The 57,671-nt window shown below is 35.4% G+C and carries 50 protein-coding genes (2 of these 50 cut by a window edge); 12 read left to right on the forward strand and 38 right to left on the reverse strand.

The window, feature by feature from the left end; genetic code table 11:
- Positions 1-1,419: the 3' portion of an ABC transporter permease gene (locus tag MHH96_RS01590; RefSeq protein ID WP_328282757.1), read on the forward strand. Its footprint begins 525 nt before the window's first position; only the last 1,419 of its 1,944 coding nucleotides appear in the window; its start codon lies off the left edge, out of view; its stop codon occupies positions 1,417-1,419.
- A 68-nt stretch (positions 1,420-1,487) separates the two neighbouring features.
- On the opposite strand, the gene MHH96_RS01595 is transcribed toward MHH96_RS01590, so the two are convergent.
- The 5 genes from MHH96_RS01595 to MHH96_RS01615 form a co-directional block, all read right to left on the reverse strand.
- Positions 1,488-2,348 carry a hypothetical protein gene (locus MHH96_RS01595; protein WP_047943625.1) on the reverse strand — a complete coding sequence of 287 codons (861 nt, stop codon included), beginning with the start codon at positions 2,346-2,348 and terminating at the stop codon, positions 1,488-1,490.
- Between the two features lie 207 nt (positions 2,349-2,555).
- A complete protein-coding gene (locus MHH96_RS01600; RefSeq protein WP_061798072.1) occupies positions 2,556-3,911 on the reverse strand; it encodes a polysaccharide pyruvyl transferase family protein in 1,356 nt (451 codons plus the stop codon).
- Positions 3,912-4,184: 273 nt separating this feature from the next.
- Positions 4,185-5,519: a polysaccharide pyruvyl transferase family protein gene (locus MHH96_RS01605; protein ID WP_061798074.1), complete on the reverse strand. Its 1,335-nt coding sequence runs from the start codon at positions 5,517-5,519 to the stop codon at positions 4,185-4,187.
- A 457-nt stretch (positions 5,520-5,976) separates the two neighbouring features.
- Positions 5,977-7,167, reverse strand: a complete 1,191-nt coding sequence (locus tag MHH96_RS01610) for a MalY/PatB family protein (protein ID WP_095258414.1) — start codon at positions 7,165-7,167, stop codon at positions 5,977-5,979.
- A 165-nt stretch (positions 7,168-7,332) separates the two neighbouring features.
- Positions 7,333-8,607 carry an ATP-binding protein gene (locus MHH96_RS01615; protein WP_061798076.1) on the reverse strand — a complete coding sequence of 425 codons (1,275 nt, stop codon included), beginning with the start codon at positions 8,605-8,607 and terminating at the stop codon, positions 7,333-7,335.
- A gap of 184 nt (positions 8,608-8,791) precedes the next feature.
- Here MHH96_RS01615 and MHH96_RS01620 point away from each other — a divergent pair, with 184 nt between their 5' ends.
- Together MHH96_RS01620 and MHH96_RS01625 are read left to right on the forward strand one after the other, a co-directional pair.
- Positions 8,792-9,259 (forward strand): hypothetical protein, encoded by a 468-nt coding sequence (locus MHH96_RS01620; RefSeq protein WP_047943620.1) that lies wholly within the window; start codon positions 8,792-8,794, stop codon positions 9,257-9,259.
- A gap of 51 nt (positions 9,260-9,310) precedes the next feature.
- A complete protein-coding gene (locus MHH96_RS01625; RefSeq protein ID WP_047943619.1) occupies positions 9,311-10,552 on the forward strand; it encodes an MFS transporter in 1,242 nt (413 codons plus the stop codon).
- A gap of 726 nt (positions 10,553-11,278) precedes the next feature.
- Here MHH96_RS01625 and MHH96_RS01630 read toward each other — a convergent pair.
- Positions 11,279-11,950: a YdeI/OmpD-associated family protein gene (locus MHH96_RS01630; protein WP_047943871.1), complete on the reverse strand. Its 672-nt coding sequence runs from the start codon at positions 11,948-11,950 to the stop codon at positions 11,279-11,281.
- A gap of 335 nt (positions 11,951-12,285) precedes the next feature.
- Here MHH96_RS01630 and MHH96_RS01635 point away from each other — a divergent pair, with 335 nt between their 5' ends.
- Positions 12,286-13,008, forward strand: a complete 723-nt coding sequence (locus MHH96_RS01635) for a 3-ketoacyl-ACP reductase (protein ID WP_047943870.1) — start codon at positions 12,286-12,288, stop codon at positions 13,006-13,008.
- A 69-nt stretch (positions 13,009-13,077) separates the two neighbouring features.
- Here the strand turns inward: MHH96_RS01635 and MHH96_RS01640 are convergent, their stop codons facing one another.
- The gene (locus MHH96_RS01640; protein ID WP_047943869.1) at positions 13,078-13,902 is read right to left on the reverse strand and encodes an aldo/keto reductase; all 825 of its coding nucleotides are present in this window, start codon (positions 13,900-13,902) and stop codon (positions 13,078-13,080) included.
- A 218-nt stretch (positions 13,903-14,120) separates the two neighbouring features.
- Between MHH96_RS01640 and MHH96_RS01645 the strand changes: the two genes are divergently transcribed.
- Positions 14,121-15,881, forward strand: coding sequence for a flavocytochrome c (locus MHH96_RS01645; protein ID WP_061798078.1), 1,761 nt, complete (start codon positions 14,121-14,123; stop codon positions 15,879-15,881).
- A 52-nt stretch (positions 15,882-15,933) separates the two neighbouring features.
- Here MHH96_RS01645 and MHH96_RS01650 read toward each other — a convergent pair whose 3' ends face one another.
- Positions 15,934-16,548, reverse strand: coding sequence for a nitroreductase family protein (locus tag MHH96_RS01650; RefSeq protein ID WP_047943867.1), 615 nt, complete (start codon positions 16,546-16,548; stop codon positions 15,934-15,936).
- A gap of 328 nt (positions 16,549-16,876) precedes the next feature.
- Here MHH96_RS01650 and MHH96_RS01655 point away from each other — a divergent pair, with 328 nt between their 5' ends.
- On the forward strand, positions 16,877-17,005 hold the full coding sequence (locus MHH96_RS01655; protein WP_268874805.1) for a hypothetical protein: 129 nt from the start codon (positions 16,877-16,879) through the stop codon (positions 17,003-17,005).
- A 3-nt stretch (positions 17,006-17,008) separates the two neighbouring features.
- Here MHH96_RS01655 and MHH96_RS01660 read toward each other — a convergent pair whose 3' ends face one another.
- The 3 genes from MHH96_RS01660 to MHH96_RS01670 all read right to left on the reverse strand — a co-directional run bounded on the left by MHH96_RS01660 (position 17,009) and on the right by MHH96_RS01670 (position 22,828).
- Positions 17,009-17,998 carry an FUSC family protein gene (locus tag MHH96_RS01660; RefSeq protein ID WP_061798080.1) on the reverse strand — a complete coding sequence of 330 codons (990 nt, stop codon included), beginning with the start codon at positions 17,996-17,998 and terminating at the stop codon, positions 17,009-17,011.
- 110 nt (positions 17,999-18,108) lie between these two features.
- Positions 18,109-21,237: an alpha-mannosidase gene (locus tag MHH96_RS01665; protein WP_047943864.1), complete on the reverse strand. Its 3,129-nt coding sequence runs from the start codon at positions 21,235-21,237 to the stop codon at positions 18,109-18,111.
- A gap of 247 nt (positions 21,238-21,484) precedes the next feature.
- Entirely contained in the window at positions 21,485-22,828 is a 1,344-nt protein-coding gene (locus MHH96_RS01670) for a UDP-glucose dehydrogenase family protein (protein WP_061798082.1), read from the reverse strand.
- Positions 22,829-23,058: 230 nt separating this feature from the next.
- Here MHH96_RS01670 and MHH96_RS01675 point away from each other — a divergent pair, with 230 nt between their 5' ends.
- Positions 23,059-23,370 (forward strand): hypothetical protein, encoded by a 312-nt coding sequence (locus tag MHH96_RS01675; protein WP_047943862.1) that lies wholly within the window; start codon positions 23,059-23,061, stop codon positions 23,368-23,370.
- Between the two features lie 232 nt (positions 23,371-23,602).
- Here the strand turns inward: MHH96_RS01675 and MHH96_RS01680 are convergent, their stop codons facing one another.
- From MHH96_RS01680 to MHH96_RS01705, 6 genes are all read right to left on the reverse strand, one after another.
- Positions 23,603-24,454 (reverse strand): HAD family hydrolase, encoded by an 852-nt coding sequence (locus MHH96_RS01680; RefSeq protein ID WP_047943861.1) that lies wholly within the window; start codon positions 24,452-24,454, stop codon positions 23,603-23,605.
- A gap of 242 nt (positions 24,455-24,696) precedes the next feature.
- Positions 24,697-24,822 (reverse strand): hypothetical protein, encoded by a 126-nt coding sequence (locus tag MHH96_RS01685; RefSeq protein ID WP_268874806.1) that lies wholly within the window; start codon positions 24,820-24,822, stop codon positions 24,697-24,699.
- A 199-nt stretch (positions 24,823-25,021) separates the two neighbouring features.
- Positions 25,022-25,597 (reverse strand): hypothetical protein, encoded by a 576-nt coding sequence (locus MHH96_RS01690; RefSeq protein ID WP_047943860.1) that lies wholly within the window; start codon positions 25,595-25,597, stop codon positions 25,022-25,024.
- A gap of 278 nt (positions 25,598-25,875) precedes the next feature.
- Positions 25,876-26,055, reverse strand: coding sequence for a hypothetical protein (locus tag MHH96_RS01695; RefSeq protein ID WP_144544645.1), 180 nt, complete (start codon positions 26,053-26,055; stop codon positions 25,876-25,878).
- A gap of 185 nt (positions 26,056-26,240) precedes the next feature.
- Positions 26,241-26,816, reverse strand: coding sequence for a GNAT family N-acetyltransferase (locus MHH96_RS01700; RefSeq protein WP_047943859.1), 576 nt, complete (start codon positions 26,814-26,816; stop codon positions 26,241-26,243).
- A 30-nt stretch (positions 26,817-26,846) separates the two neighbouring features.
- The gene (locus MHH96_RS01705) at positions 26,847-27,365 is read right to left on the reverse strand and encodes a VanZ family protein (protein ID WP_053215766.1); all 519 of its coding nucleotides are present in this window, start codon (positions 27,363-27,365) and stop codon (positions 26,847-26,849) included.
- Positions 27,366-27,622: 257 nt separating this feature from the next.
- Between MHH96_RS01705 and pepF the strand changes: the two genes are divergently transcribed.
- A complete protein-coding gene (gene pepF, locus MHH96_RS01710) occupies positions 27,623-29,434 on the forward strand; it encodes an oligoendopeptidase F (RefSeq protein ID WP_047943858.1) in 1,812 nt (603 codons plus the stop codon).
- A gap of 99 nt (positions 29,435-29,533) precedes the next feature.
- On the opposite strand, the gene bglA is transcribed toward pepF, so the two are convergent.
- The gene (gene bglA / locus MHH96_RS01715) at positions 29,534-30,973 is read right to left on the reverse strand and encodes a 6-phospho-beta-glucosidase BglA (RefSeq protein ID WP_047943857.1); all 1,440 of its coding nucleotides are present in this window, start codon (positions 30,971-30,973) and stop codon (positions 29,534-29,536) included.
- Positions 30,974-31,171: 198 nt separating this feature from the next.
- On the opposite strand from bglA, the gene MHH96_RS01720 reads away from it, so the two are divergent.
- Entirely contained in the window at positions 31,172-31,882 is a 711-nt protein-coding gene (locus MHH96_RS01720) for a GntR family transcriptional regulator (RefSeq protein ID WP_047943856.1), read from the forward strand.
- Positions 31,883-32,006: 124 nt separating this feature from the next.
- Entirely contained in the window at positions 32,007-32,603 is a 597-nt protein-coding gene (locus MHH96_RS01725; RefSeq protein WP_053215765.1) for a hypothetical protein, read from the forward strand.
- A 228-nt stretch (positions 32,604-32,831) separates the two neighbouring features.
- On the opposite strand, the gene MHH96_RS01730 is transcribed toward MHH96_RS01725, so the two are convergent.
- The 20 genes from MHH96_RS01730 to MHH96_RS01825 all read right to left on the reverse strand — a co-directional run bounded on the left by MHH96_RS01730 (position 32,832) and on the right by MHH96_RS01825 (position 54,836).
- Positions 32,832-34,517, reverse strand: a complete 1,686-nt coding sequence (locus tag MHH96_RS01730) for a methyl-accepting chemotaxis protein (RefSeq protein WP_047943855.1) — start codon at positions 34,515-34,517, stop codon at positions 32,832-32,834.
- A gap of 169 nt (positions 34,518-34,686) precedes the next feature.
- Complete coding sequence (locus MHH96_RS01735; RefSeq protein WP_047943854.1) at positions 34,687-35,484, reverse strand: DUF4097 family beta strand repeat-containing protein; 798 nt, start codon at positions 35,482-35,484, stop codon at positions 34,687-34,689.
- Positions 35,477-36,037: an HAAS signaling domain-containing protein gene (locus MHH96_RS01740; RefSeq protein WP_047943853.1), complete on the reverse strand. Its 561-nt coding sequence runs from the start codon at positions 36,035-36,037 to the stop codon at positions 35,477-35,479. The genes MHH96_RS01735 and MHH96_RS01740 overlap by 8 nt, the downstream gene beginning before the upstream one ends.
- Complete coding sequence (locus MHH96_RS01745) at positions 36,030-36,353, reverse strand: PadR family transcriptional regulator (RefSeq protein WP_047943852.1); 324 nt, start codon at positions 36,351-36,353, stop codon at positions 36,030-36,032. Before MHH96_RS01745 ends, MHH96_RS01740 begins: the two co-directional genes overlap by 8 nt.
- 250 nt (positions 36,354-36,603) lie before the next feature.
- Positions 36,604-37,503, reverse strand: coding sequence for a ketose-bisphosphate aldolase (locus MHH96_RS01750; RefSeq protein ID WP_047943851.1), 900 nt, complete (start codon positions 37,501-37,503; stop codon positions 36,604-36,606).
- Between the two features lie 24 nt (positions 37,504-37,527).
- Positions 37,528-38,379: a class II fructose-bisphosphate aldolase gene (locus MHH96_RS01755; RefSeq protein WP_047943850.1), complete on the reverse strand. Its 852-nt coding sequence runs from the start codon at positions 38,377-38,379 to the stop codon at positions 37,528-37,530.
- Positions 38,380-38,438: 59 nt separating this feature from the next.
- Positions 38,439-39,524 carry a PTS fructose transporter subunit IIC gene (locus tag MHH96_RS01760; RefSeq protein ID WP_095258446.1) on the reverse strand — a complete coding sequence of 362 codons (1,086 nt, stop codon included), beginning with the start codon at positions 39,522-39,524 and terminating at the stop codon, positions 38,439-38,441.
- A gap of 16 nt (positions 39,525-39,540) precedes the next feature.
- Positions 39,541-39,855: a PTS fructose transporter subunit IIB gene (locus MHH96_RS01765; protein ID WP_047943848.1), complete on the reverse strand. Its 315-nt coding sequence runs from the start codon at positions 39,853-39,855 to the stop codon at positions 39,541-39,543.
- A 42-nt stretch (positions 39,856-39,897) separates the two neighbouring features.
- A complete protein-coding gene (locus MHH96_RS01770; protein ID WP_047943877.1) occupies positions 39,898-40,368 on the reverse strand; it encodes a PTS sugar transporter subunit IIA in 471 nt (156 codons plus the stop codon).
- 25 nt (positions 40,369-40,393) lie between these two features.
- Positions 40,394-41,908 (reverse strand): BglG family transcription antiterminator, encoded by a 1,515-nt coding sequence (locus MHH96_RS01775; RefSeq protein WP_082138405.1) that lies wholly within the window; start codon positions 41,906-41,908, stop codon positions 40,394-40,396.
- Positions 41,909-42,171: 263 nt separating this feature from the next.
- The gene (locus MHH96_RS01780; RefSeq protein ID WP_172864653.1) at positions 42,172-42,975 is read right to left on the reverse strand and encodes an undecaprenyl-diphosphate phosphatase; all 804 of its coding nucleotides are present in this window, start codon (positions 42,973-42,975) and stop codon (positions 42,172-42,174) included.
- Positions 42,976-43,209: 234 nt separating this feature from the next.
- Positions 43,210-44,379, reverse strand: coding sequence for a hypothetical protein (locus MHH96_RS01785; RefSeq protein WP_047943845.1), 1,170 nt, complete (start codon positions 44,377-44,379; stop codon positions 43,210-43,212).
- A gap of 78 nt (positions 44,380-44,457) precedes the next feature.
- The gene (locus tag MHH96_RS01790; RefSeq protein WP_047943844.1) at positions 44,458-45,084 is read right to left on the reverse strand and encodes a hypothetical protein; all 627 of its coding nucleotides are present in this window, start codon (positions 45,082-45,084) and stop codon (positions 44,458-44,460) included.
- A 7-nt stretch (positions 45,085-45,091) separates the two neighbouring features.
- Complete coding sequence (locus tag MHH96_RS01795) at positions 45,092-45,220, reverse strand: hypothetical protein (protein WP_268874807.1); 129 nt, start codon at positions 45,218-45,220, stop codon at positions 45,092-45,094.
- Between the two features lie 152 nt (positions 45,221-45,372).
- Positions 45,373-46,668 carry a helix-turn-helix domain-containing protein gene (locus tag MHH96_RS01800; RefSeq protein WP_082138404.1) on the reverse strand — a complete coding sequence of 432 codons (1,296 nt, stop codon included), beginning with the start codon at positions 46,666-46,668 and terminating at the stop codon, positions 45,373-45,375.
- A 181-nt stretch (positions 46,669-46,849) separates the two neighbouring features.
- A complete protein-coding gene (locus MHH96_RS01805) occupies positions 46,850-48,106 on the reverse strand; it encodes a cytochrome P450 (RefSeq protein WP_047943842.1) in 1,257 nt (418 codons plus the stop codon).
- 64 nt (positions 48,107-48,170) lie between these two features.
- A complete protein-coding gene (locus MHH96_RS01810) occupies positions 48,171-49,280 on the reverse strand; it encodes an SDR family oxidoreductase (RefSeq protein ID WP_082138403.1) in 1,110 nt (369 codons plus the stop codon).
- A 163-nt stretch (positions 49,281-49,443) separates the two neighbouring features.
- Entirely contained in the window at positions 49,444-50,640 is a 1,197-nt protein-coding gene (locus tag MHH96_RS01815; protein ID WP_047943841.1) for an MFS transporter, read from the reverse strand.
- Between the two features lie 188 nt (positions 50,641-50,828).
- A complete protein-coding gene (locus MHH96_RS01820) occupies positions 50,829-53,501 on the reverse strand; it encodes an alpha-mannosidase (RefSeq protein ID WP_047943840.1) in 2,673 nt (890 codons plus the stop codon).
- A gap of 39 nt (positions 53,502-53,540) precedes the next feature.
- Complete coding sequence (locus MHH96_RS01825; protein WP_047943839.1) at positions 53,541-54,836, reverse strand: glycoside hydrolase family 125 protein; 1,296 nt, start codon at positions 54,834-54,836, stop codon at positions 53,541-53,543.
- 221 nt (positions 54,837-55,057) lie between these two features.
- Here MHH96_RS01825 and MHH96_RS01830 point away from each other — a divergent pair, with 221 nt between their 5' ends.
- Both MHH96_RS01830 and MHH96_RS01835 read left to right on the forward strand, forming a co-directional pair.
- Positions 55,058-56,089, forward strand: a complete 1,032-nt coding sequence (locus tag MHH96_RS01830; protein ID WP_341116486.1) for a GntR family transcriptional regulator — start codon at positions 55,058-55,060, stop codon at positions 56,087-56,089.
- A 19-nt stretch (positions 56,090-56,108) separates the two neighbouring features.
- A protein-coding gene (locus MHH96_RS01835) for a GH92 family glycosyl hydrolase (protein ID WP_047943837.1) crosses the window boundary here: on the forward strand, positions 56,109-57,671 show its 5' portion. Its footprint extends 651 nt past the window's final position; 1,563 of the gene's 2,214 nt are visible here — the first part of the coding sequence; the start codon lies at positions 56,109-56,111; its stop codon lies off the right edge, out of view.

Here is a 57,671-nt window from a genome sequence, read left to right on the forward strand (position 1 = left end):
AAGCGCCAAACGATTCTTTCCTTATTCCGTGTTGCGTCTTCAACAGAAGCACGAGTTAAGAACATGTCTGTATGGGAAATGATTATCGGTGTTACAGGAATTATTTTTATCATAAGCGGCTACTACATCTCGTCCCAGCTTTTTAATGGCGACTTTCAATCCATGAATGAATTGTTTTTCGCTATGATTTCTATTCTCGCTCTAGTCATAATCGGGACATATCTCTTTTATAAAGGATCTGTCAGCTTTTTGTTTAACCTTATTCGTAAAGGGAAAAATGGCTACATTAATATTAATCAAGTACTTTCCCTGTCTAGTATTATGTTTCGGATGAAATCAAATGCTATTTTATTAACAATTATAACAACCGTTTCTGCGCTCGCATTAGGCTTTCTTTGTTTAAGCTATATATCTTACTACTCTGCAGAAAAAAATGCAAAACAAAATGTTCCAGCCGATTTCGCTTTTGACAATGTCCAAGATGCAGAAGCTTTTACAAGCCGACTGGAAGAACAAAAAATTGCTTATAAGGAAGAAAAAATTCCTGTTATTCAGACCATCTTTGATATAAAGGGAGTCCTCGATAATATTCCAGATGGATTCACACAAGATACCAGCGAGATGCAGATGCCTGTTATTAGTGAAGACTATGTAGAAGGTGTTCATCTATCTAAAGAGGAAGTACTTTTTGATGGATATAGTTCTACCTTAGAAAAGTTTATCAAATTAAAATCTACGGGCTCAATTACCATGGAGTTAAACGGTCAGTCCGTCCCATTAAATTATTTAGGAATGAAGGAAATGAACATTCTTCCTTATAACTTTTCTAACGGCGGACTAATGACCGTAATCGTCGACTCTTCTGTCTTTGATTTAGTACAAAAGAATATGGATAAAAGCCTTCAGTCTCCTTCTTCACTTTATATTGGGATCAATATTAATAAGAATCAAGAAATTGTAGAAGCTGATAAAATTTATCAAAAACTAACTTTTGAAAGTCAGGAAACTTTATCACGTTATGAGACAAGCCAGTCTCAAAAAGAATTTATGGGATTAGCGATGTTTATTGTCGGTTTTCTTGGGCTCACTTTCCTTATCACATCAGGGTGTATTCTTTACTTTAAACAGATGGATGAAGGAGAAGAAGAAAAGTATAACTATACCATTCTTCGTAAGCTAGGCTATACACAGAATGATTTAATAAACGGCATTAAATCAAAACAACTATTTAACTTTGGGATTCCGTTACTTATTGGCCTGCTTCATAGTTATTTCGCTGTCAAATCTGGCTGGTTCTTCTTTGGATCGGAATTATGGGCACCAATGTTCATTGTAATGGGGCTATATGCATTGCTGTATTCCATCTTTGGAATTCTCTCCGTTATTTATTATAAGAAAATCATTAGCGAGGCATTGTAAAGGTGCATCACCGCTTATCAGTCAAATAAAAAAGGGAATCAGACAAACAATAGCCTGATTCCCTTTTTTTAGTTTGCTTCTTGGTTCCAGCCAAAAAGTTCATCATCTCGCTGTTCGGATTCTAAAATGGCATGATGAAAGGCTTTAAAATCAATTGGCTGATCTTTTTTCTCCGTAATCGCCTTAATATATTCACCAATCTTCACCTTATTCTCCGGTGAAACTTGCCCAAATGGAATTTCTGCCGATCTGCCATAGTAAACATCAGCTGTTTTCGTCGCTAACCTTACTTTCTTGCTATTAATTAAATAACGGGAATTAGGAATCGTATAAACAGTCTCCCAATCACTTTCTGTTTCCAACTGAATTTTTGAGAGATGTTCTCCTGCAACTGAAATTAGGATTACATCAGGCTGTAAGTATTCAATAAGATCATGCCATAATTTCACGCCTTCTGCTTGAAGGTCTTTCTTTGCTTCTTTGCTTAAACTATCCCAGGTAGGATTAGTTGCAAGCGGTGAGCAAATATCTGTATGCAATGCCGTATTTTCTTTGTTACCATAAAAGCTTGCATTCATTCCATTCAATAACGGTTCAAAAGAAGGCTCATACCATGCTTTATATGGGTCTTTTTCAAAATACTGGTCAAGTGCAGTAATGTACTGTTGATTGAATTGATAGTGATGGTCTCGTTTCATCGATTGAAACCTTTGGAAAGGGTCAGGGTCAGGGAAATCACGTCTAGACGGATTTAGACCTACAGTAATGATGCGGATAGGGGATTCAAAATATTTCTTACTATTACCAAAATACATAATTGGCATCGAGGGCTTTACAATATATGTCCTCTCTTTCTTACTTTCATACATTTCCCAATACTTTTTAATTAGTTCGGTTTGTACTGCCTGTTGAATAACAATAAAAATCATCCTTTCAATTTAGTAAAAAATAATAGCAAGTCCACTAAAAAGGGACTTCCTTCCTCTCTATTATATATTATCCTTAGGCTATTGGTAAAGAATACGTCATCTTTTATAAAAAATCTTTTTAAAGGATTCCGTAACAAAATATAACTATTAGAAAGGGAAGAGAAAACACTTTCTAATAGTTATATCCTTCTTCTCTTGAGATTTTAATTACTTACTGCCTACCTTGGATAATCGCTTAAATACCTGCTCCTTTTTCTTGAAAATCCTTTCCATAACCATTGCTACTAAATTTTCTTTCGTCATTAAAACTTTGCTTCCATTTTTTTGACTACTTTCTAATGGATAGTATCTCTCCCATCGTTCCACCATTTCCTCTAAGCTACATCCGCTTACTGGTTTCACTGGTGGTTGGAGCTGAATATCTGCTAGCTTCTGATCTAACGGAACAGTGGAGGGTGTTACTGTGTTTATATATATATGCTCTAATTGATTCTTATTAAGAAAATCAATAAAGTGGTCAAAATTCCTACCTTGTACTTTAACAGGAGACTGAAAATCGCTTTTCTCTATTATTTCTAATAAACTAGTCTTACCCGTTATTTTATTTGCCATTAGATTGGTTAATTGATGGTATTCTGCTAATTCTCTCATTCGGGCATCCTTCGGAATAATTAAACTAGGTGTGCCCGCAATGGTAGCTGCAATATTTCCATGGAGACGGGCACCAAAGCTTAAATCAGCATCTTTCATAAACTCTAACCATGTGGGTACATTTAAAAAGAATCGAACTCTATTATTCATATATACAGGGTCTGACATTTTTATTGGATATTTTTTGCTTATTTCTGCAATGGAGGGTGCTCCTAAATACGTTAATTTCAATTCTTTTAACCATTGAGGAATAAAATAGTGATTCGGATATTCGGCCATACCTCTAGCGATGAAGTCTAATACTTTCTTTTGGGAACGACGGGAGGAGTTAACGCAGATTTTTGACTCCTTCGTTACGCGCGTATTCCGTATAGATAATTCTCTACCAAACGTATACATCGATGGACAGCCAATTACTACATGATCTATTCCTTCACGAAATCCTAAACGAGTTAAATATTTTGCCGTAATTTCTCCTCGAACTCCAATGATAGAAGATTTTTTTAATACGGCCTTAACAAAATTCTTTACATCTTTATCAAAGGGAAATCCTTCGTTTAACTTTGGTTCAAAGGGAGCCCTTAAGCCAACGCCAATGACGACAACGGGAATTTTCAATTTATTAATCAGCTTCGTATATCTTCGTAAAGATGGAATAAATTCATTTCGAAAGGCATCTGCTAAGGGGATGATATAGCAATCATAATTCTCGTTTATTTCATCTGCTCTATCTGGGCCATATGTATAATAATCTGGTGTAATAATTGTATCTTTAGTCATCAATGTCCGAAATACACTGTATTGATAGATTAGATTTCCGATATTCCCACCAAATGTATTGTCCATTATCATTTTTGCTGCATCAAAAGGTTCTAAAGGTGACATACCTGCTCTTATTAATATTTTTTTCATCATGCTTCTTCCCTATCATGTTTTTTTCAACACTTTTTCTTGATTTAACCTTAGTCTTCATGAAATCAGCTTTTTTCATATTTTTGACAGGATGAATAGCTTTTAAACCTAATACTTATACATAATCCACTGCTGCTAGAATGATAAAAAAGCACCTTTATGGAGCTTGGTGCTTTTTTACATTTTTATATAAGCAAGCGATTCAGGGAAGATTAGCCTTATTCCTTGCCCCTTTTTTATAAGAGAAAAGTGCATGCTTCCTTTCATTCTCCATTAATTAAATACGTTTGCTGCTTTTAAGACTAGTTTGACAGATTTTCGATTTAATTGCCCTTCTAGCTTTTTAATTTTCTTTTTCAACTCCATGATTTGTGGAGCTTCTCCTGAATGGAAATTATGCCATCTTGCAACTGCTTCTTCTATACTGCATACACTTATTGGCACTTCTATTGGCTTTAATTGTACATCCGTCAATCTTTCTTCTAATGGTATTCGTTCAGGATGATTTGTGTCTTTATAAATATGATCTATTTTATTTTTATTTAAGAAATCAATATAATGATCGAAATTTTCACCTTGTCGCTTTGCAGGCTGTTGGAAGTCTACCTGCTCAATCAAATCCGATAATCTTGTTTTCTCATTAATTTCCTTTGCCATTACATATGTAAGTTGATGGTATTCTGCCAATTCTCTCATCCGAGCATCTTTTGGAATAATAATACTCGGTGTTCCAGAGATTGTTGCTGTTATGTTTCCATGTAATCTTGCTCCGAAGCTCAAATCTGCTTGGCTTATAAAATCAAACCAAGTTGGAGCATTCAGAGGGAAACGAACTCTATTATTCTTATAGGCTTGATCAGAAATTTTCACCGGATAGTTTGTGCTGTCTTTTGCTATTGCAGGCGCACCTAAATACACTAATTTTAATTCTTTAAGCCACTGTGGAATAAAATAATAATTCGGAAACTCTTCCATCCCTCTTGTAATGAAATCAAGGACATTTTTTGGAGAGATTCGAGAGGAATTCACACAGACCATTGACTCTTTCGTTATAGTTGTTTCTCGAATGTTCAATTCTCGACCAAAGGTATACATGGAAGGACAGCCAATAACTGTATGGTCTACTCCTTCTTTAAACCCTAATCCAGTTAAATATTTTGATGTAATTTCACCACGTAACCCAATGATTGTTGACTTTTCTAAAACAGCCTTAATGAATGCTCTTACATCCTCATCGAATGGAAAACCTTCATTTAATTTTGGCTCAAAAGGAGCACGCAGTCCTACTCCAATGACATAGACTGGAATCTTTAATCTTTTGATTAACTCTGTGTATTTTCGTAAAGTCGGTACAAATTCCTTTCGAAATGCATCTGCCAAGGGAATGACATAACAATCATACTCTTCATTGATTTCATCTGCTCTTGATGGATCATAATCATAGTAATCTGGCGTAATGTTTGTATCCTCCGTCATTAATGTACGGTAAACACTATATTGGTAAATTAGGTTTCCAACATTTCCTCCAATCGAATTGTTGTTTAGTATGTATGATGCATCAAAAATATCAAGTGGTGACATCCCTGATCTAATCAATATATTCTTCATTTTCCTAACCCTTTCTGTAACCACAAATTAAAAAATATGGAATTTAATTATGAGCCTATCATAAAAATTCTATATTTCTGATTCAACTGAAAGCCCTGTTTTACTCCAAAAATTTGTATTGCCACATCTTACAATGACTACTAACCTATTCAAGTTAAATATCTAATATCATCATTGGCACTTTTTTAAATTCTATACAGCAGTAACATTAATAAATGAATAATAATAATGAATCATTATCAAAATACTAGGTTCTTTTGTTAAAAATCAAAAGAAATAATACTAACCGATTATTTCTTACCCTTTCCTATGCCTAACAAAACTTTACAATATAGTCCAAACAAAAAAGAATCTGATTAGAAAAGAAACATTTTTTCACTTAAGGTTAAAGTAGTTGCTCTTCCCTGCAGTTGAAATATATCTTTTCTTCATTAGATTCTTTAGTCAAAACGGATCTTTATATTAAATCAGCGAACTCTCTTGCAATTCTTTCTATAGCTTCTTTTATAATCGGTCTTGGGGAAGGAATACAAATTCGTTGATGATTAATTCCTTCTTCTCCAAACATACTGCCATCTTCTAGTAAAACATTGGCTCTATGATAAATACGCTCATGTACTTCTTCTGGTGTTATTCCATATCCGCTGAAGTCCATCCACATGATATAGGTTCCTTCTGGTATTGTCACTTTCACTTTTGGCATATGTTCATCGATGTAGGCTTTTACCCATTCCATGGTTCCGTCAATATATTCCTTCAATTCCTCCAGCCATTCTTCTCCTTCCTTATAAACCGCAATAAGCGCAGAAATTGTAAAAGGAGATGCCAATTGGTGACCCATTTCCTTATTAAACGCATTGCGCAGCTTCACATTTGGAATGATTAAATTAGTGCAGTGAAGTCCTGCCACATTAAAAGTTTTATTAATTGCCGTACATGTAATCAAATGATCCTGATTATCTGCAACCATCGCAATTGGAGTAAATTTCTGTGTACGTCTAATTAAATCACCATGAATTTCATCTGCAATAATTAACACATTATGTTTTACACAAATCTCATTTAAACGACTTAGTTCTTCTACTGTAAAAATGCGACCAGTTGGATTATGGGGGTTACAAAGAATAAACAGCTTCGTTGATTCTTCCTTTGCTTTCTCTTCAAAATCAGCAAAATCGATGGTATAATACCCTTCTTCGTCTTGAAGTAACGCATTATTCCGAACCACTCTGCCATTTCCTTCAATTGCCGAAGTAAACGGCGGATAAACTGGGCGTTGAATAATTACACCATCGCCAGCTTCTGTAAAAGCACGCACTGCCATATTAATTGCATGAACTGTTCCTGGACTATAGACAATAGATTCTCTATCTATCTCCCAATTATGTCTTTTTTTAAACCAATGCTGAATTGCTTCATAGTACTCATCAGGAAAAATAGAATAGCCATATATGCGATTATCAACCGTTTTATGTAATGCATCTACTAATGCTTGTGGTACAGGCAAATCCATATCTGCTGTAAATAAGGGGATTGTCTCTTCATCATATCGCTCTGTAAGTCCCATCTCCTTAATAATTTTTCCACCGTCCCATTTAATCGAATAAGTATTTCGTCGATTTACCACTTCATCAAAGTTATTAATCACTACATCCACCATCCTTTTGCTATTTTGAAGTCATTATAACATGGAGCGTTAGAAAAAAACTCGACTGGAATCTTTAACATCTACAGTTTTCCCTTTTCAGTCAAACTTACTTCCTTTATCTAAATAAACCCCCACTAATTTTGCGGAGGTTTACATCTGCTTTTATTATCCTTGAGAAACTGTACCAAGTAATGTATCTTGTGTAGCTGCCGGAAAGACGATGATTGCCTTTGTTCCTTTGTTTAATTCGCTTTGGAAGCTCAAACTGCCATTATGACTTTCAATGATTTTGAAACAGGTCATTAAACCAAGACCAGTCCCTTTTTCCTTCGTTGTAAAAAATGGTTCACCTAATGTTCCTAATCTCTCGTCCGGAATACCTACTCCCTGATCCATAATTTCTATCGAAATATTACCATCCTGGAGAGACGTACCCTTAATAGAAATATATCCACCCTGTGGCATAGCTTCTATAGCATTTTGCAGCAAGTTAATAAATACTTGTTTTAGGCGCTTTTCCTCACATAAAATCATTGGAATATCCCATTCATATACTTCTTTAATCTGAATATTATGTAAGCTTAATTGAGTATGTATTAATGTAATAACGTCTTTAATAATATTACGAATATCTTTAACTAAAAAAACATCCGCCGTAGGTTTAGCGAGAAAAAGCAGCTCGCCAACAATGCCATTAATTCTTTCGATTTCTGACAATACAATTTCAAAGTATCTATTTTTAGGATTTTCTGCCTTCGCTAGCTGAATAAATCCTTTAATCGAGGTTAATGGATTTCTAATCTCATGAGCAATTCCTGCAGACATCTCTCCTAAAATCGCTAATTTTTCTGACTTTTGGAGCAAATGCATCGTTTTCTCTTTGCTAGCTGTAATATCTTTTCCAATCGATAATATCACATCTTCCCCATTTAACATTATCGCTAAACAGGACGCCTCATAGAAAAAATCATTTCCAGCCACACGTTTCATTTTGTATTCAATAGGAGAGAGCGGTTTCTTTTTCTCTAAGGCAATATTCAGACGCATTTTCCACCGTTCCATATAATCTGCTGTGACAAACTCTCCAAATGATCGATTAATTAACTCTTGACCGCTAGATGCTCCCATCATTTTAACAGCAGCATGATTGACATAGACTAACTTGTTTTCTCTTAAGGATTGAATAAATATGGATTCTGGTAAGGAATCCATTAGGAGTCGATAGCTTTCTTCACTATCCTTTGCCTTCTTCTCATAGTATTTGGACAGATCATACCTCCAGCCAACAATCCATGCTAAGATCGTAAACAGGAAAAAATCAATATTGAAAAAAGGTTCATGCTTTATAACAAATTGATAAGTAGTAAATAATATAGAGATCGTTACTAACGTAATTTGTCCCCATGTTTTTATTTGCCTATTACGATTCCAAAGCAGCATAGACATTGCCCCTTCAAAGTATAATTTCTATATACGTTCGTCTTAATGAACATCTTTTATCCTATCTTACCATTTTTTAACTAGAAGCGCATTTGCTAATAATAGAATAATTGATTGCTTGTTTTATTATTTTCCATCGTCCAGTATAATCTAATGAAAGGAAACATTAAAGGGGAGGGACACAATGGGAGACTTTTTTAAAATTACCGCAGAGATTGTTAATATTCTTCATGATATTATTATGGATGCTGCTGCCATTCTGGGTTGGCAAGCTTCAGACAAAGATTTACATTTATGGATTATCGGCCTTATTGGGATTATTTCATTCTTTATTGTTCAATTTATTTTTAAACGGTTAGCTGCTTGGAGCATCAAGAGCATTTCTTTTATATATACGTTTACACTCATCCTTGTATTGGTATTTGCAATTGAAATCCAGCAAGGAATTACGGGACGGGGAAATATGGAGTTTGCAGATGCAGTGGCCGGAATTAATGGATTCCTCCTATTTTTCGGAATATATTTAGTTATTACCTTATTGTTTAAAGGAATTAAAAAAATCCTTCGCAAAAAAAACAATCATGTGGACACGAATAATCATTCAAACGAAAATACCAATCTTCCATCTCGCCAATCACGTTATCATAAATAATAGTCTTCATAACTCGTTGGTTACATTTTTGAAGATAAAGGAAGGATACCTATGAATCGCTTGATTGCTTTTAGTAAGAAACATTCTAAAATTAATTATTCTGTTTTACTTGCTATTATTTTTGGCGGGTTCCTCATTTTCGGATTATCAGAGAACGTTAAGGGACCCGCTATCCCTATCATTCAAGCAGATTTTCTTTTAAGTGAGTCACAAATAGGATTTTTGCTTGCTATCAATTCACTTGGCTATTTAATTGCTTGTACCTTTACTGCCGCTTTAGCCAATAAAATTGGCATTAAATGGACTGGTATTGTTGCTTTCGCAGCAATGGCTCTTTCAGGTATTTGTCTTTATTTTTCCGAAAAATATTTCACCCTTTCTTCCTCTTATTTCCTTTTATATATTGGAAATGGAATGCTTGAAATCGGACTGGGGATAATGGCAGCGCGAATTTTCACAAAAAATACTGGATTTATGATGAATCTCGCTCATTTTTTCTATGGATTAAGCTCAATGTTTGCGCCGATTATCGCCTCTTGGATGATGAAATGGACAATAGCTGGCGAGGAACTAAGCTGGCGAGGAATGTACTTCATTGTGCTGCTTTTAGCCCTTCTCCCTATCATCCCTTCTATCTTCGGCAAATTTCCTGAAGAGGAAACTAGTGATGATGAATCAGTGTCATATCGATTTTTACTTCGCGATCCAGCTGCATGGCTTATTGTCATGATACTTTCCTTTGGGGTGGTATCTGAATTGGCTGTCGGAGGCTGGTTAGTAAACTTTTTAATTAAAGCGTATTCATGGAATGTGGAAACAGCTTCAGGTATGTTATCTATGTTTTTTCTATTTTTTATGCTTTCAAGGTTATTCCTTGGCCCACTAACAGATAAAATCGGCTATACACTATCCATCATGATCTTCGCTGCCTTTTCCGGCATTTGCAGTTTTGCTGGCATTATCATTGGCGAAAAAGGTGCGATTCTTTTTGCTATCGCTGGAATAGGAATTGCCCCCATTTACCCAACTGTAATGGCATTACTTGCCAAAAGGTATCCGAAGGGAACGGGTACAGCCATTACCTTTACTGTTACTCTAATGGGAATTGCAAGTGTGTTCGGAAACCTGCTAATTGGAGTCATAATTGATGGGATAAATCGTTTGTTTTATACAAGTAATGGTGTTATTGGACAGCAGGCAGGCTATGGGTTTATCGCATTTTTATCTTTATTATGCTCCATTTGCTGCATCATTTTATATTATTATTTACGTAAAAAGCAGGAAATTATTTAATCCTTAGATAAATAGATTTTATCGATATTGTTGTCAAGATAAGCAGTAAAAAAAGGATGCAGCATCCAATATAAAAGAGCGCATTGGGATAATACTTCCATTGGTAGAAGTAATAAATAGATATTCCTATTAACACTATAAGAAATAATTCAAAAAGAAATGCAGTAATCATAAAAACAAAATAAGGATAAATAATTCCTTTATGATTGACATTAGTCAAAGTTATGCCGTCCCAAAAACGATCAGCTAGTCTAGCAAAACGCATATAATCCTCTCCTTCAAAAAAGATATATATTAATCTATGAATATCGTTTGAAAGTCATGCCATACTTTTTGACGAGAAGGATTTGAAGAGTGGCTGGTACAAAACAAAATATATAATAGATAAAAATAACAATTTCTAATTTAGTGGTGAAACCAATTCGTTCCATTACACTACAGACACACGATACCTCGAGGAACAACCAAAGCCTCCTCGGCTAAAGTCAACTGCACCTCCAATTGTAGATAGTGCCTAACACTTGGGATGGGGCTTGGCGCTCGCCCCATGGAAAGCAAAGTCTATTCAGGCTGCGGTTGATCACCATAGACCTTTTTTCTTAAAATTAATTAAACCCCGAACAATTATACGAATATTTTTAGTGTGTACGTATAATTATTCGGGGTTATATTTGATTGAAATGTTTATTTAGCCAAACCGATAATCAAAAAGACTGTTGAAACCTATTATCCCTGCTCTTTTCGATAGGTATCTCTGCTTTTATAACCAGCTTGAAGGATCATCAACATTTCTGCTTTTCTTTTTTCTCTCGTTGCTTCTTGTTTTGCACTATAGACATATCTTGCCCATTCCTTTTGATAACCTGGTGTGAGGGATTGGTAAAAGGCTAATAACTCGGGAGTATTTATTAAATCATCTTCGATAGCTTGGATCTTTTCTATATAATCATCAACACGTTGACTCGCTTTGGAGGAAGCGGCCTTTAATGTCCTTTTTTCCTCTTCTTTTAAACCTATCACAGTGAATACTTCATCCAATCCAACCATACGCGCAAATTTTATTGTACTCGTTCCCACATATCCATCTGAATCCGTATCTAGCCCCTTAAACAATTCATCCCGATGAATATAAGTGGGGTAGACTTTATTTCCTTTCTTTGGATATGCTAAAAAGATGTATCCCTTCTTGTTCAGCGAATCTGTTCGTATAATCTTATCAACCGTTTCTCGCATTGCAACCATGTCTAGCACAAAGGCGAATATAGCATCATATTTATCTTGAAGCTCTGTATCATATGCTTCCAATTCTCCAAAGTAATTCAATTCATTTGGTTGATTTAGAATCGCCATTTTTTTGTATTTTTTTAAATTTAATTTATCGACAATTGTTTTTACCATAGGATTCTCCTTCTTATTCATTTAAGTATTTTATTTAAATAGTTTAACAATATACTACTTATCTGTCTTACTCTTTCAAAAATAATAAATACCGATGGAGTTTATTTATTTCTAGCAGGTATATTTTTTTCCAGAAAAAAGATAATAAACAGGATATTAGGCAAAATTAGTTCGATGGCAAGAATCATTCCAATTAGAAACAAGGAAAAGGGAAATTATATGAATGATAGATAATAAATCTTTTCTCTAAGCGGCTTTCTTGCTAATACCTGCAGAAAATCTTAAAATAGACAAAGTATTATTTACTGAACAACGATTGGAAGGAGTTGCTTTTAATGGCACAATCTTTAAAGGGAAAAGTAGCTTTCATTACGGGAGCTGGAAGAGGGATAGGAAAAGCAGTAGCGGTTGCACTAGCAAATGAAGGTGTAAATGTTGGTTTACTTGCTCGTACAGAAGGAGCATTACAAGAAGTAGCCAAAGAAGTGGAAGCACTTGGCGTAAAAGCTGCTTATGCAACAGTTGATGTATCCTCTTTAGAAGAAGTAGAACAAGCAATTTCTACTTTAACAAACGAACTAGGGAAAGCAGATATTTTAATCAATAATGCTGGAATTGGTAAATTCCAATCTCTTTTAGAAATGGACCCAGAAGAATGGAAACAAATCATCGACGTAAACTTAATGGGACCATACTATGTAACAAAGGCAGTTTTACCACAATTAATTGAAAAAAATGGCGGAGATATTATCAATATTTCTTCTACAAATGGCTTAAATGGCGCTGCTACTTCCAGTGCATACAGTGCTTCTAAATTCGGTCTAATCGGAATGACAGAATCATTAGCACAAGAAGTACGCAGAAATAATATTCGTGTTACTTCCTTAACACCAAGTACAGTTGCAACAGAGCTTGCTGTTAAAACAGATTTAATCAAAGGTGATGCAGAGAAATACATGCAGCCAGAAGATATCGCAGAACTGATTGTTTCTCAATTAAAACTGCATCCAAGAATCTATGTAAAAACAGCTACAGTACTAGGAACAAACCCATTCTAATACCATAGATATAATTGGGAAAGGGAATAGTGCCGCTATTAAATATAGCAGCACTATTCCCTTTCTTTCTTATCGGTTATTCATCTCATTTGGGTGTGGACCTTTTCGTCTATTGCGGTTTAGCTCATTAATTTGTTTCATTTCTTCCTCTGTTAATTCAAAATCAAACACATGGAAATTTTCTTCAATGCGAGATGGTGTCACTGATTTCGGAATAACAATCGTATTATTTTGCAAATGCCAACGCAATACTACTTGTGCTGGTGACTTTTCTTTTGTTTCTGCAATTTGTGTGATGACTTCATCCTGAAGAACTTCTCCGCCTTGATCAAGCGGGCTCCAAGCTTCTACAAAAATATCATGCTTTGCGCAAAAGTCCTTTAATTCATTTTGCGCTAAATATGGATGACATTCTACCTGATTCAAAACAGGTTTAACCTCACATTCATTTAAAATGCGCTCTAAATGTTCAATTTCAAAGTTACAAACACCAATAGCCTTCACTCTGCCATCTTTATATAATTTTTCTAGTGCTCTATATGTATCCACATACTCATCAAATTGTGGGGTTGGCCAATGAATCAAATAAAGATCGACGTAATCAAGCCCTAATCTTTCTAAACTTTCATCGAATGCTCTTAGTGTATTCTCATAGCCCTGATCACTGTTCCATACTTTTGTTGTAATAAACAACTCTTCGCGTGGAATAGAAGATTCTTTAATTGCTTTTCCTACACCTGCTTCGTTTTGATATACCATCGCAGTATCAATGGAAGTATAGCCTACTTTAAAAGCAGTGCTGACAGCAACAGCCGCTTCTTCATCTGGAACCTGCCAGACGCCAAACCCTAGTTGAGGCATTTTTAAACCATTATTTAATGTAACAACATTCATCTTTCCACACTCCTTTTTCGAATTCTCTTTTAGTTTAGCGCGAATAGAAATAAATTACAAAAAGTACGATTTCCTTATCCTTTAAAGATTCACAAATTCTCCATATACTTATGAACTTATTTTGAACATTATTATTTTGATAGCTAGTAGTTGAGCATGTTCTTTATGATAGATATTGTGAAATAATGAGCAATATATAGAGAGAGGGGAAAATTTTTATGAAAAGAGCTTCTAGTATAGCATTCGTTCTTCTAGCTATATTTATGCTGATAATAGCAGGTTGTAGCAACAATTCGAATACAGAAGAAAAAGCAAAGTATAAAGCGGGAACATACGAAGGCGTTTCCACTGGCCATGGAGGAGAAATTAAAGCTACAGTAACAGTTTCAAAAGATAAGATTGAGAAAATTGAAATCAGTGCAGATGGAGAAACTGGCAGTATTAGTGATGGGGCAACTACTCAATTAACCAATGATATTATCTCCTCACAAAGTTTAGCAGTGGATGTTGTATCAGGAGCAAGTGAATCTAGTAACGGAATTATTGAAGCTGTTACAAAGGCGTTAGAAAAGTCTGGAGCCGATATGAAAGCCTTAAAAGATGCTGCAAATAAAGTCATTGTAGAAGAACAAAAGCAGGAAGACTTAGATGTTGATGTCGCTATAGTAGGTGCAGGTGGTGCAGGACTTGCAGCAGCCGTGAAGGCTAGCGAAGCTGGTAAGTCTGTTGTCATTTTAGAGCAAATGCCTATCATTGGTGGAAACACAAATAAAGCAACAGGTGGAATGAATGTGGCAGGCACCAAATACCAAGAAGCGGATGGAATTAAAGACGACAAACAAACATGGTTTGACGATACGATGAAAGGCGGCAAAAACTTAAATGATCCAAAACTACTACAAACACTAGTAGATAATGCTCCTGATGCACTGAAATGGCTAAATGATATGGGAGCAGGTTTAACAAAGGTAACATTATCTGGTGGACAAACAAACCCAAGAATTCATCAGCCAGCAGATGGATCACCAGTTGGTCCTGTTATTGTAGAGGTTCTATCCAATAAATTGAAAGAATTAAATACTCCCATTTTATTAAATACTACAGCTGATAATTTAATAAAAAAAGATGGAGCAATTGTAGGAGTAAAAGCTACCGATAAAAATAGGAATTCATTCACGGTTAATGCAAAATCTGTTATTTTAGCAACAGGTGGTTTTGGGGCAAATGCTGAAATGGTTATTAAATACAATAAAGATCTGAAAGGTTTCTCAACAACAAATCATGCAGGAGCAATAGGATTAGGAATTGTTATGGCAGAAAAGGTTGGGGCTGACCTCGTAGATATGGATCAGATACAAATACACCCAACAACCGATCCAGAAACAGGCTATTTATTTACAGAAGGATTACGCGGGGACGGAGCCATTTTAGTAAATAAAGAAGGAAAAAGATTTACCAATGAATTATTGACACGTGATGTTGTTTCGAAAAATATTTTGGCACAGGCAGATAAAGTTGCATATCTCGTCGTAAACCAAGAAATGGCTGATGAAAACGCCTCATTAGCAGGATATATTAAAGATGGCTATGCTACAAAAGGAGAAACAATAGAAGCTTTGGGAAAGACAGCAGGAATAGATAGCAGTACCTTTGCTTCTACTTTAAAAAATTATACAAAATACGTTAAAAATAAAAAAGACGAAGAATTTGACAGAGTCCATCTAACTCAAACGTTAGAACAAGGTCCATACTATATAATTCCCGTAACTCCAGGTATTCATCATACTATGGGTGGATTAAAAATTGATACAAAAACTCATGTTTTAGATAAACAAGGAAATATCATTAAAGGACTGTATGCTGCAGGTGAAGTTACTGGTGGTGTTCATGGTGGAAATAGAATTGGTGGAAATGCTGTTGCTGACATTATCGTATTTGGCCGTATAGCTGGTGAAACCTCTGCAATCGAAATAAAATAACAAAAAAGTGCCTTCTTTCTTTTTAGAATCAAGGCACTTTTTTCTCTCTCAATCAGTAAAATTTCGCAATTTTTTCTATCGGCATTCTGCTAGTATTAAAAGCTGGTGCAGCTGCTTTTCCTATTGCAATAAGGGTAATCGGAAATTGGTTTTCTGGTAACTCAAAACGTTTCGCAAATGCATCTTTATCAAAACCGCCCATTATAACGGTATCATACCCTCGTTCTTTTGCTAGCAGTAAAATCTGCATGGAAATTAAGCCTGCATCATAGCTAGCAATTTGTGCTAATGTTTGTTTTGGTTGATTGGGATATAAACTTAGCGTATTATTAACCGTTCTATCTGCAATAGATTGATCCATATAGCCAAGGGAAACATTTTTTTCATAGATTTCTTCCACATTTCTATAAGCTTCTGTATCTCCTAACACAGCAATAATCGCTGAGGAATCTTCTATTTGCGCTTGGTTATTGCCAATTTCTCTTAACTCTTTTTTTAGTTCTTGATCTTGAATCACAATAAATCTCCAAGACTGCAAATTACTAGAAGATGGTGCACTTGTTGCTAATGTTAAAATTTCTTCCAGTTCCTTTTTTTCTATTTTATGAGCTGAATCATACACTCTTACCGATTTACGGCTTTTCATTATTTCTTCTAAATGAGACATATTCTTCCTCCAACTAATTAGTTAATTGTTTTCTAGAACCAACTTACCATTAGTAAGTAAAGATTGTCAAAGATGATGAATCGTATTTTTTTACAATAGTTATAAGTTCCATTAAAGAATGTTTATTAAACGTTATAAATTACTTAATCAGAGAGATAGAATTATTTAGTGTTTAAGAATGTTCGTCAGTCGTTTTAAGGTGTGCCTTTAGGAGCATTTCCCTCTTCTTTAAAACTATCTCTCCACTTTCCACCTTCTCTATTTACGAATAATTTTCCTTTTTCCACATACTTTGTACTAATCACCAAACCTGAAAGGAGAATTCACTTTGAATAAAGAAAAATGGCTGGAAATAGAAAAGCTTTTAAAGCAATGTCAGTACGATTTAAAGGTAATACACAATAATCTCATCACATTAGAAAAAATATTGCCTGCACCAAAGGAAAATGTTCATTAAATTCTATTTAGTGGCTGCAGCAGCAAGTTTTCTTATCTCTACATAAAGAGCACCTCTATAGCAATCTACTTCGAAAAGGAATGGATTTTGGAGAATAAACACATTACTATTCTCCTTCTCTTTCTGACTCGCTTCATTTGTGAGTTGCACTCTAAATACTTTTCCTATTAAATTTAATTGTCTCAAAAGCTGATCCTTTTCGAGTAAAGACATTCCACCAGCCTTATTCCATTCCTTTAGGATAGCTATAATATTAATTAAATAGGAATGACATTCCTTTAATACAGCTAAATTTTTGGAATGGGTATTTATTGTTTTCTTTAAGCCTCTTCTATTGTACACAGTGTATTTTATATTTTTAGTTGCTGTTAGTAGGTTTTTGTCGATTTCTTGAATTGTTTGAAGTAATTTCTTATTTAGTCTGTCTACCTCATCAGCCTGTTGCTTATTAAAGTCTGATGCTATCCAAGAAGAAACATATGTAAGTAAATGATCATATTTTTCAGCATAATTTATGACAGCCGTCCTATTTAACACGTTTGGCGGGAAAATAAATAATTGAAGAAAAATAGCAAGAATCCCTCCTAGTACTGTATCCACAATTCGATCCAATCCATAATTCCCAGCGTGCTTTTCTAATGCAAATACTAATAAAATGGACAGGGCAACTTGATGGATGATAACTGTGTTTAATCCGAATATCAGGGCAATGCCGGTACCTGCAAATAGAAATATCCCTAATATCCAGCCTGTTAGCGGTACATATTGAATAAAAAATATAGTCATTAACACCCCAATAATCGTCCCAACGCCCCGCCGAATCGAGAATTGGACAGACTGCTCGAGTGATGGCTGCAAGCACAGAATGAGTGAAAGTGGTGCTAAATATGAATGACTCGAGCCAATAAGCTTGGAAAGCTGCCAGGCAATTGCTGAACCAATTGCCATTTTCATTATTAATATTGTCTTATCATTCCATCTATTTATTTTCATACAAAACCTCACTATATGTTTTTAACTTTAGTATGAGTCTCCTGTAAAAAAACATGCAAAAGGCAGACCTTAGAGTATGTTCTCTTTAGGATCTGCCTTTTTCATTCACTTTAGATTTCTACTAAAAAAGTTTTAATTTCATAGGGCTTTATCGCGAATGTTATCCTTTCATTTTCCTGTTTTTCTCCAATTGTTTCTTCTAGAAGATTACATTCCTGCCATCTTTTCACATGAGCATCTGAGGTTAATTCTACTGTTCCTCTTTTTCCCATAAATTCATGTAAACGAACAATGACTTTATTCCCATCCTCAGCTTTTTTCACTGCATCGATCAAGCAATGATCAGACACTATATGGAATAAAGCAAAATCTTGTGATTGTAACTTTCCTGCCAAACTTTTTAATGGCTGATTTAAATCCCATGCCTCTTGGACTGTTCTCCCTTCTCTCCAGTCACCTTGATGTGGCAGAAGAGAATAAGTAAATGTATGTGCTCCTTGATCTTGTAAATAATCTGGGTAAGTACCTGCCTTAATAAGGGACAAACGCATCACGGAATCTTTGATGTCATAGCCATATTTACAATCATTTAAAAGACTTATTCCATAACCTTGCTCGGATAAATCTGCCCATTGGTGTCCAACCGTTTCAAACTTTGCATAATCCCAGCTTGTATTCCAATGAGTTGGTCGTTGTACATTTCCAAACTGAATATCATAGGTTGCTTGAGTGGAACGAATTTCAACTGGAAATGCCACTTTTAATAGCTGATGCTGTTCATGCCAATCAACAAATGTTTTAAAGTCTATTCTTGGATTTTCAGCATAGAGAATTACCTCTTGCTCTACCTTCGAATGGTGATATGTCCACACAAACTTTATTACTGCTCGCAAGGAGTTGTTTTCGATTATTTCTATCTCTTCTAATGTAGAAATCTCTTGATGCTTTTCTTGATAAAAAATATCAATGTCCCAAGCTTCCCATCTTAACGGCTTATCTTCAAATACTTGCAGGATATTTCCTGCCTGATTTTCCTTTAACACATCTCTTTGTGCTTTTTTATCAAATATACGAATTAATTGTCCCTTTTCATTCCAAAGAATTTGATAAAAAGGTGTCTCTATCCCATTATTATTTATCACAAAAGCAGACTGCTTATTTATACCTTGATTTTCCGACGATTTAAATAAAAGATTAGCTAATCCATGTGATGGAACTTCTTCCACTAATATAAGCCACTTTCCATTTACTTTTTCAACTTGCAGTACTTTTCCATTTTCTGATGACCATTCTCCCTCTTCTAGTCCAAGTTTAACTGGCACCTCCACCAATCCGGAACGCGGCCATGAAGAGTCATTTATCACGGTATACTGATTAGAGACATCTGAATCGATTATTCTCGTTGATACTTGCTCTTGTGCTTCATAAGCCAGTGATTCTGCTTCATCATATTCTAATAGGCTGTCTTCATACACTTCACGAATCGAAGACCCTGGAATGATATCATGGAACTGATTGCGCAATAAAATCGTCCAGCCTTTATGCAGCTCTTCCTGCGGATAAAAGGACCAATCAGAGGCTAATACACCAGCTAGTACACTAAGCAGTTCTGTCTCCCGGTACAATAATTCCTGTTTGCGATTACTTCTTTTATTATAAGCTTGACTGGTATAGGTTCCTCGATGAAATTCTAAATAGAGTTCTCCATCCCATGTATGAACATATTCTTCTGTATTCTTCACTTTTTCATGAAGGAAGTCAAAATAATCGCCTGCTTTAGTTGATTTAACAGCAGGCAGGCCTGGAATTCGGTCAAAACGTCTTCTCATTTCCAGCATATCCCGATTTACTCCACCTCCGCCATCTCCATAGCCATAAGACAACAGTAAATCTTGCGTAATATTTTTGTCCTTATAATTATCCCAAGCACCCTGCACCACATCTGCCTGCATTTCTCCATTATAATCATAAGCCCAGCCTCTACTGTTCGGATACGGTGTAGTTACAAAGTGGGTCAAAATTTCTGTTCCATCAATGCCTCGCCATTGAAAGGTATCATGCGGCATCCGATTATACTGATTCCAGCTAATCTTCGTCGTCATAAAAGTTTCTATTCTTGCTTGTTTAAGAATTTGCGGCAATGACCAGCTATAGCCAAATACATCTGGCAGCCATAAGTACTTACTTGTTACTCCAAATTCTTCTTTTAAGAATCTCGTTCCATGAAGTAATTGACGAACAAAAGATTCACCTGAAGGCAAATTACAATCAGGCTCCAGCCACATCCCGCCTTCTGGTTCCCACCTTCCTTCCGCTACTCTATCTTTCAGCTGGGCATAGATTTCCGGATAATCCTCTTTTAAATAGGCGTATAGCTGAGGCTGTGACTGCATAAATAAGTATTCTGGATATCTTTCCATTAAACGCAATACGGTGGAAAAGGAACGTGCCGCTTTTTCTCGAGTATGCTTTAAGCGCCATAACCAAGCAACATCAATATGGGTGTGGCCAATTGCATGAATCGTTACAGCTGCATGCTTGTCCATCTTTTCTAATGCTGCATTTAAATAGTTATTTGCCTTGTTAATAGATTGATAAAATAAATCCGATCCTGGTTCTGTCCAGTCTATTTCATAAAATGATCGATTTAATGCTGTTAGGATGGTCTGATACTCTGGTCTGTTTTCATCTAAAATATGTATGGTTTGGATCATTGCTTTGGCTGTATAGTATAAATCATCTGTTGCTTCGTCTAGCCAGGCAATCTCTGCCTTCTTTATCTTATGCTCCTGAATACGCGGCTTACCGCCACCCTCTAAGCCAGACCACAAACGAAAAATCAAGCTGACATTTGTGCCGCAATGTTCCTCTTTGAGAAAAACTTCCCGATGATTCGCATCTACACCTTGATAGATTTTCTTATTTACATACAAAAGAGACTCAAAGCCTGAATTCGTTCCACCATCTGTTATGCCAAAATCAAAATAGCCCAATACCTGTTTCCCTTTCCAGCTCATAGGGATTGCTACCTCTGTCTTTAACCAAGCATAATGATCCCTTCCTGCCCAATGATCTCCGACATGAATAGTAGCCCATTCCCCATTTTCTGGTGGTCTCGCACCAATCTCTCCTTCTTCATCTAATTGCATCGAAAAGGAGTCCAAGGAAATTGATTCTCGATAGCGATAATTTTCTAGTTCCTTGATTCGTGCATCCAATTTCTTTTCTGTCCAGAACATAAAAGCCCTCCATATTAAGATAATTTTCAAAATTTCGATTATCTTTATTATCTAACAATAAGAGCTTTAGTCAATGCAAAAAAATAGTTTGGGGCGGAGATGGGGTTATCAAGCTGTTTGAATTCGCCACACTCCCTGTCCTAAATCATTTACATACGTGCTTATTCTTTATACAACAGACAAAAACCCTCCTTAGAAAGGAAGAGTTTTGTTTGTTGTTATTCTATTTCTCTTATTCCACACACCGTTATCTTCCTGCTGCTCTTCTAATCGGTTCAACCTCTATCTCTCTAACCTCTGGTCGGCCAATGGAGAAATAATTAATACCTGCCTTACTTGCTTCCTCTAGGGAAAAACAATTTCTTCCATCAAATATAAATGGTACGTTCATTTTGTTTTTTAAAATAGTTAAATCTATTGCTTTAATTTCAGCCCATTCTGTATAGATAAAGCAAAGATCTGCTCCCTCCAGCGCTTTCTCTGGTGTTTGTTCATAGACTACCTCTGTAGGAAAGTGCTTTTTAAAGTTATCTCCCCCTACTGGATCATAGACATGTACTTTTGCTCCTTCGCTTAATAATATGCGAACATTGGGAATAGAAGGAGCTTCACGCAAATCATCTGTTCCAGGCTTAAAGGTCAGCCCTAGTACTGCTACTTTCATTCCATTGAAAGAGGAAAATTCATTCCGCGCCTTTGAAATCAGCTTAAATTTTTGCTTCTCATTGACCTCAATTGCAGCTTTTACTGTCCGTAAAACATAGCCTTCTTCTTCTGCAAGCCAATGCAGGGCTTTCGTATCTTTTGGAAAACAAGAACCACCATACCCAATGCCTGGATTTAAAAATTTTTTCCCAATGCGCTCATCATAACTCATTCCACTTGTTACATCCTCAATATTCGCACCAACTGATTCACATAAATTAGCAATGTCATTGATAAAAGAAATCTTTAAAGCCAGAAAATCATTCGATGCGTATTTTACCATTTCTGCACTGCGACGATTCATTGTTAAAATCGGCTGTTGAAAAGGTTCATAAATAGAAGTTAAAATCTTCTTAGCCCTTTCGCTTTCTACCCCAATGACAATTCGTGAAGCATGCAGTGTATCTTTAATGGCACTTCCTTGGGCAAGAAATTCAGGATTAGAGGCAACCTCTATCGAAACCTTATGTTTTAAGTGATTTTTTATGTATGTTTCAACACGGTCATTTGTCCCGATGGGAACGGTTGATTTAATAACAATTAAACAATCACGCCTTACACTTTCGGCAATTTGCTTTGCGACTTGAAATACATAGTTTAAGTTAGCAGACCCATCTTCATTTTCGGGCGTCCCGACCCCGATGAAAATAACATCTGATTGCGCATAGGCTTTGTTATAGTCAGTTGTAAAAGTTAATTTTCCGGCCTGTGAATTTTTTTCTATAAGTTTATCTAGCTCTGGCTCATAAATAGGCGAAATCCCTAGATTCAGAAGAACAATTTTCTCTTGGTCTTGATCTACACAAATTACCTTGTGACCAACCTCTGCTAAACAAACACCTGTCACTAATCCAACATATCCTGTACCTGCCACTGTGATATTCATCTTGACAAAACTCCTTATGTAAAAGATTACAAAGACGGCCAAAATCCGTTATTAAAATAAAAAGTCGGAAGATTTAAATAGGAATATAGTTAGTATAATGGTTGATTATTTCATCGCTTATTCTTTTTATATTTTTGGTAAAGGAATGTAAATTTCCCAACTAATCATAAGAGGTAAAAATAGGAAATTTATGCTAAACTATAGCTAAAATAGGAATGGAGGAAGGATCAGTGGTCATTATCTTACTATTTATATCTTTATTGTTTTCTGCAGTCCTCTCTATTTTTACACTCACAAAAACACAGAAGAAATGGGTGGCACTATTCGTTGCATTCTGTGGGAATAGCGTTGTGTTAGCAGGTACGACATGGATTATATATATTTCTAATGAAGAAGTGAGATTATTTGGTTTTGGTCATTCGCCTCTATCCTTGCTGCCACTTTTCATTCCTGTTATTACATGGATTAACTACTTCATTCTTGAGCTAATTAAAAAGTTTTCCAAACGGTCTGACTCATATAGCATTGCTGCAAATAAATAACTTACTTTAACTTTTATTAAAAATTGTAATCGAAAGTTTTTAAGGAAGGAGTAACGAAAGAAAGCCAGCTTCTTAAAAAGCTGACTATCTTTCGTCTTCTGTTTTATCACTTTGCTCTTTATTCCGCTTGTTTCCTTTACTATTATCCTCACTAATACTAGACTGATGTCCCTTAAGGAAGTTTTGATTTTCACTTACAATAACAAAGAATAAGTATGGTGAACCGTATCTGTTATTTGAATCGAGTTGTTAAGAAATGACAAACGCCATCTTCATCACAGCTTAAATCTGTTACTTCTGCTGCCAATTCTTTAATATGGTCTGGAGCATTCTGCATAGCAACCGGCATAGAAACAAATTGAAGCATTTGGATATCGTTATCACTATCGCCAATTCCCATAGTCTCCTCTGCTGAAAGATTAAATCTTTCTAACATCTCTTTAATACCAGTGGCTTTATTTACGTTAGCAACCATTACTTCCACATTATGTGCAGATGAAGTAGATGCTGTAAAGTCGATTTCTTTTCTTAAGTCTTCTAGCACCTGTTTCCATTGATTAATATGTTCTTTTGTTCGAGCAAAAAAATAGAACTTGGAAAACTCTTTGCCTTCAATCGTGTCCTTCCAAGCAATCTTTCTACTGATAGCTTCTTTTCGAGAAAGCCATTCATTAATACCTACGCTTTCTGGTTTCGGTTCTCTGATCTCTTGTATAACATATTCTTTATCCTGACTTAATGTCATTCGAGAGTCCCCATATGGAAATAACTCATAATATACTTTATTCTCTCTTGCCTTTTTAATAATTGTTTCGACTAGTTCTAAAGGTAGAGTATGCTGAAAAATAGGTTCCTTTCCTATGTAACCAGCCATGCCGTTTGAAGTAACATATCCATCCACTTTAAATCCTTCTGGCACGACGGATTCAATTTCATCAAAAGATCTTCCTGTAGCTATAAATACGAATAGACCATCCTTGCGTAGATCATCAATAATCTCCTTTGTCTTCACGCTTACTTGATTCTGGTGATTTAAAATAGTACCATCCATATCAAGAAAAATAGCCTTTGGCTTTTGTAACAAAATAATTCCCCCTTTAACACTCTTCATTGGCAAGTATACACCTCGTTACGTTTTCCCTCAAATGCATTGTTTGTTTTCCTCGAAGGTGAGGAGAGATTAGCTGTTAACTCTTTTTAGCTCTTCGATGATTTTTGGTTTCAACTTTGCAATGAATGCTTTTTTGTTTGCATTTTCTTTCCTTTTTGGCTTTCATCTTGCTGATGAATGCCACTTTTTTTCACTTCTCCCTTCCGTTTCAGCTTTCATTTTGCTGATGAACGCCACTTTTTTCGCTTCTCCCTTCCATTTTGGCTTTCATCTTGGTAATGAACGCCACTTTTTTCGCTTCTCCCTTCCATTTTGGCTTTCATCTTGGTAATGAACGCCACTTTTTTCGCTTCTCCCTTCTATTTTGGCTTTCATCTTGGTAATGAACGCCACTTTTTTCGCTTCTCCCTTCTATTTGGAGTACATCTTAGTTTTTCCATAGCGTTTTTCCTGCAATTCTCGATTTTTCACTTTCCTACCTTCTTCTGGAACGCAAAAAAAACTAGCATGTGCCTTTTAAATACACGCTAGTAATAAACGCTATTGCTGCTCGTCTTTCTTGAGGATTCTAAATTTCAACAATAACCTAGTAAACCAATATGCTACAAATACAATAAATAAATCCAAAAGGAATAAATGAATAACGTTAATTCCTCCATGAAACGTTACCAAGCCCATTGATTTTTCAATATTAGCGCATATAAAAGTATACACAGCACTCAATAACACGGTTAGGATATAAAAGTTTTTCTTGCGATTCGTTGCATATTGATACACTAGCATAAACCCTACTGGCAGAAAGGAACCTGTAATATTTAATGCATTAGGAAGCACCGGTGTAAGAAAGTGGGTATGTGTTAAGAAATTAGTTCTACTCAGTGCAAGGTCTATGTATGCCCAAAGTAGATGAACAGTATAGCCAAAGAATAATATTTCAAATAATCTCCTTCTGTCTACCATAAAATATAATATGATTAATGGTACTAATAAAGATAGAAGAATGATCCAAAACTGCCATGTAGAAAAATCTGAATATTTATCCCAATAGGAAGAATATAATGAATGTAATTGTCCATTTATTTCATTAATTTTATCCCAATATTCCTTGTAGTTCATTTTATTCATCTCCTCCTTAAAAAATTTCCATTATTGAAGGGAGAGGCACGTTTAAGAATCTCCAATAATCGGAGTTAAAGAGACCTGTTTTTGTCTACTTATGACCTTGAGTTATTTCTCTACTTTAAATAGTTTGTACAATTTATTAGTAATTACTCATAAAAAATAGAAAAGGCTCTTTCAATTTTCCACAGCTTGAAATGATTCTAAGAAGAGTGGATGCAGAAGCACCTATAATTTCTTAGAAAAAAAGGCCAAGTGCATCACTTGACCTTGTTCTATAATTCTGATTTCAGCTTTTTTATATAAGAAGGAATTAGATTTTCTCGGCTGCAATTATTGCAATAGAATTGTTTTACGATGTCATCACATAAGTATGTTTTTAGCACAAACGCTGGAATACGTTGAGGCAATCCACAATGCTGGCAGAAAAATACGTATCCAACCTCTTTCTTCATGGACCTCACTCCATTCAGTTATTTTCCACGCCTACTTAATTCCGGTGATGCTGTAACTTCTATACAATTTACCCTTTTATTCCTGATTTTCTACTATTATACTAATAAAATATATGTTAAGCATGAGTACGAGAACTTAATTTTCATATTACTTTTACCTAACATAATATTCCTTTGCACTGTTTTTATTTATTTATCTTTCCAGCATTTGATTTGTTTCCGTCTATAAATGCTTCCCATTCTTCTCTTAATATCCCCATCCGTATGGAGTCATAATATACACCGTTATAGTAGCGGCACTTTCTCATGCGTCCTTCCATTGTCATGCCCAGCTTTTCTCCTACCTTTATCATTCGCTCATTCCCTGACCATGTTGTATATCCAACTCGAACTAATGGCAAAGTCTTAAATAAATGGTCGATCCATAGCTTCAATACCCGCGTTCCATATCCACCACTCCAGTAGTTTGGATTATAGATAACTATTCCCATCTCTAACCATTTGGACGGTTCATGTTCCCAGTAGTAGCCAACCGTTCCTATTAGTTCTTCCCCTACAACAATTGCCCAGTAATCATCTCTTTCTAAGAAGCGCTCTTTTTGAGTTTTTAAGAATCCTTCATAACTTAATGCTTTATGTGCATAATACGGAGCATCCCATTTTTTCCATTCAGGATTTTCTTCTTTAAATGCCAGTGTCCAAAGCTGATAAAGATCTTCCTCCTTAATCGGTCTTACTGTTAATTCTTTATCTTGGTACAATCACTTCACTTCTCCTTTCTTTAGGAATCCCTAAAACCTTCCCTTCGTTTTCCTCTTTTTAAAAAATATAGTACCTATAAAACCAATGACTAATCCTAATATAACGCCAGTTCCGTCGATAATGATGGCGTCTTGCCAATGGCCTGTTCTTCCGGGAACAAAGCTTTGGTGCCACTCATCTGTTAATGCATAAGCAATAGAAAGAGCACCACTTAATAGATACACCCATGGTCGTTTGATTTTCGTTTGCATCAGGGTGAGAAATAACAGCAAAGTTAAGAGGCAATAACCAATTACATGCCCTGCTTTTCGAAATAAAAATTCGATAAAACCATATGGGTCAGAATCCGAAGAGATAATCTGGCCATCATACTCAAATGTTATAGAGGGGAATGGAACATTTGTCAGGTCTATCTTATCTCGTAAAAATGGCTTAATATCCTGTTCTTCATACGGCATATGGGAGAACATAAAAATGATAAACATGGAGACAATGCAGATAAAAAATAATAAATAAAATCTTTTTTTTCGTGAAAACTTTAAGGGCAATTTCTTTTCATTCCTTTTTGTTTATTCCAATTTCAGCGGTCATTCTTTTACCTTAAAATGTAAAATTTGGTGAAATGGTGAGTTTTAACCATTATACAATTATTTATCATAAGAAGCGTAGTTTTTTATCTTTATCTTCTACAAATTATCATTAAAAAATATAATAAACAAAATATTCCTATAGTTCAATTTTTTATTGTATAATCAAACTAATCGTTTCGAAAAACGAAATAAATAGGTGACAGAGGAGAATGTTTATGAATAAAGAAATGGAAAAAACACTTTATCGTTCCGAAGTTCCTTTCGAACAAACCTGGAATTTGCGCGATTTGTTCGAAAGCGAAGCTGATTGGAAAAGGGAAGTAGAAGCGATTGAAGAAGATATTCCTACTGTGACACAATTTAAAGGGAAGCTTCACCAAAACGCTAAAATCTTGCTAGATTGTCTAAAAGCTCGAGATGCATTGGATGAAAGATTAGTGAGAGTTCTCACTTATGCAAACCTTAATCAATCTGCAGACGGATCTAATCCTTCCAATCAAGAGAACGATGCAATTGTTTCTTCCCTCTATGCAAAAGTAAGCTCAAGCCTTTCTTTTATTAATTCAGAGATTCTTACGCTTGCAAACGATAAAATAAATACATACCTGAACGAGGAAGAAGAACTACAGCTTTTTTCCAAAACACTAACGGACTTAATGGATTTGAAGCCACATATGTTAACACCTGAAGCAGAGGAAGTATTAGCAGCATTTGGTGAAATCCAGCGTTCTCCTTATATGATTTATCAAAGAAGTAAAACATCAGATATGGAGTTTTCCTCCTTTATAACAAGTGACGGGACAGAATATCCTTTGACATTTAATTCTTTCGAAAAGTACGAAGAATCGGCAGATAAAGAAGTAAGAAGAAAAGCATATGAAGCCTTTTCGGCTGGCCTTAACCGTTATAAAAATACATATGCGGCTACCTATGGAACAGAAGTTAAAAAACAAATAATAGAATCTCGTTTACGAAACTATGAATCTGTAACAGACATGCTTTTACAAGAACAACAAGTCACAAAAGAAATGTACCATAACCAATTGGATACCATTCTTACAGAATTGGCTCCACATATGCGCAGATTCGCCAAATTAAAAGAGCGTGTATTAGGTTTAGAAAAAATCCATTATTGTGATTTAAAGGCTCCGCTCGACACATCCTATGATCCTAAAATTACGTACGAGGAAGCTTCCAAGCTTATCTTAGAAGCGCTTAATATTATGGGACCAGAATATATGGAAATAATGGAAAAAGGCTTAAAAGACCGCTGGGTAGACTTAGCAGATAACCATGGAAAACGATCAGGTGCCTTCTGCTCCAGCCCGTATGGAGTACATCCATACATTTTAATGACATGGCATAACTCAATGCGTAATACGTTTACCTTAGCACATGAACTTGGACATGCTGGACATTTTGCTCTTGCTGGCAAAAATCAAATTATTTCAAATACCCGTCCATCTCGATACTTTATTGAAGCTCCATCCACCATGAACGAAATGCTTTTGAGCAAGTATATTATGAAACAATCTTCAAACAATCAAATTAGAAGATGGGTAATTCTCCAATCACTAGGAACGTATTATCATAATTTTGTTACCCATATTTTAGAAGGGGCACTCCAAAGAAAAGTTTATGACTTAGCAGAACAAGGAACTCCGATTACAGCTAAAGTATTATGTGAACAAAATATCGATGTCTTAAAATCATTCTGGGGAGACAGTGTGGAAATAGATGAAGCAGCAGGCCTAACATGGATGCGCCAACCCCATTATTATATGGGTCTTTACCCATATACGTACTCCGCTGGGCTTACAGCTTCAACTGCCGTATCAGCAATGATTGAGGAAGAAGGACAGCCTGCTGTTGAGCGATGGCTAAAAGTTTTAAAAGCCGGCGGCACTTTAAAACCATTCGATTTAATGAAACTAGCAAATGTAGATATGTCCACCCCTGAGCCAATCCGAAAAGCAATTGCCTATGTTGGAAGCTTAATAGATGAATTAGAAGCAAGCTATAATTAAAAAATACTAAATTTATTTCTCGCAAAATAGTAAATTTCATTAAAAATCAAGTATACAATACAAAGAAAGGAAGAGGAAAACATCCCCTTCCTTTTTCTATTACAGCTTTTCCCCGTTTGACTTAATCACTTCCTGATACCAATAAAAGGAGTCTTTTTTCGAACGGCTCATGGTTCCTTTCCCTTGATTATCTCGATCTACATAAATCATTCCATAGCGTTTTTTCATTTCTCCTGTTGTAAAGGAAACAATATCAATAATTCCCCATGGCGTATATCCAATCAAATCTACTCCATCATACATTACCGCTTTCTCTAATGCTTCAATATGCGCCTTTAAGTAGGCAATTCTTTCCTTGTCATGAATAGAGCCATCAGCTTCGACAGTATCAATAGCGCCAAATCCATTTTCTACAATAAATAAAGGTATTTGATAGCGGTCATATAGACGATTTAACACATAGCGCAGACCTGTCGGATCAATGGACCAGCCCCAATCGCTTGCTTTGATGTACGGATTTTCAACCGCATTTGGCAAGGCGCCATTTACAATATCCCCTGTATTATTATTTTTCACATCGCTCTTTACGGTAGTGGACATATAGTAGCTAAATCCTAAATAATCAACTGTCCCATTGCGTAAAATCTCAGCATCCTCTGGCTTCATTGTAATCGAATAGCCTTCTCGCTTAAATTCCTTTAAGGCATAACTAGGATAATATCCACGAACTTGCACATCTGGGAAGAAATATCTTTGTCTCATTTCTTCTTCCGCTAGCATCACATCTTCTGGATTAGAAGAAAATGGATAGATAGGAATATGGGAAACCATTGCTCCAATTTGGAAATCAGGATTTATTTTTTTGCCAATAGACACAGCTAATGCACTTGCAACTAGCTCATGATGAGCAGTTTGATACATCACTTCTTTCGCATTTTCTCCTTCTTTGACGGTTACTCCAGAATTTGTCCACAAAAAGAGCGGATTAGAAACATCCATTTGATTGTTGATTTCATTAAAAGTCATCCAGTATTTTACTTTGTCTTTATATCGATGGAAGCATGCTTCGGCAAAGCGGACAAAACAATCAACTACTTTTCTATTTCTAAAACCGCCATATTCTCTTGCTAGATGTAACGGCATTTCAAAATGGGATAAGGTAATAACTGGCTGTATTCCGTATTTAAGTAATTCATCAAATACTTGGTCATAGAAGCGCAGTCCTTCTTCATTCGGTTCTAATTCATCCCCTTTTGGAAAAATTCTGCTCCAGCCAATGGAAGTTCGTAAACACTTTAACCCCATTTCAGCAAACAAGGCAATATCCTCTTTGTAACGATGGTAAAAATCAATTGCTTCATGATTTGGATAAAATTGATTTTCTTCAATCAAGTCTGTTATTTTCCTAGGTACTCCATGAGCACCTGCTGTCATAACATCTACTACACTTGGACCTTTACCGCCTTGATTCCAACCACCTTCAAATTGATGTGCAGCTAATGCTCCACCCCATAAAAAATCTTTCGGCATTTTGCTCATCCTTATTTTCCTCCTTTTTATACTATTAAATTGTCTTTTCCTTTACATTATTTTTTAGATTACACTTATATTATAATTGTACCGGTACAATATGATAAATACAATATAATATTTTTATACCTAATTAATCCAAATGAGTTTTTTTCCTATATATGCTATAATCCAGCTATAACGTTTAAGATAATCGAGGTATATATTATGTTAAAATACCAGCAAATCGCAGAAGAAATAGAAAAATATATTGAAGAGCATGGCTTAAAGCAAGGCAGTAAGCTGCCAGTTATTGAGACATTAATGAAGCAATTCGAGGTTAGTAAAAGTACGATTACGAAAACGCTTGAGCTTCTTGAAAAAAGGGGAATCATTTTTCAAGTAAGAGGCAGTGGAATTTTTGTAAGACGACAGAATCGAAAAGGCTATATCAGCTTGCTTTCCAATCAAGGATTTAAAACAGATTTAGAGGATTATACTCTAACCTCCAAAATAATCGAATTAGAGATAAGAAAACCGACTGAGGAAATTGCCCTAAATTTAAATATGGAGCTTCACGAGGAGGTTTATTACGTAAAGAGAATTCGCTATATTAACGGCCAAACTCTTTGTTTAGAGGAATCTTGGTATAATAAAGCCTTCATTACGTATTTAAATAAAGAAATCGTAGCGGAATCTATTTTTCATTACATAACAAAAGGCTTAGGGCTAAAAGTAGGCTTTTCAGATGTGTATTTACATGTAGGGAAATTAACGGAAGAAGAAGCTGCTTATTTGGGATTAGAAAAAGATAATCCTAAATTATTGGTAGAGAGCATTTTTCATCTAACTAATGGGCAGCCTTTTGACTTTTCAAAAGTTACCTATAACTATGAACAATCCCAATTTTTTATCCAGGCAAATAGTCATTTCTTTTAACTGAGGTAACATATAGCTAATCAGGAAAAGTTTCCTAAATCTGAAAAAATATATAATTATTGAAACATTCCTATATTTCCTTTCGTATAACAGGTAGTACATAATTGAAAGGTTGGAATAGATAATGTTAATGGAATTAAAGGATGCTTTTCTTTTCTTAATGGACATCTTTAAAGGAAAACTCCCATTACACGATTTATATTTATTAGTATTCATTATAGTTGTGACATCAATTGCTGAAACCATTCAGGAAAAAAGAAAACCGTCAAACAGGAGTAAAAACGCCATTTTTATATATTTGAAATGGATACCTATCTCCTTTTTGGCTAGTTCTATTTATCTAACAAGTTTTTATTTTCTCACCAATATATTTACAAAATTCTTTTTTACAGCAGAAGTGTTTCATCAAGAACAAAACGTACGCTCTATTGCGTTAATGTCTTTGACTATGACAAGTATTGCTGCGCTAATTATTGCTATTTGGAGACTATATTCATTTTTCATTGTAAAAAAAGCCCTATTAACTTTGATAAGTAATTCGTTGTTAATAGCTATTGGTGTATACTTTATTAACATGTTATGGTATGAAGCTCTCAGAATGCCGATATGGTGTTATGGAATAATAGGATTGGTTAATACAATCTTTATAAGCTTTTTACTTTTAAAAGAGAGAGAAAACTTGCAAAGTAATTCATCTCCTATTAACGCAGTAGATCAATAAATGAAGCAGCTTGGTGCTCGCCCACTAGCAAGCTTATGCAATCTGCGGATGATTACCACTTATACCGAATAAAAAACGAACAATTATACAATATATGCACATAATTGTATAATTGTTCAGACCTATACTTGTTCGAAATCCTTGGGTACTTGCCTCCTTAATTTTTTTCGATCTTTTTAAATTTGATCTAGAAAATCTCACACAGTTTCTCTTTTTTTACATTCTTTCTTAGATTTTAAATCGGTGCACTAGTTCTTGAAGCTCCTCTGCCATTTTAGATAATGCCATGCTTGAGCTTGTTATTTCTTGGAATGAGGCAGTTTGTTCTTCTGTTGCTGCTGCAACACTTTCCGTTCTTTCTAAAGTTTCGCGAGAAGTATGAGCTATTTCTTCCACTGAATCTTGTACCTCTTGTACTTCTGCCGTAATTTCTTGTGCTGTTTCTGCCATCTTTTTAATATGATCTGCAATGGATTCAACACGATTTAATATTTCCTTAATATGTTCATTTGTAGTATCAGATAATTTCGTACCAGCATCTACATTTTCTATTACAAAAGACATATTTTTTTCTGTCGTGTTTGAGTGGTCATGAATAGAACTTATCAGATCGTGTATTTGATTTACAGAAGTACCTGTCATTTCTGATAGCTTTCGAACTTCCTCTGCTACAATCGCAAATCCTTTTCCATGTTCTCCTGCTCTTGCTGCTTCAATGGATGCATTCAATGCTAGCAGATTGGTTTGATTGGATATATCTTGAATACTTGCAAGTACCTCATTAATTTCATTTGTACTTAAAACAAGTGATTTTAATCCATCTCCTGCTAAATCAACAGATGCATGAATTGCCTCCATCTGCATTTGCATTTCAGTCAATGCCAATTCCCCTTCTTTTGCTTTTTCTTTAATAAGCAGAGATTCATTTGCAACTTCGCTGGCAGTATGGGCCACATCCTTAATATTTTTCAAGGAATTATTAACTTCTATTAAACTATTCTGGGTAAGTGAATCTTGCTTATTTCCATTCTCTGCAATGGTTTGAACAGCATCCGCCACTTGCTCTACCGCTACAGTCGATTGTTCCATACTGGAAGCTAATTCATCTGAAGCTTGTGCAACATTTTTAGACGTCTGCCCTACACTTTTTATCATTATTTGAAGAGAATCGACGAATGCGTTAAACGAATGTGCTAATTGACCAAATTCGTTTTTCCCATTCACATTTACTCGCTGTGTTAAGTCCCCTTCTCCAGAAGCAATACTTTGAAGTTGATTATTAATTTTATTTAATGGTCGTAAAATAGACTTTAATAACAGAAAACCTAAGACAATACTCAATAGTGCTGCCACGATGATAATTACGATTAATACCGTTTTTGTTATTTTATTATTTTTTTGATTTTGTTCTTCCAACTGAATAACATCTTGATTAATATGTTCCACTAATTCATTAACTGCCGGATCTAAAACTTCTTTCCTTAATGTCCGTAAATCCCCAAAATGGAGTTTTTCTGCAGCAGATGGATCTTCGATATAAGCCCCAGGCACTTTGTCACTTGTGGCTAAGTACGTTTGTAGACTGGATTGAAACGTTTGGATATCTTCTTTATACTCATAATAATTAGATAAAGTCTCCATTGTTTTCAAAGTATCATGAATGTCTGACTCTTTCTCATTAATTCCGTCACTATATTCTTTATTTCCGGTAAGAAGAAAGCCACGCTCGTCATTAGAAATTCCAGCAATTCGATATTGCAAATGAGTAACTAGACGCTGCATTTCTTTTGCCTCTGTCAGTTCTTTACTATTTGCAATTAACGACTGCAGACTCATATTGCTAAATCCGCCAATCCCCAACAAAGAAATAATTAAAATGAAGAAAATGATTGCCAATTGATATTTTATTTTCATTCTATCCCCCTGAATGCTTCTAGCTTTATTCTTTTGTCCATTTACTTTCTATATATCGGAGGCTTTTATTTTTTATATAGTTTGAATGCGATACCAAATTTTCTTTTCACAAGAAAATTTATATTTATATCGGCAGATAAAAAAGACAGCTTAAAAAAGCTGCCTTTTTTTAATTCCCCACCCTAATTTTCCCATTATTTGTTTTCAGCTTTACTTTATTTTCTCCGTTTCCAATCACGGTACTTCCTTTGTATTTATCTAAAATATTGATGCTGCCATCATCAACTTGAACATCGAATGTGACATTTGTTGGTTCCTTATCTGTTACAATTTCGATACTGCCATCATCTGTTTCCAGCTGTATCGCCTGATCCAATGTGGCAGTTTTCATCGAAATTCTCCCATTATTCGTTTCTCCTTTCACGCTTCCGCTTACATGATCCAGCGATACTCTTCCATTGTCAGAGTTTACTTCTACACTTCTGGATTGAATATTTTGCAGATGGATGCGACCATTATTACTTTCTGCCTGTACTTGCTCAACCATTAGGTCCGCTAAATCAATCTTTCCATTATCATTATTTATGCGAAGGGATTTATATTCCTTCACAGGTACAAGAATTTTTAAGGTAAGTGATTCATCTATAAAATTCATCTGAAAAAAGCTAATTTGTTTTTCATTCCAATTTACAACCAGTTTTTCCCCAACTACCTTGGCAGTAAAACTTCCCTTCGTTTCAGAGGAACCTTTTCCTTGCAACACAACCTTTGTTTCCTTCTCTGCTGTGGGAATAATTTCAATCCCTGCATTATTGGAATCTACTTCAATTCCAGTAATATCATTTTCCTTAAATACTTTCTCTTCATGAATATCTATACTGTTATCGCGGAATGTTAGGAATGCCCCTATGCCGCCAATTAGAACAAGAATAAGTCCAGTGACCATTAATTTTTTTAGACTAATCATGCTTTTGGCCTCCCTTCACCAATTTTGCATTAAATTTCAAATAATTGATAAAGCCTTTTGAAGAAATTCTTGTAATGTAATACATACCAATTACAATAAAAATTCCTAATCCCACTAGCAAAATGGTCATAAATAATTTAAAAAATGCAAAACTACCTGGATGAAAAACACTGTCCACAAGAACAAGTAGTGGGGAGAGTATAAAAGACGCACCAACTATCCACCCTGATAGAATAAGGGATGCTATCACAAGAAATGGTCCAAGTACAATAACCAAATTAAAGAATCCTAAACCAATAACCGCCCATACTGCTCGAAGAATATTTCCCGTTGTTCTGCTTTTTTCCACCTTTTCAAGGTGATAGGCAGCTATTAATTCTTTCGTAATTTGCTGAGGAGATCCTAAAGACTTGGCTATTTCTTCCTCTGTTTTTCCATCTTCTTTGCCTATAAAAAAATGTTCTTCATAATCATGGATGATATCTTTTCGTTCCTCTTGCGGAAGCTTTTTTAATCCAGCTTGGAGCTGTTTTAAAAATTGCTCTTTAGTCATTATTTACACCTTCTTTTATTAATTGATTGACACCATTAGAAAATTCATTCCATTCCGTAATAAGTTTATTAAGATAGGTTCTTCCTTTATCGGTTAACTTGTAGTATTTACGCGAAGGACCTTCTGTTGACTCTTGTAAATAAGTTGTAAAATATTCTTCTTTTGTTAATCTTCTTAAGAGGGGATAAACAGAGCCCTCTGAAATTTCAATTTGATTGGATATCTTTTGAACGAGTTCATAGCCATAGCGGTCCTTTTTATCTAAAAGAACAAGTACACATAACTCTAAGACACCCTTTTTAAACTGTACATTCATCTTTTCCACCTACCTTTATTCATCATTCAGTACCTTATAATAAACAGTACCATAGTAAAAATAATACCTATTGCCAATAATATACCATTTAGTATTGTTCATTGCAAGGTACTGATTAAAAAATAAATTTAGATTTCTCTTTAAAACGATTAAAATAGCACAGAAACCTATATCTGCACCATTTAATGAGGACATAAAAAAATAATTCGATTATAAAAAAAGAGAGGATTATCTCCCCTCTTCCTACTGCTTATAACCATTCTCTACGCCATGCCGTCACATTTTCTTCTCTGTAAATTTCAGCTTTTCCAATGGATTGAAATAAATTCATTTTATATTTTACTATTTCTTTAGCTGCATCAATGCATGCTGGATATATTGCGTTAGGATCCCAAAGCTCTGTTTCAGCTAAAATCTCACGGCATTTTTTATAAAATGCGTACTTATAATCTGATGAGATATTCACTTTTTGAATACCAATCTGAACAGCCTCTGCAATTTCTTCATCTGGATTAGCTGAGCCGCCATGAAGCACAAGAGGAATGTCGACCGTTTCTTTAATTTCTTTTAAAATATCCATTCTCAACTTTGGCTCCATATCTTTTGGATAAATACCGTGACAAGTACCGATTGCAATTGCCAATGTATCTACCCCTGTTTTCTCTACAAATTCTTGGGCGTCTTCTGGTCTAGTATAAATTACCTCCGATACCCCGCCCTCTACTGATGTACCTGTATTTCCAATTGTTCCTAATTCTCCTTCCACTGATACTCCCAGCGAATGGCTCACTTCTACTATCTGTTTCGTTAACTGAATATTTTCTTCTAAAGAAAGCAAGGAGCCATCAATCATGACGGAACTAAAGCCTGCATGAATCGCCCGCATAATATCAGCCATATTTCCGCCATGATCTAAATGCAGAACAAATGGAACATGGCTATTTTTAATTCTCGTTAATACATAAGAGAAAAAATCATCTTTGACAAAGTCTAATTCAGTTGGATGTACTGCAATTATCGCAGGAGAATTATTGCTTTCTGCCTCTTCAACTACTACTCTCAAAAAGTTACTATCTGCTACATTAAATGCTCCAACGGCAAATTGATGTTTTTGTGCTACTTCTAATAACTGCTTCATATTTAATAACATAATATATTCCTCTTTTCTTTAAATTTATAATGACTTTCCTTCAGTGCCTGCCAGTTCAATATAATATTTAACTAAATCTTTTCCAGCCTTAATCGTTTGATGAATAATATCAAAATAATCTATTTCGTTTCTAACCATGTTTTCTTTTATACTATTTACCTGTGCTTTAAAAAAATCAGAGCCAACATTAATCTTATTAATACCTAATGAAATAGACTTTCTTATGTTTTCTTCTCCACATCCAGATCCTCCATGGAGCACAAGCGGGATACCCGTTTCTCCTTTAATTTTTTCTAAAATATCGAATCGAAAAGCTGGAATATAACCATCTGGATAATCCCCGTGACTAGAGCCATAAGAAATAGCCAGCGCATCTATTCCTGTTTCTTTTGCATATCTAATGGCTAAATCAGGATTCGTATACATTTCATCATCTGTCATCTGGTTCCTAGAAACAGAACCGATATTACCAATCTCCCCTTCGACGCTCGCATCATAGCTTTGCGCGAATTCTACCATTTCTTTCGTTATTCTTATATTCTCATCAATTGGATAACGAGAAGCATCCATCATTACACTAGAAAATCCATCTCTTAAGCATCTCTTCACAAATCCAACATCCTGCCCATGGTCTAAATTAATAGCTACTTCTACACTTGCTGCATTTGCCATTTCTATAATTGGTCTTGTTAATAACTTACTTCCCAAATGCTGCATTAAATGATCTTGTAATAAATCTACAATGATAGGTGCTCTCAATTCTTGTGCTGCTTCAATCACTGCCTTAGCTGTTTCTAGGTTAAAGCAGTTGATTGCCATTACCGCATATTTCCCTTGGTTGGCACGTGCAAGCATTCCCTTCATCGAAACATACATTCTAAGTCCCCTCCTTTATTGACTTACTCTCTAGCAAAATAAGCGTTCTTTCATTCAGGTTAAAATGTAATCTTCACATCTGATAAATCTACTTCTTCCTCTTCACTCGATGTTTCTTCTATTTCTGCAGCTGGTTCCTTCTTCCATAAGAACAGCATAACTCCGGTAATGAGTGACCCGATAAGTAATGCCACACAAAATAGAATTGGATGTGTCATCGCAGGTACAATAAACATTCCTCCTGATGGAACCGGAGATCCTACCCCCCACATCATAGAGAACCCTCCTCCAACGGCTGCTCCAATGGTGCATGAAGCAACAACTCTTACAATATCTACTGCTGCAATCGGGATAACGCCTTCTGTAATCATGCATATTCCCATCGGTAGAGCTATTTTGATGTTATCTTCTTCCGATTTTGTATATCGTTTCTTCTGAAATAATTTAGAAAGTCCCCAAGAAATGGCTACACCAAATGGGGGAACCATTGATGCCAATATTTTTACAGCTTCTGGCTCGTATATGCCCTCTAATAGCAAACCATCTGCAAACAATGAGGCTACTTTATTAACTGGCCCGCCAAAATCAAATGCTGCCATTCCCCCTAATATTGCCCCAAAAACAAATCTCATCGATCCCTGCATACTTGTTAGAAAAGAAGTTAAGCCCTCTGTTGCCCATACAATCGGAACGCCAAGCACAAAAAACATAAGTAATCCGATAACTAAACTCGATATTAAAGGAATAATCATCATTGGCATTAAGCCTTCTGCCCACTTTGGCACTTTTAAATTTTTTCTTAAAAATAAAACAAAGTAACCAACAATAAATCCACCTAGCATCCCACCTAAAAATCCTGCTCCAATGGCGTTTGCGATCAATCCCATTAATAACCCTGGAGCAATACCTGGACGATCTGCTATGGAATATGCTATTGCTCCTGAAATAACAGGAGCTAATAACCCCATTCCAAGTACTCCTAACGAAACAAGTGCTGAGGGAATATCAAAGGAAGCTTTATAATCTTCAATGACCGAACCACCTGTAAGATTCCCAATTGCAATTAAAAGTCCTGATGCCACAACAAGTGGCAGCATATAACTAATGGCTGTTAAAGCATGCTTTTTTACTTGCATTTTCTTCAGCATCTAGTAGACCCCCTCACTGTTTATTTAGCTCAGCGTCAATCTTTTGGTAAAGCTGTTTCGGTGCCTTTATGGCAATATGTGTAGGTATCTCAACAATTTTCTTCCCAGCAAAACGTTCTTTTCCACTTACCTTGATATCTGCAGCAATTATGACCAAATCAGCTTCCTCTATTTCCTTAGTCGTTAACTCATCCTCAATTCCAATGGTCCCTTGTGTCTCGATACGAACTTTATGTCCCAGCTCTTGGCCTGCTTTAATCAATTTTTCTTTCGCAATATACGTATGAGCAATACCAGATGTACAAGCTGAAATCCCCACAATATTCATCATGATTCCCTCCAAATTTATAAGTTTTTAATAAAATGCACCTTAATCATTTTTCGTTAATACCTTTAAAAATTCTTTCTTTGTCTGCAGTGTTTGGAACTTACTAATCGTTTCCTCATCCGCTAATAAGACAGCTACCTTTTGTAATAATTTAATATGGATAGTGGTTTTATCCGTGTCTTTAACAGCAAATAAGATAATAATATTGATAGGATTTCCATCAAGCGATTCCCATTCTATAAATGATTGGGTTCTTCCTATTGCAATAGATGTCTTTCGTACATGCTTTGATTTACCATGGGGGATAGCCACCCCCTTCTCCAAACCAGTAACACCTTCTTCTTCTCGATACATCACATCCTTTATAAATCCTTCTTTATTCGATATACAACCGTTTTCATATAATAGGTCAGTTAACTCATTCAATACTTCTTCCTTTGTAGTTCCTTGCAAATTTAACTCGATAAGATCTTCTGTTACTACCTTATGAAAATCTAATTCTTCTATTTTCATGTCCACTTTTAACTCTCCTACCTTTCTATTTTTCACCGATAATACTCTGTTGATTGTAGTAGTCCTTAATAAATTGATCTATCTTAAACTTATCCTCTTGATTTAAAATAGGACTCACAAGAATAGTAGGCTTATCAATGATACTATGTGTTTTCACAGTAGAAATAACTAATTCTACATCTTCATAATCTGTCTGTTTTATTCGTTGCTGGGCGATTATTTTCTTTATGTGGATATCAGGAAAAGTTCTTCTTATTTTTTCACTTAATAAATGCGAAGTGCCAATTCCACTTGTACATTCAATTAATATAGGAATCTGATTAGCAAAATGATCATCATACGAAATTTGAAAATACAAAGTAATATAGCCAATTTCTTCATCGGTTATATACTTTTCATAATGTCCTTCTTCTACTAACTGTTGAATGCTAGTCTTTACTAAGCCAAATATATTGGAGAAATTGGTTACTATGGATTTTATGATTGGATTAACTATATAGATTCGATGGCTTAATCGATATAACATTGCATGCATATGCAAGGTTATCCTTTCTAATAATTCATCATCCGTATCGAATCGATATCCGCTATTTTCTGTCACTTTTGCTATTAACCTTTTTGTTAAAAGAACGACCTGATCATTTTTATATGGCTCAGTACCTTGATTTAATAAAAATCGCGAATTAAGTTTATACGCTTTCAAAATATAATAAAGAGAATAAATATCATATTGTTTTAACGAAAGAGAAAACTGATTTTCGATTTCCTCAATCATATCTTTACAAATACAATAAATAGTGGAATTTTCATCTATTTCTTCGTATACTATTTCTTCTTCATCTAATGAAAGCTTATTATTATGTTTTTCTATTATCGAAAGAAGAGAGCAGAATAAGGTTAAATAATAGGGCTGATCTAAGCTTAAATCATGCTTCACTTGGATATCATGCAGCAACCTCTTAATTTTTATTAAATGATTATTTTTCACTTTTACTTTTTTGATAGAATCAGGAATATCATATTGACTAAAAGGGTCTCCCATTTGAGTTAAGTAATTCTCAATAATTACGGCCATCAAACGATAAATAGATAGTTTATCTCCCTTAATAAAGGTTCCTTCCTTTGTCCTTAATAGTCTTAAATGATAGGACCTTAATTCCTTTTCAATATGTTTAAAATCATTGAGAATAGAGCTCTGACTTACGATGTACTTTTCCGATATTTTTTGAATTGAGGTCTTACCGGGTGCAATGGCTAAAAGATATAATAGTAAATTCAAACGTCTTTCGTCAGGATAATCAAATACAATCGTTTCCGTTTCTAAAGGTTCTTTATGGTTCTGGAAGTAATAACCGAAGTTTTCTTTTTTTATTATCCGAAACGGCATTGAATTCGAATCAACTATTTGTTGGATATCTCTATATATTGTCTTCTTAGAAACTTTAAGTGATTGTGCTAACTCTGCAGCTGTCACATACCGTTTCTCCCTTCGTAAGATAGTAAGAATCATCTGATGACGCTCATTTATGACTTGACTCACAAATTCCTTCACCTCTTTTCTTCTTTCTATGGTAATATCTTATCCGACTGAAAGCGGATACACAATTACAAAATAATGTTGATTGTTATGTCCCTATTAAAGTGAGCAATCCTTATTTCTGATTTTCCGGCTTTGTTAAGAACTTGGGATTTTACAATAAAAGCTCTTCCTTTCTTTCATTTCTTTTTGAAACAGTCGTCATTAAAGACAAAAAAGCACAATAGTTGTCCTATCGCACTTTTCTTCTTTGTCTATTATTCTCTTTATAATAAGTAGGTTACCACCAATAATATCGTTCCAACGATAAAGCAATAATAAGCAAAATATTTTAAGTTTCCTTTTTCCATTATACCCATTAGCCATTTCATAGAGAAATAGGTAAAAACAAGAGCCGTGATAAAAGCAATGAAATAAGGCCAAGCCAAAGTTTTCAAATCTGGGCTGTTAATCATTTCCGTTACTCCAAGAATAGCTCCTCCAACACTTACTGGAATATAAAGCATAAAGGAAAAACGCAGCGCCGTACTTTGTTTCATGCCCAATGCAATGGACGCTATAACAGTGGAACCTGAGCGGCTGATACCTGGTATAAGTGCAATCACTTGAGCACATCCAACAATAAGAGCATCTCGCAAAGATAAATCCCCATCTCTTTTTACACCACGCATATTTCGAATGATCCATAAAGCTATACCTGTAATTAGTAGTGTAATGGAAACAGTATAAAAAGAGGTGAAATAATCAGCAATATAATCGCCAAACAGTACGCCGATCACACCAGCTGGAATGGTTCCAATAATAACATACAGGGAGAATCGAAAATCAGCTCGATAACTTTCCTTTCGTGTTTTTAGATACAAAAAGCTATGTGTTATTAATTGCTTTATATCCTTTCGGTAAATGAAGACAATGGCAATTAATGATGCCGTATTTGTAATAATCTCGAACGATAAGCCTCTCTGTTCAATTCCTAGAAGCCTTTGGCCAATAATTAAATGACCACTTGAGGAAATTGGAATTGGCTCGGTAATACCTTGGATGGCTCCTAGAATAAAATACTTGAACATTACTAAAAAATCATGTAAATCCACTACTTAACCTCCAACTATCTACTTTTTTCTTAGTATACTTGAAAGTGAGATGGAAATATAGGGATCAACTTGTACAATCTCTTATTCTATAAAAATGTAATCGTTTTAGAACCTTTTAAATTTGGAAAGGAGAAAACAAATATTTTTTTTAAAATAAATCTACTTTACATCTAGCTTCATTAAAAAAAGCATAAGGCTGCTCTTATGCTTTTACTTTAATATTTTAAAATCATAAGAATAAATAGAAGTTCCTTTTACAGATGATAAGATGGCATCTAATCCTTCTATTATTTTCTCTTCTACCTTCTCACCATTTTCCAAAGAGTAGCTTTCCAGATAATACTTCTCTTTTTTCGAATCGTCATACCTTAATGCAAATAAATAATCCCCTGCAAAATATACTTCTTCATTATGCCGGGGTTGGTTTTGTGGAAAATCCTCCAGCAGGAATTTACTCTGTTCTTGTCCATCTTTACTTACCGCAACAACTTCTCCTACTCCGTTAACATAGAAAAAAACGTCCCGCCATAAATAAGCTGCATTTTTGGAATTCATGGAATCAGCTGCGGGGTCATTAGCAACATATCCTGTACTTAACTCCACTTTTGTTTGTTCCAAAGTTTCCTTATTAAGGAGAAATAAAACGGTATTTTGACTCTTGTCATCGGTTATCTCTGAAAGCAAAACATAATAATGGAGTTCGTCACTTAAGATAGGTGCCAATGATGAATATTCATATCCTTTCTCCATTTCCAATCCCTTAATGGCCTTTATTTCTAAATGGTTATTTTCCAAGAATGCTTTCCTTAAGACATATTCCTTTTCTTCTTTATCATTTGTCAAAATGAGAATTTCATCCTTGGTGGAACCCGAAGCCATTATATTAAAAGGGAGATTTCCTCCTTTAAACCCTTTGTGATTTCCCCAATAAATATGGGATATATCCCTTTCTTTATCATTTCCAGAACGATAAATAGAGAAAAAGACATCCTGTTTCTCCAAATAGCCTGTTCGTTCTCCGCTTTGTTGGTATTTCAAATCGATTACAGCATTCTTTTCTCCAATCAACCTTATTGTATTTTTATCCTCTAACAACATTTGATGATCATTTAGCGCCATGCTTCCAAATTCTAAACCACCCATTTGAAAACCAGTTGCTTTTCCTTTATCATCAATAAAAACAGCGTAGCTAATCCCTTCATTATTCCTATCTTGATTAGTTATTGTGGAGAAATAGACAACTGCCTCTTTATCATGTAGAAAATCTGGCTGATTAAGCTCTTCCATCGTAAGGTTATTTTCTGAATGGCCAATTTTTGTAGTGACAGTAATCATTAGAACGATAATTAGAAATAGAGCTATACCAAATTTCGTTTTCATACTATCCTCCTAAAGTAAAAAGGCGGCATGCTAATAGTGCAAACTCGCCTTTTAAATGAAGTAAATTGGAATTTTTCTTTATGAGATTAAAGTGTCTCCAAAGTTAGTTGTAGGATATAACCATTGAATAAAAAGGTAAGGGGGTAATAATAATTTCTTTTCGTGCTTGTCGGAGATAAAGTCAGCTATTGCAATGGTTGACTCTACTCCTCCATGAATAGTTAAATAATAATTTAATTTCTTCATTACTTTTATTAAAGTGTCCAATGTCTCTTTGTCTTGTCTTAAAAGCTTATATGATATGCCTAAGTTTGAATGTATTCCTAATTGTTTCTGGTGTATAGCAATATCACTATATTGCTTACACTCTATTGTATCTAGTTGCACAAAAATTTCCTTTTCAGAATCCAGCTTATAAACACCATTATAAGGAATTCCCATCACTACATTTTCATCTAGTTTGAGTATTACAGGAGATATATCCTTTATAAATTCCGGTTCAAATTTGCTTATTACCTCAAATAAAATTTGTGCTAATGTGTTTTTATGAAAAAGACATTCTCGAGGTCGCAGTGATATTTTTTGATTTTTTTCAATAGAACAAGCAACAATATGAGAAGTTGATGGCTGTAAATAATCACGATTCATTTGATCTTGATATGTTTCAAAAATTCGCTGCATCAACTGATTATTCATCTCCACCATTTCACTATTACTCCGTTTCGAGATTTCCAATACTAAGTGCTCCTGGTTGACATTCATGCCCAGCAAAAGCACTTCCAAGATTCACACCCAATGTTAAAGTAATAAGAACCACAACGGATACTATCATTTTTTTCATTTGTAATACACTCCTATTCTTTAATCTATTTGTTAATAAAATTTTATACTATATAGATTATTTATAAAAATAGGTAAAATTCTACTGTTTTTTCTATCATTTAATAGATTTTTTGCTATTAAAATTTTACTATACATACCTACTACTTCAATTTATTCCTCATATTCTAATGCTTTCATTAAATAATCTGCTGCTTTCTTATATGCCTTTTTATCGTAATAATGATTCCCCAGTTCTTTGGTTATTCGTTTAATCAAAATACCTTGATGTAATTCAATTGCAGAGTCTAGCATTTTTTGCATTCCCTTTTCATATGCAGTTTCATTACCTTGCAGTTTCTTAACCGATAATCTTAATAAACATAATAAAATATAATCATGCTTAAGCTGAAATTTTTCTGTTATCGCAAGGGCCTTTTCTAAATACTCATCCACAAGTACCCAATCTTTTAATTCTATATAGATTTCTACTAACCTTCTCAACGGGTGAACAATCTGCAAATCTAGTGAAGGTTGTTCAAATATATTAATACTCTTTAAATAGTATTTTATTGCTGACTGATATTCCTTTTTTCTCTCATAAACTCTCCCTATATTATGCTGTATCATCCCTTTAAAACTTGAAAGTTTCTCATGCTCTTTATTCTCCATGATAATATGTTCTGCCTTTTTTAAACATTCCATTGAATTATCCAAATCATTATTTAGCTGATATTGAACCCCCAATGTAATTAAAGCAGTAATGATATATTCTTTTTCTTTCTTTTTTTCAAATATCTCATATGCCTTATTAGAGTAATACATACTAATTTCTTGATTGGCGTGTGTTCTTTGTTTAATCAAACTAAGATTATAATAAAGTTTCGCAGCATCTAAACTCTCCCTATCTTTTAATAAATGATCTGCTTTTGTGTAATAATGAACTGAAAAATTAAAGTCCTGAAGGTAATAAAAGAAGTTACCACAAGAAAGATAATAATAAAAGTATTCTTCTTCTAAACCTTCATTAATTTCTCCTGAAATAAATCGTTTAGATAAGCTATAAATACTTCTAGCCTGCTCTATTTCTCCTTTTGTCGTATAATATCTCAATAAAACTCCATAAAGGTTCAGATTTATTTTGGTAGAGTTTAATTCCAATGTCTGAATATGAAGATAAGAAAGGTGTTCATCTGTAATTTTTCCGCTTTTTTTATAGTTTTCCACGATCTCTAATATTTTTTCATCTCTATTCGGACTACTCAATTCGGTTAAATCATAACCAAGTCTTTTGGACACTTTTCTTAAAAACTCTGCAGATGGATTGATTTGCCCATTTTCAATCCGGCTTAAATAAGTGATAGAACAAATCCCTTCCGTTAATTCCTTTTGCGTCAGCTGTTTATGGATACGTAGTTGCCTTATTCTTTCACCAATCATTATATCTCCCTTCTCTCTTGTTATTTCCATTTCTCCATGTATCGATATTATAATTATAGCGCTAATCTACCATTTTTTAGAAAATATATAAAAAAATTCACCAATTTTTTTCAAAAAACAGGACTTCTTCGACATATTTTTTCACCAATAGGAGAAATAACAAATAAAAAAACTTGACCTTTAAATAAACAGGCCAAGCTCTTCTTTTTACTTATCGTTTTTTAACATTGTTCATAATAAAACCACTCTTCGGCAATGTTGGCATCTGACTTAAGTCATAATGTAAATCTTGAACTGGAACATCATAGTCCAATTCCGTTGCGAGAGTTCGCAAAACAACCTTCATCAATTCAACTGTAACTCCTTCTCCGGGACAGCGATGCCCTTTTGCTGGATCTCCTCCGCCATGGGGAATAAAATCATACAACCCTCCTTGCCAATTTTCAAATCGACTTGGATTAAATTGATTGGGATTCTCCCATAAACGTGCATCGTGATTGGTTCCATAAATATCTAATAAGACTAAAGTTCCTTCTTTAAATTCTTGGTTCTTCCACATAAAATTAGTTCGGACACGAGCTCCAAGAAAAGGGCCAAACGGATAATATCGCCTTACTTCATGGACAAACATATCGAAATGTCGGTCATCAGCTGTGCGAAGTTTTTCTCTTTGTTCTTTATATTCATGGAAGGCTAAAGCAGAAAATGTAATGAAAGTGGCAATCGCAACGATTGGTCTTAACACATTTATTAACTCAATTGCCGCCATTTCCGTATCAAGCCTTGTTCCATCGATTTTCTCATAAAAAGCCATTTCATGTAACGCGGTTCCTTGCTCTGTTTCCAGTTTGCCCTCACGAACTTCTTCAATCACTTGTCTAATCCACCGCTCTGCTCGATTACGGGCCATTCTGCCTTTCCAGTGCTCGGGGCCAAGGGTGCCAAATGCATACACCATCGCAATAAAATCATCAGCACGCTCTAATATTTCTTCTTCCGCAAGCGGGACTCCTGCCCACTGACAGGCAACTTTACATAAGATATTCTTTATTTCATCAAATAAAACAATTTGATCCCGTTGTTCCCACTGCTTTATTGCCTCTTCTAAATAGACTGTTGTAAGATTCGCCAACTTTTGCTGATGCTCAGGAGTCAATAAGGACATAAATAGAAGTTTTCTGTGAAGATGTTTTTCATCATCCATCGTTTGAACCGCATTCTTTCCAAATAATGATTGCTGAACGCGATTAGGGGCTGCACCATTGCGCTGAAATTTCTCAGTGTCGTAGAAAATCTTTACAGCCTCCTCTCCTTTTATACATATCACATTTTGCCCTAATAAACGCACTGTGAATATATCAGTATTAAATTTATCCATTCTGTTATTAATAAATAGATATCCTTCCTTTAATAAGGTAATGGTTTTATCTAATCCTTTATCTGAAGGCACGTTTGAATTGGTCGGCATCTCGGACTCTCCTTTCTAAACTGTGTCATCATTCGCACAGGAAAAACAGGTATTCTGTTTCTTATTACTTTGATTTTTTCCCTTTAGTCAAAAAGATAATCCCAATACTGACGGCAGCTGCAGCTGTAAGAATGGGATGCTTGCTCATTTTTACGTACATACTTCGAGAACGAATCCATCCCTGATTATTTCCTCTTTCATGTAAACCGTATCCTGGCTGATATAAATTACTTTTTTCACGGCTGTTAGATGGTTGATCTTTATATTGAGTTGGTGGAATCCATTTCTCCATTAACCTGTCTGTAAATCGCGGTAATAATGTGCCTAGTAGATTTAATAGTTTCGCTTGAGAACCAACATATATATCTCTCATTGGATTTTCTGCTGCAAATAATATTGCTTCTGCTACCGCATCTGGAGGATAAATCATCCCTTTGTGAGTAGGCTGCTTATCCAAATAACTTCTAGCATGTTCTGCATATGGCGTATCTATTCTTCCAGGATGAATCAAAGTAATAGATACAGGAATTTGTTCCTTTTCCGCTTCCATTCGAATGCTTTCAGTCCAGCCATGAACAGCGAATTTCGAAGGTGCGTATGTCGACTGGATAAGTGTTCCTCTATCCCCAAATAGGCTCCCTACATTAATTAGAGCACCCACATTCCCTCGCTCTTTGAAATGGTTAATCGCAATTCTTGTACCGTAGACAACACCCCAATAGTTAGTATCATGCATTCGTTTCATGTCCTCAATGCTTACATCCAGGGCATATCCATATATCGTCACTCCTGCATTATTAACCCAAGTATCAAATCCTCCAAATGTTTCTAGCGCTGTTTCGGCAATTTTTTTTACCTCTTGTTCTTTTCCCACATCAGCCTTTACATAAACGACGGAAGCCCCTTGTTCCTTTAACTCAGCAGTTAGTTTTTCCAGGGCATTCTCATTTCGTGCTGCCAGCACAAGCTTTGCACCTTTAGAAGCAGCCATTCTCGCTGTGACAAGTCCAATCCCACTAGAAGCTCCTGTAATTACGATTACTTGTTCCTTGATTTCTTTTAATGTCCGCTTGCCCGTTGAATCAACTTGTTTCTGAAACTTCCTATCTTTTAATTCCTTTAAGCTCTCTAAATGAAGTACTTTCTTATCGTACTCTCTTTCCTTGCTGCTCATCATCATACCTCCCACATAATAGTAATAAGCTTAGTATTTAGTAATTCAGAAATAATATCAGAAAAGAAATGGAAGTGACATATAGAAGATATACCCATAAAAGTAATAAAAAAAGAATGAAAAATATCCCAAAAAGGATACTTTCATTCTTTAAACTACTCTTTTAGCCCATGGCATGAGACAATATTTTTTTTCCTTTTTTCAGATGAACAAGGAGAGCTAGTATGGGAAAGGTCATCGCCAAGAGCAATGCCGTATCCGGACTGAATTGATAATAACTATAGCTTCCGATCCATGATCCAAACGCTCCTCCTAAGAAGAAAATGGTCATATATAATCCATTTAATCTATTTCGAATGGCTGGGTTTAAGCTAAAAATAACCTTTTGACCTAACAGCATATTTCCTGATACACCGATGTCTAGTATAATCCCAGAGATTACAATAAGTGCAATACTTAAGATAGAATGATCTTTTACAAAAAACAAAAGAAAAATCGAAACAAATACTAGAACCATTGATACATTCGTCATAGAGTAAATATATCCCTTATCCCCTAACTTTCCAATATATGGGGTTAACAATGCACCAGCAATGGCAACAAAGCCAAATAGGGCAATTTCATTATTAGTAAAATGCAAGGACTCGGATCTTAATAAGATGGGTAAAACTGTCCAATACAAACTAAATGTAGCAAAGATACAAGCATGGTAAAATGCTCTTTGTTGGAGTGGCTGCGTTTCTTTTAGGACACTTACCATCGAGCGCAATAAAGCAGGATACGTTATGCCAAGATTAGATTCTAATCCAAAATCCGGCAAAAATTTTAATAATAATAGCAAAATAGTAACTAAAATAAGGCAAGAAAAAAGAAAGACCATCCGCCAGCCAAGCCAATCCGTAACGGCGATTGAAAATGGCCGCGCCACCATAATTCCAATAAAAAGCCCACTCATTACTTTGCCGATATAATTCCCAGCTTGTTCTTTAGGGACAATTTTCATCGTTAATGGCACTAACATTTGAGCAGCACTTGCTCCAATCCCGATGAATGTAACAACAAATAAAAAGATCATGCCATTTGTCGAAAATAAAGCACCAATTAAAGAAAGAATGGTTAGCCCTATTAACAAGATAATGATTCGTTTACTTTTATAAAGATCCGCCAAGGGCACTAAGAAAAACAAGCCAGCGCCATATCCAATCTGCGTTAAAGTCGTTAACAGCCCAGAAATATTTGAAGCAATATGTAAATCAGCAGAAATAAATTGAATTATCGGCTGGGTATAATATATATTAGCCACTACAGCTCCACAGCTTACCGCCAATAAAAAAATGAGAAAATTTGTTTTCTTGTTCATTACCAACTCTCCTTTCACCAACCAAGATGATATATAATTATAACATAAGGACTACATCTGGAAATGTCTAGAATCATTAATACTTAGCTGATTGGTACTATATTTTACTATTTTAGTTATTAATCATTCATATAAAAAAAGAGTGTTTCCCTATAAAAAATGGGGAAACACTCTTTTTTTCTTCTAAATTACTCCCATATAAATGTACAAATCTCCGCTTCGTTCATTTGATTGGAATCGAACATCTCTCCGTTCACTTCTTCCAGTAAATTAGATTTTCTTGGGTATTTCCCATTATATTTCAACGTTAAAGGCTGTTTTTGCTCCGTTAAATTATAGCCTCGAAGAACTATTTCTTTGCTGTTTTCTTTCTGCTTAAATGCTGTTAGTCGAAAAGCTTTTCCGTCCAATTGAATAAATTCATATATGGACGGATATGCACCTTTATGCATATCTGTTTGCACACTAGAAAATGGAATTTGAAAGTTAATTGCTGCATGATAGGATTCCAGCTTGTTTGTGCTATCGTGAAATCCTACGGCAAATTTCACTGTTTGATTTCCTATACACTGAGCTTCTGGAGTTGGGAAGTAACCCCAATCTCCTAATTCCCCAACCGCTCGAAGCAAAGTAACGGCAATGGTATCTTCCATAATTTCATACTCATTCAGTCCATAATTCGCAACAGTCACCCCTCTATTTTCATCATGTAAATTAACAAATGCATGCTGATGCTGTGGGTTAGTTGGATTTTCCCAGTTGGAACTTACCTTATTTGCTCGCTTCACTACTTCGAAAATACTGTCAGATTCATGCTCCTCTACATGAATCCCCGTTGGAAAGAGCACTCGTATGCGATGGTCCTTCATTTGGTTAGCAAATGACGTTTCGAATAAAAGCTGATTACTGTTTCGCTCTAATCTTATTTTTGTTTTCAGCTCCAATGTTTTCAGCTTTTTCGAACGGCCAGCATGACGACCACGAAATTCAATTAATCCTTTCTGCTCTTCCAATAACCTTTCATCTGCTGATTCTGGAATCAGCATTTTTTGTGTTAAAAGCACTTCTCCATACGCAAAAGTATCAGAAATAATCTCTACCTCTGCTGTTCCTGCTGATGATAAAATGGGCTGATCTCCTTTTGGCATTTTGTAAATATACTCATTGCCAACATCGCCCGTATTCTCAAAAGTGAGAAAGTTTGTGTAGATACTATTTGTTCCTTTATCCAAAACAGTCAATGTACCATTTTGTTCTATTTGAACTTTTAGATGGATATTTTCTAAAAGCTGCCCTTGATGCTGAACAATTTTTTTGTGTTCTTGCTGCTGGGATTCCCCTTCTATCAACGCATAGGTTTGCCATGATAATGGACTCATTTCGTTTAATGGGAGCTCAACAGTCACATAAGCACCGATAAACGGCTGACGAAAACGATCCTCTGGAAGATCATATCCAAACCGGATATCTGTATAGATAACCCTTGCTGGAACTTCCACTCCCTCTTTATCGATTACTTTCATTGCTGGAAACTCTTCGGCTTTTAGCTTGCGATACAATTCATCTGGACGTCCGCTCGAAAAGGGAAGTCTTTTCCACTCTATCTCTATTTCAACCAAACCTGTTTTTGTACTGCCAGCAGTATTAAAGACAATAAAAGGGCGGCTTCCAGCTGGAAATTCACTCGTGTCAATTTGTTCTGCAAGCATAGTTAAAGCTTCTGTTTTTATAAATTGACCTACTTCCTCTGCTTTATGAAAGCGAGTCATCATTTCACGATGCACCTCATCCACACTGCAGCCGCAAATACTGTCATGGGGATGGTTTTGCATCAATTGTTTCCATGCAAACTGAAACATTTCATGGGGATATTTTCCGTCCTTTTGATAGGCCATTGCAGCCAATGGTTCCGCAATATTTTCTAACAATCTACTAACATCTGTATTTCTTTGTTTCAGATATATTCTAGAGGAAGCGGTATTTGCTAAAGTATACCAGCCATCTGTCTCCTGACTAGTTAATTCTCCTTTCACTGTATGTAAATTTTCAGGAATGTCTTGTTTTATTATTTTCATATACTCATCAAAACTACTATGAATGAAGGTTATGTCAGGATATAAATTATTGGCTGCTTCAATGGCAGCTGTAATATTCTTTTGAACTGGCTGATGATCACAGCCATTCATAAACAATAGATGATCTGTAGATGCATATTGAAGGGCATCCTTTAATTTCTGATCCCAAAATTGCTTTGCTTCCACTTCATCCACAGGAATTTCATTCCCATTACTATACCAATTGGCGAAAAGAATGCCTAAAACAGTGGATTTATCAGGGCCCTCCCACCACATTTCTGAATATGGTGAACTATATTGATCATCATTGATAACAATATTATTAAACCCCGTAGGTTTAACCCCGCGCCCAAACGCCGCCACATCCATGCCAGACTGTTTAAGAATTTGTGGTACCTGCCCCATATTCCCAAATGTATCTGGGAAATAGCCTAACTTAACTGGTGCTCCCCATTTTTGGCATTCTTGCAATCCAATTAAAAGATTTCGTACATTTGCTTCACTACTAATTAAAAAATCATCTTGCAGAATATAGAAGGGACCAATTTTTAATTTTCCTTCTTGAATATATTTTTTGAGCTTCCATTCGTTTTGCGGCTTTATCTCCAAATAATCATCGAGAATAATTGTCTGCCCATCTAAATGAAAACTATTAAAATGAGGATCTGTGTCAAACAACTCTAATAAATCATCGATTAGCTGAACCAATCGCATGCGATGCTGTTCAAAAGGCAAATACCATTCTCGATCCCAGTGACTATGGGATATTATATACACTTTTTTCATCTTCAGGTACTCCTCTCTAGTTCCTTTACTGTCCTGTCATTATTTTTTCTTTACTCGAATATCAAAATAATCCATTACTAATTCGCAAAACATCATATTCGCCCATGAAAACCACTCTCTCGTATATTGAGAAGGATCATCCACATTAAAGCCTTCATGCATTAAATGTGTTCCTCCATCACAGGCTACAAGCAAATCTAGTATTCTTTCTTTCTCCTTTTTATCCTCTGCCGTTAGACCTTCCATCGCAAGAGCAATCGGCCAAATATAATTTTCCGGTGTATGGGAGCTTCCAATCCCTTCCGCATATTTCCCTTTATAAAAGTAAGGATTCTCTTTACTAAGTATTGTCTGCCGTGTTGCTCGGTATCTTTCATCATTTTCCTCCACATATCCAAGATAGGGGGCAGATAGTAGATTAGGTATATTAGAATCATCCATAATGGTAAAGTTGCCTTTTCCATCTACTTCGTAGGCATAAATTTCTTCACCGTTATGATTGCGTACAACGGCAAACTCCTCAATCCCTTTTTCTATCTCCTCTTTGAGTTTTTGAAAGACAGGAACTTGCTCCGTTATCTTCAAAACATCTTCATAAATCTCGATTAGATAACCTAGCACTACACTAGCAAACATATTTGAAGGCACTAAATAACCATATGTACAAGCATCATCACTTGGTCTAAATCCTGACCAGGTCATGCCAGTAGGAACGACGTCTGCCCCTCTCCCTTTGTTTATTAACGTATCCTCTTGTCGATCGGTCACTCTTTCAAATGTATAGGAGGAATTCGTATGATCTTGCTCTATCATCCATACCTCAATTATTTTTTGGACCGCTTCCTGAAACGACTGATTAAAATGATTTGTTCTCCCTGTTGCCTTCCAGAACAAATAACTAAGCTGGATTGGATAACACAGTGAATCAATTTCATACTTTCTTTCCCATATCCATGGATTCATTGTCGTTAAATCGGTTTGATGTCCTGCCCCATTCGCTTCTTTATTGAAAGCGTTCGCATAAGGATCCAAACAAATATACTGACATTGTCGCTCAATAAGACCGGCAATCATATTAGCCATTTCTTCGTCCTTTTCAGCCAATACTAAATATGGTCTTACCTGTGCAGTGGAATCTCGCAGCCACATCGCTGGTATATCCCCTGTAAGGAGAAAAGTAGTTCCATCCTCCAGCTTTTCAACTGTTGTTTCTAATGTATTAGCAAAACAAGTATTGAAATTAACAGCCCAATTCGCATGTTCATCCCCACATTTTTTTGTAATCCATTTCATAAATTCTTTTACCGAAGACATCGTTGTTTTTTGATATGACATTTTTCGAACCCCTCTCAATATTTGATATATCATTTAAACCCATTTTAATTTCAATCGCCTTTATTGTCTAGTGTTTCTTTTTCTTATTTTAATGAAAAATTGTCTGTCTATAAATCGGGAAAACTTCTCTCATATTTATATTCATAAAATTTGCTTAGCTTTACTCTTTACGGAAAGCAATTTCATGTTATAATAAATTTGATATATCATTTAAGGAGTTTATGATGAAAAAAGAACCACTTTATCAAAAAATTGTCACAGACATACTAGCCAAAATCCAAGCTGGTGATTTAAAGCCAGGCGATCAAGTACCGACAGAATTAGAAATTTCTAAGCAATACAACGTCAGTCGAATCACATCAAAGAGAGCATTAACCGAGCTAGAAAACAAAGAACTAATCGAACGAATCCAAGGGAGAGGAAGCTTTGTTGCCGAACAAAAACAGTTTCCTTCTGATGTTATTCTCTTTATTCTTCCTTTTCCTAATAATCCTGGACTAGGAGATTATGCTCAAGGAATTAGCCGTTTTATTGCGAACACATCCTATACGGTGCAAATTCAGACAAATGCTTACTTAAGTCAGCTTGATGCCAAAAAAATATCATCTATGTACGCAGGTCTCCTCCTTTATCCAGAGGCTGGAACATCGCATTTAGATATTCTTTATACCTTATATCTCGAAAAATTTCCGGTAGTGGTGCTCGATAAGAAAATCGAAAGCATCCCATTTCCTTTTATTACATCTGATAATATGCAAGGTGGTTATCTGGCAGCACAGTATTTAATTAACCAAGGACATAAGAAAATCATTTTTTATGCTACACAAAATTTAGAGAGAAGTTCCACTATTCGAGAAAGGTATTTAGGTTATTTAAAAGCAGTACACGAAGCAAATATTGCGTATCATGATTCAAAAGTAGTGCATTCAGCTGAGGACAACAGCGCTTTTATCCGTCAGCTAAAAGAAGAAGAAATTACTGGCCTGATAGCAGAGAACGATATTAATGCGATTCATTTAATGAAAGAAATCAAAAGATACGGCTATCAAATCCCTAAAGACTTTTCGATTATTGGCTTTGATAATATACAAGCAGCTGAACTTGTCGACCCCGCATTAACCACGATTGCCCAAAACTTCGAGGAGATCGGATATCAAGCAGCTAAACAGCTTATTCAATTAATTGAAAACAAAGAAGCAATTCATTCCGTAGTAATTCCGATTGAAATGATCATTAGAGAATCTACTAATTAAAAAGTAAGGAGAGGTGTCTATGTTAGAATTAATTGATACAAGACAAGGTACAGAAAATCAACATAGCTATTCAAACGGGAATACGCTTCCCTATACAGGCTTTCCCTTTGGCATGAATTTCTTTGTTCCGCAAACAAAACATACGAATGGAAGCTGGTTTTTTCATCCGCGTGATCGGGTTTTTCAAGGCTTTCGGTTAACTCATCAGCCGAGCCCGTGGATGGGGGATTTCTCCCATTTATTATTAACACCCCTTTCAGGCGCTGTTCACCATGACGATATTTACCACAATCAAAGTTCCTATCGACCTGAAAATGCCGTATATCAGCCACATTATTTACAAATAACGCAAGCACGCTATCAAATTAAGAATGAATTGGTTCCTACTACATATGGCTCCATACTTCGTTCTGCCTATAGAGATTTCAATCTACCAGGTTTATCCCTACATCTTCCTGGCAAAGGAAACGTTTCACTAGATATAGAGAAAAACAAGCTAACTGGATATGTTTCCAATTTTGCTGGCTGCGAAGATCCTGATTTTAAAATGTACTTTGTCATGACCTTTAGTCATCCCATCGATCAAGTGCATACTGGCTTTTTCCAAGAGGATAAGACGTTTACTTCCGCTTTTTCAGCAACTGGCGAAGACCAGCACTTTTTGATGCGCTTCTTATTAACCGAAGACAAACCGCTAGAAACTCGTCTTGCCACTTCTTTTATAAGCAGTGCTCAAGCAGAATGGAATCTAAGTCAAGAACTATCACCTTTTTCATTTAATGCTCTCAAAGAAAGGGCAGAGGAAGCTTGGGAACATTACTTAAATAAAATTGAAGTGAAGAATAAAGATTTTTCTACAGTTAAGACATTCTATCACTGTATGTATCGGATGTTTCTTTTTCCGCAAAAATTCTATGAAATAAATCAACAAGGTGAGCCGATTCATTATGATACAACAAGCAAAAGTGTAAAACCTGGTGTCCTGTATACAAATAACGGCTTTTGGGACACATTCCGAACCGTCTATCCTTTCTATTCTCTTCTTATTCCAGAAGAATATGAAGAAATGCTGAGAGGCTTTCTGAATAGTTATAAAGAAACGGGATTTCTCCCTAAATGGCTGTCTCCCGATGAACGTGGACTTATGCCGGGTACGTTAATCGATGCTGTTATTGCAGATGCGTCGCAAAAAGGAATTGCTGTTGATATCATTCCTGAGTTGTTTGAAGCAATGGTGAAAACTGCTTCTACCGTAAGTTCAAAGCGAACCTATGGCCGACAAGGAATCGAAGATTATGATACATATGGCTACATTCCTTCCAGCCATCATGAAAGTGTAAACCATACACTTGATTACGCATTTAGTGATTTCTGCATTAGCAGAGTAGCCCAAAAATTAGGACAGGATGATCTAAGGAAGACCTTCGAAAAGCGCGCTTATAATTATCGCAATATCTTCCATAAAGAAACGGGATTTATGCGTGCCAAAGATAAACAAGGCAAAGTAGAAGAACCCTTCAATTCCTTTAGCTGGGGGCAGGATTATGCAGAAGGAAGCGCTTGGCAAAGCAGCTTTGCGGTT

Source organism: Niallia sp. FSL K6-0212 (assembly GCF_038007605.1).
GTDB classification, from domain to species: domain Bacteria; phylum Bacillota; class Bacilli; order Bacillales; family Cytobacillaceae; genus Niallia; species Niallia circulans.

Excerpts from the sequence above, each read along its gene's own strand:
- MHH96_RS01630 (WP_047943871.1), bottom strand. The coding sequence starts at position 11,950 with ATGGTAAAAACAATTGTCGATAAATTAAATTTAAAAAAATACAAAAAA.
- pepF (WP_047943858.1), top strand. The coding sequence starts at position 27,623 with ATGAATAAAGAAATGGAAAAAACACTTTATCGTTCCGAAGTTCCTTTC.
- MHH96_RS01750 (WP_047943851.1), bottom strand. The coding sequence starts at position 37,503 with ATGTTATTAAATATGAAGCAGTTATTAGAAGTAGCACAAAAACATCAA.
- MHH96_RS01625 (WP_047943619.1), top strand. The coding sequence starts at position 9,311 with ATGAATCGCTTGATTGCTTTTAGTAAGAAACATTCTAAAATTAATTAT.
- MHH96_RS01735 (WP_047943854.1), bottom strand. The coding sequence starts at position 35,484 with ATGATTAGTCTAAAAAAATTAATGGTCACTGGACTTATTCTTGTTCTA.
- MHH96_RS01820 (WP_047943840.1), bottom strand. The coding sequence starts at position 53,501 with ATGAAAAAAGTGTATATAATATCCCATAGTCACTGGGATCGAGAATGG.
- MHH96_RS01815 (WP_047943841.1), bottom strand. The coding sequence starts at position 50,640 with ATGAACAAGAAAACAAATTTTCTCATTTTTTTATTGGCGGTAAGCTGT.
- MHH96_RS01690 (WP_047943860.1), bottom strand. The coding sequence starts at position 25,597 with ATGAACTACAAGGAATATTGGGATAAAATTAATGAAATAAATGGACAA.
- MHH96_RS01650 (WP_047943867.1), bottom strand. The coding sequence starts at position 16,548 with ATGTCTCATTTAGAAGAAATAATGAAAAGCCGTAAATCGGTAAGAGTG.
- MHH96_RS01695 (WP_144544645.1), bottom strand. The coding sequence starts at position 26,055 with ATGAAGAAAGAGGTTGGATACGTATTTTTCTGCCAGCATTGTGGATTG.
- MHH96_RS01730 (WP_047943855.1), bottom strand. The coding sequence starts at position 34,517 with ATGAAAATAAAATATCAATTGGCAATCATTTTCTTCATTTTAATTATT.
- MHH96_RS01805 (WP_047943842.1), bottom strand. The coding sequence starts at position 48,106 with ATGCCGACCAATTCAAACGTGCCTTCAGATAAAGGATTAGATAAAACC.
- MHH96_RS01600 (WP_061798072.1), bottom strand. The coding sequence starts at position 3,911 with ATGAAAAAAATATTAATAAGAGCAGGTATGTCACCTTTAGAACCTTTT.
- MHH96_RS01755 (WP_047943850.1), bottom strand. The coding sequence starts at position 38,379 with ATGTATGTTTCGATGAAGGGAATGCTTGCACGTGCCAACCAAGGGAAA.
- MHH96_RS01640 (WP_047943869.1), bottom strand. The coding sequence starts at position 13,902 with ATGAATGTTGTTACATTAAATAATGGTTTAAAAATGCCTCAACTAGGG.
- MHH96_RS01765 (WP_047943848.1), bottom strand. The coding sequence starts at position 39,855 with ATGAATATTGTGGGGATTTCAGCTTGTACATCTGGTATTGCTCATACG.
- MHH96_RS01665 (WP_047943864.1), bottom strand. The coding sequence starts at position 21,237 with ATGTTCTGGACAGAAAAGAAATTGGATGCACGAATCAAGGAACTAGAA.
- bglA (WP_047943857.1), bottom strand. The coding sequence starts at position 30,973 with ATGAGCAAAATGCCGAAAGATTTTTTATGGGGTGGAGCATTAGCTGCA.
- MHH96_RS01740 (WP_047943853.1), bottom strand. The coding sequence starts at position 36,037 with ATGACTAAAGAGCAATTTTTAAAACAGCTCCAAGCTGGATTAAAAAAG.
- MHH96_RS01605 (WP_061798074.1), bottom strand. The coding sequence starts at position 5,519 with ATGAAGAATATATTGATTAGATCAGGGATGTCACCACTTGATATTTTT.
- MHH96_RS01595 (WP_047943625.1), bottom strand. The coding sequence starts at position 2,348 with ATGATTTTTATTGTTATTCAACAGGCAGTACAAACCGAACTAATTAAA.
- MHH96_RS01770 (WP_047943877.1), bottom strand. The coding sequence starts at position 40,368 with ATGAAAATAGAAGAATTAGATTTTCATAAGGTAGTAACAGAAGATCTT.
- MHH96_RS01825 (WP_047943839.1), bottom strand. The coding sequence starts at position 54,836 with ATGTCATATCAAAAAACAACGATGTCTTCGGTAAAAGAATTTATGAAA.
- MHH96_RS01620 (WP_047943620.1), top strand. The coding sequence starts at position 8,792 with ATGGGAGACTTTTTTAAAATTACCGCAGAGATTGTTAATATTCTTCAT.
- MHH96_RS01670 (WP_061798082.1), bottom strand. The coding sequence starts at position 22,828 with ATGAATATCACAGTGGCAGGTACAGGATATGTTGGATTAGTGACAGGT.
- MHH96_RS01725 (WP_053215765.1), top strand. The coding sequence starts at position 32,007 with ATGTTAATGGAATTAAAGGATGCTTTTCTTTTCTTAATGGACATCTTT.
- MHH96_RS01795 (WP_268874807.1), bottom strand. The coding sequence starts at position 45,220 with ATGAAAAAAATGATAGTATCCGTTGTGGTTCTTATTACTTTAACATTG.
- MHH96_RS01780 (WP_172864653.1), bottom strand. The coding sequence starts at position 42,975 with ATGTTCAAGTATTTTATTCTAGGAGCCATCCAAGGTATTACCGAGCCA.
- MHH96_RS01830 (WP_341116486.1), top strand. The coding sequence starts at position 55,058 with ATGATGAAAAAAGAACCACTTTATCAAAAAATTGTCACAGACATACTA.
- MHH96_RS01745 (WP_047943852.1), bottom strand. The coding sequence starts at position 36,353 with ATGAATGTACAGTTTAAAAAGGGTGTCTTAGAGTTATGTGTACTTGTT.
- MHH96_RS01785 (WP_047943845.1), bottom strand. The coding sequence starts at position 44,379 with ATGAAAACGAAATTTGGTATAGCTCTATTTCTAATTATCGTTCTAATG.
- MHH96_RS01660 (WP_061798080.1), bottom strand. The coding sequence starts at position 17,998 with ATGAAAATAAATAGATGGAATGATAAGACAATATTAATAATGAAAATG.
- MHH96_RS01790 (WP_047943844.1), bottom strand. The coding sequence starts at position 45,084 with ATGGTGGAGATGAATAATCAGTTGATGCAGCGAATTTTTGAAACATAT.
- MHH96_RS01635 (WP_047943870.1), top strand. The coding sequence starts at position 12,286 with ATGGCACAATCTTTAAAGGGAAAAGTAGCTTTCATTACGGGAGCTGGA.
- MHH96_RS01720 (WP_047943856.1), top strand. The coding sequence starts at position 31,172 with ATGTTAAAATACCAGCAAATCGCAGAAGAAATAGAAAAATATATTGAA.
- MHH96_RS01615 (WP_061798076.1), bottom strand. The coding sequence starts at position 8,607 with ATGCTGCTTTGGAATCGTAATAGGCAAATAAAAACATGGGGACAAATT.
- MHH96_RS01645 (WP_061798078.1), top strand. The coding sequence starts at position 14,121 with ATGAAAAGAGCTTCTAGTATAGCATTCGTTCTTCTAGCTATATTTATG.
- MHH96_RS01800 (WP_082138404.1), bottom strand. The coding sequence starts at position 46,668 with ATGGAAATAACAAGAGAGAAGGGAGATATAATGATTGGTGAAAGAATA.
- MHH96_RS01810 (WP_082138403.1), bottom strand. The coding sequence starts at position 49,280 with ATGAGCAGCAAGGAAAGAGAGTACGATAAGAAAGTACTTCATTTAGAG.